Here is a 57,671-nt window from a genome sequence, read left to right on the forward strand (position 1 = left end):
GAGCAGGTCCGGCGAGGGGCCAGTCCCCATCGAGGTGTCGGCCGTCTCCCCGGAGGGGAAGACGGTCATCGGAGAGGTGCACGTCCAGTCCGCCGCCGTCCCGACGCCGACGGCAGCCGCGGGCTCCTCGAGGAGCGGCTCGAAGCCGACCGGGAGGATGGAGTTTGGCACCCTGCCGGAACTCGGGACGGGCTTAGATCCGACGGGCGATCTCTCCGTCTTCGGCGGCCCGGCGGGGGGGGCCCCCAGCATCGGCTCAGGGTTTGGAGACTTCAACATCAACTTCGGGATCTTCGACGGCTCCGTCCCTGCCCCCGCCGACGGAGGAGCCCGGCTCGATCCCCGGGGGAAGGAGGAGGCGGTGGCGGCGGATGAAAAGGGCGCCGAAGCCGCCCCCGATATCGCGGTGACCCTCCAGGCGAACAAGACCCTCGTCCACCGAGGCGAGAGGATCGCCTTCAGGTGTGCCGCCGTCAACCGGGGGCAGGTCCCCCTCACCGACGTGGAGCTCCGATGCGGCGGCGAGGTCGCCTCCGCCGAGCTCCTCGCCCCGGGAGACGGCCTCCCCCTGGAGGGATCGATGATCGCTGAGGGGCCCCTCAACCTGACGGCCGCCGCCGCCGCCATCGCCCCCGATGGATCGAGGGCCTCCGGGGAGGCTACGCTGGCGATAGGGGCCGTATCTCCGGCCCTCCGCGTCGAGGTGAGCCAGGAACCCGGGAGGATATCCCGGGGGGAGAGGGTCTCCATCGCCGTCCGGCTCGAGAACGGCGGGGACGACCTCCTTACGGAGATCTCCGCCTATGACGACCTCGGGGAGATCGGACGGGTCCCGACCCTCAGGCCGGGGGAGGTCGTCACCCTCATGAGGAACTCGACGGTCGAGGAGGGGCTCGAGGACGAGGTGAGGGTCGTGGCCATCGACTCTACGGGGAGGGAGGTGCGGTGGTCGCAGGTCCTGAGCCTGAAGCTCTCCGAGCCCGGCCTCAGCCTCGAGGTCGAGCCGAAAGACGCCGCCGCATACCCCGGCGAGGCGGTGGAGGTGGTCTGGACGATCAGGAACACCGGGGAGGTCGACCTGGTGGACGTGACGATGGTGATCGATGGCAATAGCAGCTTCCGGCTTCCTGCCATCGCCGCCGGGGGGTCCACCCAGGTATCCTCATCCCACCAGCCCGCCGGGAGCCGGGGGGTCCTGGCCCGGGCTGAGGGAAGGACCGCCGGCGGCGAGACGATCTCCTCCGAGGCGGCTTTCCAGATCAGGGTGGTATCGCCGGGGTTGAGCCTCAACGTCAAGCCCTCCGAGGTGGAGGCATCTCAGAAGAAGCCCTTCAACCTGACGTTCCTGGTGACCAACACCGGCGACGACCCCCTCCGGGACGTGACGATCTCCGAGAGGAGCCTGGGGACCCTGGAGAGGATCGGACGGCTGGAGCCCGGGGACTTCAGGGTGGCTTCTCACGACTTCTTCACCGATACCAACACCACCTTCAGGCTGGAGGCGACGGGGATCGACTCCCGGGGGAACGGCGTCAATGACAGTCGAGAGGTGGCGGTGAAGCTCGTCAGCGCCAATATCGAGCTATCCATCCGGCCGGAGCCGGCGGAGGCCGCCCCGGGGGGCTCCGTCCACGTCACCTTCTCCGTCGAGAACCGGGGCGAGGTCCCCATCTTCAGCACCTTCATCATGGGGAGGAACCTGGGGCACCTGGGGACCATCGACTACATCTCCCCGGGGTCGTTGCGGAGCCTGGAGAGGGATCTCGAGGTCTCCGGGGAGATGGAGGAGGAGATCACCGCCGAGGGGTTCACCCGGGACGGCTCCTCGGTGAGGGACAGCGAGCTCCTCTCGGTGGGTCTGAAGGTGGAGACCCCGATCAAAGAGGCCACCCCCGAGGCCTCCGGCCCGGGGCCCGGGAGGGGGACGACGGCCAGGATCCGAGAGGCAGCCCCCGGGAAGGAGGTCTTGCCCGCTGATGGGAACTACACCTTCCCTCCGGCCCCCGCCGGGGAGGAGGAAGGCGCCGGGATAGCCGGCCTCCTGGAGAGGCTGAAGGGGATCCTGGAGAAGATCAGGCTGATGAAGGACGACCCCGTGGGGACGGAGGGCTACGATCCCGGGGCCCTCCCCGCCGGATCGGGGGAGGGGGCCTCCTCAGCTGCCCCCCCCTCCGGGAGCCCACCGGGAGCCCCCCACCACCTGGTCTGGATACGGAACCCACCAGGTGGGAGCTGACCCGGAGCCACAGACCGCCCGCCCAGGGGGGGCGGGATACGCCTACTCCGGCCTGGGAGGGGCGGCGGGGGACCTCTCGCGGCTGGGGCCCAGGCCCGAGACCTCAGGATATGCCTCCTCGGCGGAGGGGCCGGCCTCGAAGTACCTGACGGGCCCGGGGACCGCCCCGGAGGCGACGGTGGGGACGTACTCGGCGAGCGGCCCCGCCACATCGTACCTCTCCTCGCCCTGGACGTCGGCCGGGGATCCAGGATACACCCCCTCAAAGAGCGGCCCCCTCTCGCCCATCACCGCCGCCGGGGGCTCGCCGACGATCGCGGGCTCCGGGGCCCCCATCCGATATGAGAGCTCCGACCTCAGGTCCGCCTCCGAGGCCTCCCCGGCGGTCGGCGACTCGAGGGGCTCCGCCTACGATTCGAGCCGCCTCGTCCGGTCCGAGCCCACCCCCGGCTACGCCGGGGCATCGGCTCCGAAGGAACGCCTCAGCCAAGAGACCCCCATCCAGTCGAAGGCCCCTTCCAGGGACATCAAGCTGGTGATCGGCGACACCTCCAGCCTCCAGGTCGACCGCCCGCCGAGGATCATCGACGTGGGGGCGTTCCCGCCGGAGCCGGCGGCCTGGACCCCCGTGGTCCTGGCGGTCCACGCCTCCGACGACATCGGGATCCAGTCCGTGAACCTCCTCTGGGCCACCCCCACCACCGCCATCACCAGGCTGGATATGGTGGACGCGACCAAGATCAACACCCAGAGGATGGCCCTCGAGGAGGGGGACCTCAAAGAGGGGTACTGGAGCTACGAGATCCCCGGCCAGGCCGCCGGGACCTACATGGCAGCCTTCGTCAGGGTCAGCGATGGGGAGCGGTGGGCGGAGGACGGCCCCTACATCATCTTCTGGTCCGAGGCCCCCCCCAAGACCGAGGCGGCGCCCCAGCCCGCCGCCGAGCCGGAGGTTGCCAAGGGCGAGGCGGCCGTCGGGACGAAGAAGGAGGGGATGCTCTTCGTCGAGTCGACGACGGTGGTGGGGAGGGGAGACGTCTCGATCAAGAACGAGTTCCGGGAGGACAGTGCCCGTTACCGCGAAGAGCTGGACGGGAGAGGATCGATCGAGATGCAGTCGGAGAAGATGATAAACAAAGGAAACCCCGTCGTCAACATCACCGATTCGAGACTTCTCGTCTTCGACCAGGGGTACCTTAAGGGGTACAAGGTGATGCAGTCTCCGGGCTTCCACGGCGGCATGGGGGCCAGCGTCACCGAGCGGTTCAACGCCACCACCCTAGAGAAGAGCGAAACGGGGACGATATCCTCCCTCAACAGGTCTCAACACGCCCTCCTCTTCAACAGCCAGCAGGCCTTCGAGGGGATATGGGGAACCCGAACGGAGTACTCGAACTTCAACAAGAAGATAAAGGCGGACCAGACCCTCCGCGGAACCTTCGAGACCCAGAAGAGGATCACCTTCAAGGACTGAACGGCCCCCAGGAAAAGAGAGGGTCCCATGACCCCGCCATCTCCAGAGGACCCGCGATCTGAAATAATGAGGTTCTCGTCCCGGAGATCTTTTAGGGCTGGGGCCTTCCGGCCCTGACCGCCCCCTTCCAGATCTCGTCGGCCCTGTCCACCACGGCGACGATCTGGTCGTGGATTTCGAGCCGGTGCTTGATCTCCCCCGCCTTGAGGGCAGAGTCCACCGAGAGCCTCATCATCTCCCGGCTCTCGCCCCGGAGATCCTCCGACTCCTGCCACATCTCCTCGGCAGCCTCCGGGTCTGCCGACCGGAGGTCCACCGACCGGCTTCGGAGCTCGTCAGACCGCCTCAGAAGCTCTGCAGCCTCCTTCTTCAGCCGTTCCGACTCCGTCTGGTGGGACAACATATCCTCCTCCATCTCCTCGAAGCTCTTCTCTACAAAGACCTCATCGACGCCGAACATGGATCTATACCTCCTCGATCATCCTCAGAAAGAGCTGGTGGAACCTATCGTCCTCCGTCAGCTCGGGGTGGAAGGCGAGGCCCAGGAGGTTCTCCTCCCTCGCCGCCACCGCCACCTCCTCAATCCTGGCGAGGGGCTCGACCCCTTCGCCCCAGCCGACGATCGCCGGGGCCCGGATGAAGACGGCGCGGTAGGGGGAGTCGAAGCCCGCCACCTCGAGGTCCGCCTCGAAGGACTCCCTCTGGGACCCGAAGGCGTTCCTTGCCACCCTCACGTCCAGGAGCCCCAGGGGAAGAAACCTAGTCTCCTCGACGATCTCCGTCGATACGACTATCAGCCCCGCGCAGGTGGCCATGATGGGGACGCCGGACCGGGAGGCTGCGGCGACCTCGTCTCCGACCCCCGTCCGCGCGAGGTGCCGGGCGATGGTGGTGCTCTCCCCTCCAGGGAGGACGATCCCGTCGCAGCCGGGGACTATGCCCCCCTTGCGGACCTCCACCACCGAACCCCTGGCCCCCAGGGCCCTCTCCATGGCACCGACGTGCTCGGAGACGTCCCCCTGGAAGGCGACGACGCCGATCCTCGATCTACCAACCCCTGGTCTGGAGGATCTCCCCCTCAGAGAGGGTGCCGGCATCTATCCCCTTCATAGGGTCGCCGAGGCCCGTCGAGATCTCGACGAGCTTTTCGGGGTTGTCGTAGTTGTTCACCGCCTCGACGATCGCCGAGGCCATCAGTTCGGGGTTCTGGGACTTGAATATCCCGGAGCCGACGAAGACCCCGTCCGCCCCCATCTGCATCATCAGGGAGGCGTCGGCGGGGGTGGCGATCCCCCCGGCGGCGAAGTTGACCACCGGAAGCCGCTGCATATCCCTGCACTCGAGGACCAGCCCCAGCTCCGCCTCGATCTCCCTCGCGAGCTTCGCTAGCTCCTCGTCGGCCATCCCCTTGAGGCTCCTGATCGAGCCCCCGATCAGCCTCATGTGCCGGACCGCCTCCCGGACGTCCCCGGTCCCGGCCTCCCCCTTGGTCCGGATCATGGCGGCCCCCTCCTTGATCCTCCTCAGGGCCTCCCCCAGGTTCCTCGCTCCGCAGACGAAGGGGACGGTGAACCTGGACTTATCGACGTGGAACTCGTCGGCGGGGGTCAAAACCTCCGACTCGTCGATCATGTCGACCCCGATCGCCTCCAGGATCTGAGCCTCGGCGAAGTGGCCGATCCTCACCTTGGCCATCACCGGTATCGTCACCTCTTCGATGATCTCCATGATGATCTTGGGGTCCGCCATCCTGGCTACCCCCCCCATCTTCCTTATGTCGGCGGGGACCGCCTGGAGGGCCATCACCGCTACAGCCCCCGCCTCCTCCGCGATCACGGCCTGCTCGGGGGTGGTGACGTCCATGATGACCCCCCCCTTCTGCATCTTTGCAAATCCGCGCTTGAGCAGCTCCGTGCCGAAACGTAGTTCTTCCAGTTGCATGATAGTCAGATGCCCCGATCTTTTTTAAGCCGCTTACAAGTGAGGGCCGAATAAATAAACTTTGCTCCCAGACCTTCTGCCGCCTTCGACAAAACGGTATCGGATGGCCGATGGAGGGGCCGCCGCCGCGGCGGAAGGGCGGTGCCCCCATCTCCGGCCTATTCGCGGTAGATCTCGTACATGTAGATGTCCTTGTCCCCCTTCCGGTCGTCGACCCAGACTATCCTGTCACTCCCGGTCCGGGGATCGGTCTGGTTCCCGGGACCGGTGAAGATCTCCATCTCCCTCCCGGTGGCCAAGTCCAGGGCCCGGATATCCCAGTCGCCGTTCCGATCGTCCTGCCAGACTAAAACCCCGTCCCGGAGGTGGGGCCTCGTCTGGTTAGACGGGTCGGAGGTGAGCTGCTCGACCTTGCCGGTGGCCAGATCGTGAGAGTAGAGGTCCCAGTTCCCGTTCCGGTTGTCCTGCCAGACCACCAGGGACCCGTCGGTGGTGGGATGGGTCTGGTCCCCGGGACCGGTGTAGACCGGCTTTCGGGTCGTCCCGGACCAGACGTAGATGTCCCAGTTCCCGTTCTGGTTGTCCTGGTAGACCACCAGGCTCCCGCCGACGGAGGGGTTCTCTCCCCTGGGCGGGATCGCCTCCATCGCCTCGGTGGTGTAGAGGGGCTTCTTCTGGATCCGCCATCCGAAGGCCGCTATGGGGAGGTCACCCCAGGCCAGGATCTCCTCGCTGATGGAGGGCCTCGAGGGGACGGTGATGCCCCTCTGGAGCTGGGTCCTGTTGACGGTGGGTATGTCCAGGGCCCTGATCGCCCAGGAGTTGAACTGCTCCTCGAGGTACATCCAGACGACGACGTCGTTAATTATGTCGGGGTACATGTCGAACTCCTTCCCCGCCGCCAGGGGCCACTCGACGTTCTCGACGAGGTTGTAGAGGTAGATGTCGGGGTTCTGAGTTCTGTTGTCCATCCATACGACCCAGTCGCCGCTGACGGCGGGGCTCGTCTGGTCCCCCGAGGCCTGACAGATGATGCTCGTCTGGTCGGAGCCGAGGTTTCTGTACCCGAACCTTCCGCTCGGCGAGATGAGCCAGGCGAGGCGCTGATCGAGGTCGAACTCCACCTCCCCGGGGCTCCGGGCCACCTCCTTGTCCTTCCAGGTGTTGGGGTCGAAGCTGTGGATCGACCAGCCTCCTTCGACGGGCTCCTGGTAGACGATCCTCTTTTCGTAGACCTTGGGGCTCGTCTGAACTCCGGGCCTGGAGTAGGCGCGCCCCCACTTCCTATCCCATAGGTAGTAGCTGATGTCCCCGGTCGTCGAGTCCTCCCAGACGATGATGTTTCCGCTGACGTGGGGGTTGATCTGGTCCCCCTCGCCGGTGAGCTTCGTCTCCTCGCCGGTGGCTAGGTCGCAGACGTAGACGTCCCACTCGCCGTTCCGGTCATCCTGCCAGACGAGGAGGTCGCCACTGATCGAGGGGTTGATCTGATCTTTAGGCCTCGAAGCGGGGGGCTTTATGGCCGCCCCGGCCAGGTCCTTCGCCGAGACGTCCCAGCTCCCGGTGGAGTTGTCCATCCAGGCGATCCTCCTCCCGCTGACGGAGGGGCTGACCTGGGCGCCCCGGCCGTCGGCGACGACGATCTCCTCCCCCGAGGTGAGGTTCAGGGCGAGGATATCCCAGTCGCCGTTCCGATCGTCCTGCCAGACGAGGAGGTCGCCGGAGGCGGCGGGGCTCCTCTGGTGGCCGGGTGCCCGGACCAGGGGCCGCTCGAACCGGGAGTAGAAGTCGAAGCCGAAGAGGTCCCAGTCCCCGCCCCGGTTGTCGGCCCAGACGATGAGGCTGCCGTTGGTGGCGATATCCGCCTTCCCCAGAAGGAGGATCGGGTCATCGGCCACCGATCTCGTCATGATCTGGGGCGTCCCCCGGCTGTAGTCCATCCATACCAGCCGGTCTTCGCTCAAAAACTGAGAGGCTCCAGCGAGGTTCACCAAGAAGGGAAAGCCCACCCCGTCGTTAGGCCTCTGGTGCAACGGCCCCGTGACGACGGGGATCTCCTTCATCAGATCGAGGTCGTAGAGGTATATGTCGTAGTCCCCGTTCCGGTCGTCCAGCCAGGAGATGAGCCTATCAAAGATGACGGGCTGGACCTGATTGTTGATGTCGGTGGTGATCACCATCTCCTCGTCGGTGAGGAGGTTCTTCCCCCGGATGTCCCAGTTCTCATTCCTGTCGTCCATCCAGACGATCAGATCCCCATGGAGCCAGGGAGCCTGCTGCTTTCCGGGGTCGGTCGTCACCTGAACCTCCGACCTGGTGGAGAGGTTGTAGACGAAGATGTCCCAGTTCCCCGCCCGGTTGTCCATCCAGGCCACCCGATCTCCGTGGATCATCGGCTGGGCCTTCTTCGAGGCGCCGGTCGTTATCTGGATCTCGGATCCGTCGGAGAGGTCGTGGACCCGGATCTGGTCGTCGCCGGTCCGGTCGTCGATCCAGACTACCCGGCCATCGGCGACCATCCCATACCACTGATCTGATGGGTCGTCGGTCACCCTCGTCTCCTCCCCCGTCCGGAGGTCGTAGACGAAGAGGTCGAGGTTCCCCGATCGGTTGTCGGTGTAGAGGATTATGTCGCCGCTGATGGAGGGGCTGCTCTTCTCGTCCTCCGAGTCGGTGATCTGAATCTCCTGGGATGTGGATAGGTCGATCATGTAGACGTTGAACTTCCCAGTCCGATCGTCGGTCCAGACCACCCGGTCCCCGTCGATCCAGGGGTTTGAGCTGTTGTGAGGGCCGGAGGCTATCACTTCGTCGGCCGTCAGGGTGAAGTCGAATATGTAAACGTCCGAGTCGGGGGCCCGGTGGTCGGACCAGACCACCCCCCTCTCCCCCAGGGCGGGATTCATCTTGACGGACCCGGGGCTGACGAGGGCCTCCTCGCCGGTATCCACATTGTAGAGGTAAACCTGAGGAACTCCGGCCCTGTGGTCCTGCCACGCCACGAGGTTCCCCTTCACCGAGGGGGCGGTCTGGAGCCCCGGCCTCTCGATCACCGTCTCCTGGCCGGTGGGGAGGTCGAGGATGACTATATCGTAGTCTCCGGTCCTGTTGTCGGACCAGACCACCAGATCGCCGTCGATGTCCGGGAATACCTGCTCCCCCGGACCCGTGGAGAGGGGGCTCTCCCGCCCGGCCTCGAGATCGTAGATGTAGATGTCGGAGTTCCCGTTCCGGTCGTCGGTCCAGACGATCAGGTCGCCGCTGATCTTCGGCTGGATCTGGTCTTTGGGATCGGTGGTGATCCTCCGCTCTTCGCCGGTCGCGAGATCGTGCATGTAGACGTTCCAGTTGCCGTCCCGGTCGTCCATCCAGACCACCCGATCCCCGTCGATGTCCGGGAGGAACTGGTTCCCGGGGGCTGTGGTGATCGGGGTCTCCGCCCGGGTGACGTAATCGTACATGTATATGTCCGCCTCCCCGGCCCTCATGTCCTGCCAGACGATCCGATGGCCTGAGACCGAGGGATGGTCCTGGTGGCCGGGATAGAAGCAGACGCCCCTCTCGGTCCCCGTCTCCAGATCGTACATGAATATATCGAAGTTGCCGCTTCTGTTGTCCGCCCAGGCGACGATATGGCCGTCTATGGCGGGCTGCTCCTGCAGGCCGCCCCACGTGCTGATGGGACGCTCTCTTCCCCCACTCAATCCGGACGCGACGCCTGCCATAAGCAACGCCGCCAACAATAAAATGATGATCCGCCTCGACATCTTAGCACTCATCCTGTCGAAGTTCAGCTGACTATCTCAACTCCGGGATGGTGGGGAGGGCGGATATATAAGGACTTACCTCTCCGCCGGGATTGCTGTCCTCTTTAGGAATATAAACCTCAATTTCATGGACAATGAGGGTAAATGCGGCGGGATCGGCACCCCACGGGGTGGCGGGGGGGCTACTTCCCCCGGACGACTATGGTGAGGACGTCCTCGTCGGTGAGGACGTGGTCGAGGCCCACCGACTGGCCCGGGAACTTGGCGCTCCTCCCCCAGACCTTGGCGTACCGGAAGAGGCGGACGAAATCCCGGTGGAGGTGCTCGCAGACGGTCCTCACCGTCGACCCGTCCAGGATCACCAGCGGATCCTTCATGTCCGCCTTTCCCCGCTGGGGCTTCAGGTATATCCTGATGAACCCGAGGGTATCGTATATCAGCTCCTTCAGCTCCTCTACCCCGACCCCCTTCTCGACGGAGAGGGGTATGAACTCTCTGGCTATCGTACTCTTGATATCCTCCCGGACGTCGTCGTACTCGAGGTCGATCTTGTTGATGACGGCGAGCTGAGGGACGTATATCCTGTTTCCGGCAAGGAAGTCGACGAGGGTCTCGGTATCCACGTCCTCCCGGATGGTGATGATCCCGTTGACGATCCCATAGGCCCGGAGGATCTCGGCGATCTCGACCTCGGTCATCTGGGTGAGGGGGATGGTGTTTCGGACGATGATCCCCCCCTTATCTGAGGGGCTGAGGGTGATGTCGGGGGGGACCTTATCGAGCCTGATCCCCGCCTCGTAGAGCTCCCGCTCCAGGACGTCGAGGCGATAGTTGTAGACGTCCCCCATCAGGAGGATTATGTCCGCTGCCCTCGCCGCGGTGATCACCTCCCGGCCCCTCCCCTTCCCCTTGGAGGCACCCTTTATGATCCCCGGCATATCCAGGATCTGGATCTTGGCGCCCTTGTACTCCATCACCCCGGGGATCACCTCCAGGGTCGTGAAATGGTATGCGCCCACCTCGGCGTAAGACCCCGTCAGAAGGTTGAGGAGGCTCGACTTGCCGACGGAGGGGTAGCCGACGAGGGCGACGGTGGCGTCCCCCGACTTCTTGACGTAGTAGCCCTTACCGCCGCCGGCACCTTTGATCCTCTGGAGCTCCTGCTGCGCCTTCAGCTTCGCTATCTTGGCCTTCAGCTTTCCGATGTGGTGCTCTGTGGCCTTGTTCTTCTGGGTGCTGAAGATCTCCTCTTCTATCGCCTGGATCTGCTCGTCGATCGTAGCCATCGGTAACCTGCCTATAAAGGGCCCCGGACCGCCTTTTCCGCCATTCGCCGCCGGGATGACGCATCTCTCAGCCCCCTGGAGCCCCTCAGATATTAATGGTTTGGTCACCCCACAGGGGTTCGGCGGCAGAAGGATGGGAGCCCCTCGCCCGGGCTATGGGACCGGGGCTGGGACGCCGGGCAGGAGGCGACCTCATATCGGCGGTGGCCGCCGAGGGCCGCCCGTCGGGGTCGGGCGGACCCCGCGGGAGGAGGAGCCAAAGGTATAAATATCGCCCCCCCATGACTATCCCCGATCCGGGGTATAGTATGAAGTGGCAAGGAAGTTCAAAGAGGAAGTTCACCGGCGGAAGGCTGATCTCAAACCGGGGAAAGCAGAAGCATGAGCTGGGGAGAGAGGCTGGAGAGCCGAACGTCGACACCACCAGAAAGAAGCAGATCAGGACCCGAGGCGGCAATATCAAGATGAGGCTCCTCCGATGCGACGTGGCCAGCGTCGCCGATCCCGTCACCGGGAAGTCGAAGATCGCGAAGATCGAACGGGTCAAGGACAACAGCGCGAACCTCAACTACATAAGAAGGAACATAATCTCCAAGGGCGCCATCATCAAGACCGATCTCGGAGACGCAAGAGTCACCAGCAGGCCCGGCCAGGATGGGGTGGTCAACGCCATCCTAGTCGCCAAGTGATGCCAATAACGAAGCAATTTTGATGTACCTGATCTTCAGGTGTTCCGGGTGCGGGCGCCACCTCTACGCCGAGGAGGGGTCCGCCACCAGGACCTGCCCCTGCGGGAAGAGGATCAAGCTGGGCCAGGTGAAGGTCCTCTCCCGGGCCAGGGATGAACGAGAGGCAGGAGACCTGGTGAGGGCCCTCCAGGTGGAGGGGCGCGGGATGACGGGCTTTTCTCCGGCGGGATGATCTAGCCGAGGCTTCTCATCCAGCTCTTGCGGCCGGGGGGGGCGGGAGCCGAAGGTCCTCTTTTCGTGACGGGCATCCCACGGGTCCAGTGCGGGGACCCTTCAATAAGTATATAAACCTCGGGAGATACGCCCGGACTGGGGTGATCAATTGTCGGAAGGGCATTTAAAAGCGTCATTGGTGGTGGCTGCAGCCTTGGTCCTGGCCTTATCGGGACCTCTCGCCTCGGCCACCCTCTGGAGTTCGGGGATTTACGGCCTTGGATACGGATCCTTCTCTTCGGCTTCTATGAGCGTCAGGTCGGAGGACGGGGTCGTTAAGCTCGGAAGCTACGGCATCCCGACGACCCCCCAGGTCTCAAAGGTGCCAGCGGTGCAGCTTGGAAGCTACGGCATCCAGGACGTCAAGGCGGCGGAGACCCCGGGGGCCCTCCAGCTCAGCGGCTACTTCCAGAACATGGGAAGCTATACGAACATGTACTTCACGCCGATCCTCGGCGGCACCTTCGGCGGTGGCGGCGGTAGCGGCGGCTGCAGCAGCTGCGGCTGATCTATCGAGAAGCCCGGGGGTGGGGAACCACCCATTTTTTTAACCATTTGGGATCCAGGACCAGGGCCTCCGGCCGAAGGATCCGGATTTATCCAAATCCAAGCCGCCTCAGATCCACCGGTAGTGGATGAGGACCTCGGGGACGAAGTCGTAGAGGAGGCTGTTCTCGACGTAACCGAAGAAGAGGCAGCCTCCACACTCCCGGACGATCTCCTCTCTCCTCCTCTTCGAGGCGGCCCAGACGGAGGCGAGCCCCTGAGATGCGTTCCCCAGGGGCTCCTTCTGGACCCTGCAGGCGTGGACCGTACCGTCGGAGGCGACGGAGAGGACGATCCCCGGAGCGTGGCACCGAAAATCCCGCCTCTGGTCCCGGACCATCTTGAGGTAGGTGATGGAGTTGATGATGGGGCCGCCCGTCCTCTTGATGTCGATCAGGCCGTCGATGGACCGCCGGTACTCGGGAAGGTCGGCTTTGCCGATGGTGTAATCGTCCCAGACCTCGCCCACGACCCCGGGGGCCCGGTGGACCGGCTCAAAGGAGATGAGGACGCCTAGCTCCTCCGCCAGGCGGACGAGCTCCGCCAGCTCCCCGAGGTTCTTTCTGCTGATGACGCAGTTGATCAGGACCCGGTGACCTGCCCTCCGGGCCGCCCTGATCCCCTCGAGGACCGGCTCCAGGGGAGCCCCCCGGATCTCCGGGTAGGAGCCGATCCCGTCGACGGAGACGGATAGAAGGTCGAGGCATGATAGGTCGCCGACCCGCTCGGATAAGAGGGCCCCGTTGGTGATGAGGGAGGTGACCATCCCCAGGGCCTTGGCGTGGCGGAGGATGGCGGGGAGCTCCGGCCGGAGGAGGGGCTCGGCGGTCCAGGCGTTGTAGACCCCTATCCCGAAGGATCGAGCGTCGTCCAGCATCGCGAATATTTCGTCCGAGGTCATCTCCGGGCCAGGGGTCCGCCAGTACTCGCAGAAGGGGCAGCGGAGGTTGCACCGGGCGTTGATCCCGTGGGATAGGACAAAGGGCCTCCTCCTCACCCTCATCTGGACGAGGGCCTGGAGGGCGACCTTGGGGTTGAAGGAGGCCATCTTCGCCTTCTCCCCCTCACTTCAGGAGCCGGGCCGGGACGACCTGCCCCGAGAGGAGGACGCTCTGGTCCTCGCCCCGGCGGATCAGCTCCGCCCGGCCGCCGCCCACCAGGACCTCGGGGCACCGGGGCTGGCCGTTGTAGACCGAGGCCATGGAGAAGCCGTAGGCTCCGGCGTCGAGCATCGCGATGAGGTCTCCACGCTCGATCCGGGGGAGGTTCCGATCCTTTGCCAGGACGTCCCCGCTCTCGCAGATGGGGCCGACGACGGTGTACCTCTCCTCCGCCCTCCCATCGGCCTTGTTTGCGACGACGACGTGGTGGTAGGCGTCGTAGAGCATCGGCCTTGCCAGGAGGTTGAAGCCGGCGTCGACGCCGACGAAGTTTACGTGGGCCCTCTTGACGACGTTCACCCTGGTGAGGAATATGGTGGAATCGGCGACGATGCTCCGCCCCGGCTCCAGGATCATCCTCGGGCTTATCCCGAGCCTCCGGCACCCCTCCTCGAAGACCGGCTTGATGCCGGATGCCAGCTGTGACGGCGTCGGGGCGGCCGTCTCGGGGGTGTATGGTATGCCGAGGCCGCCGCCGAAGTCCATCATCTCGATTTTGCCCCCGACCTCGACGATCCGGCCCGCCAGCTCCATCATCCTCGCCGCCGCCTCGACGAACGGGGCGGTATCGAGGATCTGGGAGCCGATGTGGCAGTGGAGGCCGACGGGTTTCACCCCTTCCAGGCCCATCGCCCTCTCGTATACCTCGACGAGATCCTGCCAGGGGATCCCGAACTTGGAGGTCTTCAGGCCGGTGGCGATCTTGGGGTGGGTCTTTGCGGAGACGTCGGGGTTGACCCGGAAGGCCACCTCCGCCTCCTCGCCCATCTCCTTCGCGACCTCGGCCAGGGCCAGAAGCTCATCTAGCGAGTCGGCGGAGATCCGGACCCCGGCCTCCAGGGCCATCTTTAGCTCCTCGGTCCTCTTGGAGTTGCCGTTGAAGAGGACCTTCTCACCGGGGATCCCCGCCATCCGCACAAGAGACAGCTCCCCGGCGGAGAAGACGTCCGCCCCCAGCCCCTCCTCCGCCAGAATCCGGAGGAGGGCCAGGTTCCCGTTCGCCTTGACGGCGAAGTAGATCAGAGCTTCAGGGAAGGCCTCCCGGTAGGCCCGGGCGTTCGCCCGCAGCCGCGCCTCGCTCGTCACGTAAAGGGGCGTTCCGAACTCCTCGGCGAGGTCGACGACGTCGACCCCGTCGATGGTGAGGTGCCCCCCTTCCGCCCTCAGGTGATCCTTCGTCCCGAACATACCTCTGGATGAAGGGGTCGGAGGCGTAAAATCTTTTTCCTGCCTTTCCGGTGCGAAGATCTCAGCCCGGCTCTTCGGAGGGCGGAGGAGAGGGGATCATCGCCACCTCCACCCCCGCCAGCTCTAAAAACCGGAGCGCCTCGTCGTCGGGGTAGGGGTTTCCGTAGACGACCCTCTGGATCTGAGAGTTGATGATGATCTTGGCGCAGAGGATGCAGGGCTGGTGGGTGCAGTAGAGGGTGGCGCCGCTGGTGCTGACGCCGTGGATCGCCGCCTGGATGATGGCGTTCTGCTCGGCGTGGACGGCGCGGCAAAGCTCGTGGCGGTATCCGCTCTCGACGTTCTCGCGGCGGCATCCGACCTCGAGGCAGTGGGGGAGGCCCATCGGGGCGCCGTTGTACCCGGTGGAGAGGATCCTCTTCTCCCTCACCAGGACGGCTCCGACTTGGTGGCGGAGGCATGTAGACCGGGTCGCGACGACGCTCGCGATCTCCATGAAGTACTCGTCGAGGGAGGGGCGGTCCATGGCCCCGGCTTTGATCCGATCCGATATCTCTCTTTCCGTTCCAGCCTCAAAACTTCTTCCGCCAAGACAAAACCGGCCCACCTCCGCCCTGCCGCCCCTCGGCCATCCTGGATCCTCGCCGTCCCCACCGCGGGGCAGCCTGGCGGGGACGGCCGAGGGCGGAAAGTTAATATCACCATCTCGATCGATGGTGAGGCCATGACGATTCACTGGGCCGATGTGGCGGCCGAGAAGCTCGCCGACCGGAGCCCCCATACGGTGGCGACGGGGATCACCCCCTCAGGCCAGATCCACCTCGGCAATATGCGGGAGGTCATGACCGCCGACGCCGTCTTTCGGGCGATCCTCAGCCGGGGCGGCGAGGCCCGGCTGATATACATAGCCGACACCTACGACCCCCTCCGGAGGCTCTATCCCTTCCTGCCGAAGAGCTTCGAGGAGCACGTGGGTAAGCCCCTCTCCGAGATCCCCTGCCCCGAGGGGTGCTGTGAGAGCTACGCCGACCACTTCCTCCTCCCCTTCTTCGACTCCCTGGAGAGGCTGGGGATCAGGCCCGAGGTCTACCGGGCAGACCGGATGTACAAGGACGGCCTCTACGTCGACGCCATCAAGACCGCCCTCCTGAAGAGGGACGATATAGCGAGGATCCTGAAGGAGGTCTCAGGGAGGGACCTTCCCGCCGACTGGTCCCCCCTCGACGCCATCTGCGAGAGCTGCGGGAGGCTGAACAGCACGAAGGTGACGGGATTCGACCTCGAAGGCGAAACGGCCGAGTACGTCTGCCGGTGCGGCCAATCGGGGACGGCGAGCTTCCGGGGCGGGGGGAAGCTCGCCTGGAGGGTCGACTGGCCCGCCCGGTGGTCGATCCTCGAGGTCACCGTCGAGCCCTTCGGAAAAGACCACGCCACCGCCGGGGGATCTTACGACACCGGGAAGAGGATCTCCGAGGAGGTCTACGGGTACCCCGCCCCCTACCCCGTCGTCTACGAGTGGATCCACCTGAAGGGGAAGGGGGCGATGCACTCCTCCACCGGGATCGTCGTGACGATCCGGGATATGCTGGACGTCGTCCCGCCGGAGGTCCTCCGCTACCTGATCATCAGGACGAAGCCCGAGAAGCACATCGAGTTCGACCCCGGCCTCCCCCTCCTCACCCTCATCGAGGAGTACGACCGCAGGGCCGGTGAGGAGAGGGCCATCGAGCTATCGAAGGTCGGGGCGGAGCAGGCTACCGCCATACCCTACCGGCACATGGTGACGGCGGTCCAGATCGCCGGAGACGATCCCGAGAAGCTGATGGTGGTCCTGGAGAGGAGCGGCTACGACACCTCGGAGGGGGACCGGATCCTCTCCCGGGCCGCCAACGTCAGGGCCTGGCTCGACAGGTACGCGCCCCCCTTCGTAAAGTTCCACCTCCAGGAGGCCCTGCCGGCGAAGATCAAGAACGTCGAACCCGAGCTCCGGGAGGCCCTCGGCGCCCTGGCGGGGAGGATCGAGGGGAAGGGCGCCGAGGAGATCCACAACGAGGTCTACGCCGTCGCCGAGGAGAGGGGGATCGAGGCAAAGGAGCTCTTCAGCGCGATATACGTCGCCTTCCTGGGGCAGAAGCAGGGGCCGAAGGCCGGGTGGTTTTTGGCGAGCCTCGACGGCGAGTTCGTGCGGGAGAGGCTCCTCGCAGCCGCCGCCGATTAGGTCAGGCGGGATGGAGGAGGTCGCAGAATTGACAGCGGGTCCAGAGGGGACCGAGGGGCAAAGGCCATGCCCCGGGGCGGCAGAGAAGGAGGCGGCATCATGAGGAAGAAAACGGAGGATAAGGTCGCCGTCTACCTGGCCGGCCCCCTCTTCAGCCGCGCCGAGGTGGAGTGGGCCGGATCTCTCAAGAGGGAGATGGAGGCGGCCCTGGGGGAGAGGATCGAGGTGATCTGGCCCTTCGAGGTCGCCTCCGGATCGAAGGGGGAGATCTTCCAGGCGAACCTGGCGGCCCTCATCAGGTCTCCCCTGATGGTGGCGGTCCTGGACGGCCCCGCCGTCGACGACGGGACCGCCTGGGAGGTGGGCTGCCACTTCGCCCTCTTCGGCCGGCGGGCGATCGGGATCAGGACCGACGTCAGGAAGGCTGGGGAGGCCCCCGACTCCAGGGTGAACCTGATGATCGAGGAGGCGTGCAGGGCGGTGGTGGGGGAGGTCGGGGTCCTCCTCCGGGAGCTTGCGGCCGCCCTGGAGGAGGTCTCCCCGCCAGAGTTGAACGCCATCGGTCCGAAGGCCCCAGAGCCTGCAGAATGACGACGGCAAGGCCGATCCTCAACGAGCCCCTCCTCCTGGTGGAGGGGAGGAGAAAGGTGCTGGTGGCCGCAGACCTCCACATGGGGATCGAGCACCAGCTCTGGCTCGGCGGCGCCAGCGTCCCCAGCCAGACCGGAAAGATGCTGGCGGGGCTCAAGCTCCGGGTAGGCGAGGTGGAGCCCGATCGGGTGATCCTCCTCGGGGACGTCAAGCACAACCTCCCCTGGACCTCCTTTCAGGAGAGGAGCGAGGTCCCCTCCTTCCTCCAGGCGCTATCCGACATGGTCGAGGTGGAGATCGTCGCCGGAAACCATGACTTGGGGATAGCTGAGCTCGCCCCGCCGGAGGTGTCCGTCCATCCCCCCGGGGGGGTGGTCATCGACTCCGTCGGCTACTTCCACGGCCACACCTGGCCCGACCCGGAGGTCTTCAGGGCGGAGATCCTGGTGGCCTCCCACCTCCATCCGGCGGTGAGGCTCGCCGACCGGATCGGCTCCGGCCCCCCCGAGAGGGCTTGGGTGAGGACGCCCCTCTCCCGGGAGGGGCTGAGGGAGGAGTACGGCAGGGATCTCGAGGGACCCGAGATGACGATCGTCCCCGCCTATAACCCCCTCTGCGGGGGCTATCCCCTCGACGCCGCCACCCGGGAGGACCGGGGTCCGATTCCTAGGATGGCCCGCCTCGACCTCTCCAGGGTCTACCTACTGGACGGGACGGACCTGGGGAGGCTCGACAGGATACGGCTCGTCCAGGCGAAGAGGACCGGGAAGCTCCGCTGAAGTTATATCTCCGGTATGCTTCAACGAAGGCATGGAAGAGAGAGAGAGGCTTCTGGAGCTTTTGAGGACGAGGGCGCTCCGGGTGGGGAGGATCACCCTCTCCTCGGGGAGGGTGAGCGACTACTACGTCGACGCCCGGGAGGTCGTCCTCCACCCCGAGGGGGCGTACCTGACGGGGAGGCTCCTCCTGGAGAGGATCGACCCCGAGGCGGTCGCCGTTGCCGGGATGACCCTGGGGGCGGACCCGATAGTAGCGGCGATAGCCGTCGTCGGCCACCTCCAGGGGCGAGACCTCTCGGCCCTGATCATAAGAAAGGAGCCGAAGGGCCACGGGACGGGGAAGTACGTCGAAGGTCCGACCCTCCCCGAGGGGTCTAAGGTGGCGGTCGTCGACGACGTCGTCACCACGGGGTCGTCTTTGATAAAGTCGATCGAGCGGCTGAGGGGCGAGGGATACCGGCCGGTCCAGGTCCTCGCCATCCTCGACCGGGAGGAGGGCGGAAGGGAGAGGCTGGAGGCCTCCGGCTACAGCTTGAACTGCCTATTCACCAGGGGTGACCTCCTCGCCAGATAGGGGCGTTAGCTGACGTTCAGCTGCCTATTGCTCCGATCGCCGCAGACGATGTGGCGAGACCTCCCCTCGGGATCGGTGTAGGTCACCTGGGATCTGACGTGGTAGAGGCCCGGAGCCTCCCCCCTCACCAGATAGGCGAACTGCGCCGAGCCACCGGGCGATATGTTCACCGACGAGGGCCCCGCACTCTGGGCCGAGAGGCCGGGGGGGACCGCCGGGACGACGGAGACGTCCAGGGCGGATTCGCCGGTGTTGCCGAGGCGGAGCATCACAGAGACTTCCTCCCCTAAACCAGCATGGTAGCGGTCCAATTGCTGCTCTACGTGGATCCCCACCACCATGAGGGACAGCAGGACCGGAACCATGAGAGCCGTCTTCATTGAACCCCGATTTTGTGACGGCGAGATTTAAAGGTAGCTTTCATATAAGAGCTACGTGAGACCTCCGCGTGACCTTTCCGTCCCGGAAGGGACACAAAAATACTTATCGTGGCGGAGCTAGGGATAAGGTCGATGGACGTTTCGTACTCGGTCTGGCGCGATGCCGCAGCGGATAGGCTGGAGCTGGAGGGCGAAAGCTTCTCCTTCCTCTTCGACCGGCGCTATTCCAACCGGCTCAACAGGATGAGCCGGGTATTCTTTGAGGCTTACGCGAAGGCCACCCTGGAGGTCTCGGCGGAGGAGGACCGGTTCCCCAGCCTCAGCGAGATCGAGTCGAGGATGGAGAGCGGCGCCATCTACGCCTACAAGGACCGGCTGATGAGGTCCACCGGCTTCTTCGAGGAGGTGAAGATCTCCGGGATATCCTATCTGATCCCCAGGGCGAAGCGGTTCGTCGACGAGACGGGGACCTATACAGACCTGATCCTCCACCTGGAGAGGGGAGAGGTGATCCTCCCCAGGAGGGATAAGCCCTCCGCCGCCCCGAGGCCCGAGGAGGAGGAGGAGGAGGCCGAGGAGGATCTGGCGGAGGATGAGGAGCCCCTGGGGGAGGAGACCTCCCCGGATGGGGAGGCGAAGGCCCCGATGGAAGCCGGAGACCTCCGGGGCGAAGGTCCCGCCACCAGAGGGCCGGAGGAGGCAGGATCGGGGCTGGCGGCGTCTGGGGCCGAGGAGCCCGCCCCGGAGGCGAGCCCTTCGAGAGGGGAAGCGCCGAAGACCGAAGAGCCTCCGGCGACGCCTCCCGATACCTCCGCCGGCGAGGGAGGGGTCGATGAGGCCGAGGCGGTCTTCGGACGCGAAGAGAAAGAAGAAACGGAGGCTCCGCCCCCCTTGGGGGACTTTGCAGAAGCCGCCGCCCCGGGGGGGGCTTTGGCCCCCGAGCCGGCGGCGAAGCCCCCCGCCCCCGATAGGGCGACTCCTCCACCGCCTCATCCCCCCGGGCCGAAGGGAGGAGGGGGGCTTTCCGGGTGGGTAAGAGGCGATAGGGCCCCGATCCTGGCCCTGGGGGGGGGTCGCCCTGGTGATCCTGATGGCGGCGGCATTCTTCTTCTGGCCCACCGGCCCGGAGGCTCCGATCCCGCCGTCGGATTTCGTCGGCTTTGCCGCTTATCTATCCAACAACTCTGGAAGCACCTACCTCAACCTGGACGTCACAAACCCCAAGGGGCTGGAGAGCAGGGTAGAGCTGATCCTCCCTCCGGACGTGGATAAGAGCATCAGCGCCACAGGCGGGATCGTCACCATATCCTACACCAACAACACAGTGATCCAGCTAGCCTCCCGGAACAACGCCACCGTCTCGGTCGCCCTCACCGAGGAGTACATCCTCGTCCCCGTCACCTTCAACCTGGCGATACCGGCGGATTACGAGTCTAGCGTCCTCGTCTACGACAAGGACTACCAGGTCAGCCGGACGAACAGCACCATCAGCCTCCTCTGCAACTGCACTGGGGAACGGCTGGAGTTCGATCAGATCTACAATGCGAGAAAAGTCGCTGGCGGTCCTGGTCCCCAGGAGCGAGGCCCAGAGAACGCTACATCGAGCCCGCCGGCTGGGGCTCCTGGACCTCAGCCGTAAGACCGTCTCCAGGGAAGGGTATGTAGAGGTCCCGGTGACGGGGCCCCTCCCGGGGCTGGAGGTGCACCACCAGGAGGCCCCCGATTTTTACGACAGAAACCCGGAGCTCGCCGACCTTCTCGCCGATTCCATATCCCCGGGAGAGAGGGAGCTCCTACCCAAAGGCTGGTCGATCCTGGGGAAGGTGATCATCGTCAAGATAGACCCCCAGATCGAGTCCCTGAAGGCGAGGATCGGCGAGGCGCTCCTGGAGATCTACCCCCGCTGCTCCTCCGTCCTCCTGGACAGAGGCGTCGCCGGCCCCTTCCGGGAGCCGGACCGGGAGGTGATCGCCGGGTCGGCAAAGACGGAGACGGTCCACCGGGAGGACGGGGTCGTCTTCAAGCTCGACCCTGCGAAGGTGATGTTCTCGGCCGGAAACCTCCAGGAGAGGATGAGGATGGGCCGCCTCGGTGGAGGGGAGACCGTCGTCGACATGTTCGCCGGGATCGGCTACTTCACCCTCCCCATGGCGGTCCACTCCCGGCCCAAAAAAATCATCGCCATCGAGATCAATCCGGTCGCCTACGGCTACCTCGCAGAGAACGTCCGGCTCAACGGCGTCGATGGGATCGTCGTCCCCGTTCACGGCGACTGCGATCTGGTGACCCCCAGAGCCGTCGCCGACCGGGTCGTGATGGGGTACGTCGGGACCACAGACCAGTACCTGGACGCCGCCATCGCCGCTCTCCGGGCCGGCGGGGCCCTCCACTACCACCAGACTGTCCCCGAGAAGCTCTACCCACGAAAGCTGGAAGAGGACCTGGCCGGGGCGGGGGAGCGGGCGGGTCGATCGGTGAAGATCGAGAGGTCTGCCCGGGTGAAGAAGTACTCGCCGGGGATCCTCCACGCCGTCGTCGACGCCAGAGTCGACGGAGCCGAATGATTATTATCCTTTGAGGCCGATAATTGGTATAGGTGGTATGATTGAAGATATCCTGGCTAGGCCACTCCTGTTTCAAGATCGAGTCTGACGGCGGAAAGATCATTGTCACCGACCCCTTCGACGAGGCCGTCGGCTACCCCCTCCCGAAGGCGAAGGCGGACGTCGTCACCGTCAGCCACGACCACCACGACCACAACCACGTCGCTGCGATCGGAGGAAACCCGGCGGTGGTCCGGGGTCCAGGAAAAAAAGGCCGCCGCGGGGATAGAGTTTCTGGGAATCGCATCGTACCACGACGACCGGGGCGGAAAGCGAAGGGGCAAGAACACCATCTTCTCCTTCGAGATGGACGGGATCCGGGTCTGCCACCTCGGCGACCTCGGCCACCTCCTCAGCGAGAGAGATGCCGCCGCCCTCGGCGATGTGGACGTTTTGATGATACCCGTCGGCGGGGTATACACCCTCGACGCCGGGGGCGCCAAGAAGGTCGTCGGCCAGATAAGGCCGAAGGTCGTCATCCCCATGCACTTCATGACCCCGGCCCTCACCTTCGAGGTCGATCCCCCCGACCGGTTCCTCTCGGGCCAGAAGGTCGAGCGGCCTGGCACCACCTTCGCCGTCTCGAAGGAGAGGCTGCCGAAAGGTGGCGAGGGGGAGGGAGAGGGGGAGGGGCCGCTGATCGTCCTTCTCGACTACAAATGAGGGGCCGGGGGCGGCGGCCGGATCGACAGATTAATACATGAAAAGCGAAATCTCGCCTGCTGAAGCCCGGTGATGTAGCGGTCAATCATACGAGGCTCTGGACCTCGTCACCAAGGTTCGAATCCTTGCCGGGCTACTACGGTATATTTTGTTGGGGTTCTTGATATCGATTTTGTGAAGAGATCATACCCCCTTTACTCTTATTAAGTTTTGGATATCCAGATACCCAGGTATAAAGTTATGTGGCATTTTATGCCGCGCCTTGTCTCCCAAGAATGCATTTAGCCTATTAATACACACTGCTGCGATTATAATTAATTAATAAAATGGCTCTTGCTAACGATTTTAGATTTTATGCAGTATTTATGCTGAAGTCAACATATAAGTACTATCAAAGAAGTCATAGTTTAATATCACTATCGGTTATAAATGGTCCGTGCATAATCGCTATGCAATATTGATTACACATTTTTGATTATCTATGGTCCCGCTGCCGTTTCCTGTTCCAGAATCTCCAAGATTGATAATACGATAATTCATAAAGTACCCAGAACCTTCAGCAGCCTCACTGAAATTGAAATTAACAAAATAATATCCCTCGCCGACAACTTCTTCATTTGGAGTTTCAGGTATTTCTATGACCATCATAGCATCATGTATCTTCCCATCTCCCCCCATGCCCATAACTTTAATTCTATATAATCCTGGTAATGGATTTTCTTGGAATTTGATGATCAAATCAGAACTTTGACCGACCTCAATTATTGGTTGAGTAAAACCCACGATTATCCCGTCAGCAATATAATTATCTAAAATTATTTTTCATTATATTTTACGAACGGGTTCATATTTATAGCAGTAATTCTATTATAAAATGTATTATTATCGGAGAATTGTGCTTTAGCACCGTTATAATACTGATCGAAGCCGGCGGTAGTTTTTGCCATACTCAAATTATTCGAAGCATAATTACATGATGTATTAATATATTCATTATCAAATTTTAGTCTGTAGTCGCTTGCATCTTGACCGAAAATTATCGGATATGTGGAGGCTACTAGTGGACCAAATAATTGTGATAGAGCTATTAATATTGCACCTACAAATACAATATCCAAGTATTTCAAATCAATATCACTGAATAGAACATCTGAGAATTTCCTTGATAGCTTAAATATGCTTATGCCTATAAATAATAATATGAGTACTGTGAAAAAGAGCGTTACTATGGCCCAAATCACATGATGATACCACATTAGTTTTCCCCGTTTCTTAAATATAACGTATTGATGGGATTTATACTTATGGCGCAATCTACGTTTCCAGTAATGAGTTAGAGGCTGGATACGTCCTCCCAAAGAACCTGTTTGCATCGAATGATAACGGCAGTTAGAATATAAATATAAAGATAAAAAATAAAAACATGGAACTCTGTAGGATCACTTATAGGCAGCTAATGGAGATCCGCTATCGAATACAAGTTTACCAAAAATCCACGAAGATCTACCCTCTGTAATTTGCCGATCATCACCGACGCCCCCTCGCCTCGTTGGCGACGGAGCCGATCCGGTCCGGGTCGGTCTGGTCGATGACCGAGGCCAGGCCTTCCCGGGACGCGCGCCCCCGAGGCGGGATGCTCCCCCTCGAAAGCGGGGGGGCTACCCCCCTCCTTCGCCGCCAGGAAGCCCGCCGGGGCGATATTGAGGCGACGGAGCCAGCGACGGAGCCTAACAACGGTCATCTCTCCGTCTTGAGGATCGGCCCGCCCGGCGCGGGTCCCCTGGATGATAAGGACGGACGCCTCCTTTGAAGCTTTTGCGAACTATCTCGTCGAATCGCCTTTTTTTCCATGCAGCCGGAGATCCCCGGTGTAGGCGACGGCGACGTCTTCCCGGAGGATGTAGGCGGTCGCCCCGAAGATGGAATTGTCCACTGGATAGGCCGAGATCTCAAAGGGGAGGTCCTCTCTCTAGATGGCCTATGGCCCATATAAGTATCCTAGATGCTATAAAATATATACTATAATTTTAAGGCAGGATATCTTATAATGTCTGAATGAAAGCACGCCTCTCAAATTCCATATAAGAAGAGAGGGGTTCACAGTAGGAGAGTTAAAAGCTATTTAAGGCCAGCAGAATCTAAAAATCATTAAATTTAATATAATTTAGAAAATATAGGCTAGGATACAGATAGAATATGAACAGATAGAATATGAAGTCAATCAATGTATTTTAATCAGATCGAATTAAGGCAAACACTAAATGGAAATCCTCGATTGTGCTTTTCGAAATCCTCCCGAGATTGACCATGGGAATAGCCATTCATACGGAAAGGCTTAAGTGATAATAGACGATAGGATAATGTGCATTATGGTTAAGCGTCTTGAATCTCCGGTGTTTTCTGGCAAGCAATGAGGAATTGGTTTTGGATCTAAGTACGACTATACTTTTAGCTTTATTCTGCCTTCTACTGTGCCTATCTGCATTCTTCTCTGCATCTGAGACGGCGTTGATGTCACTCAGCAAAATTCGACTTATTCATATGTTGGAGGAGAAGGTAAGGGGTGCCAGCGTTATAAATCTGCTGAGGGAAGACCCCAACAAACTCCTGGGCACCATCCTTGTAGGCAATAACCTGGTGAACATCAGCGCGTCATCCATCGCTACCGTCTTAGCGATCAAGTACTTCGGCGATGCCGGCGTGGGCATCGCTACTGGGATAACCACCGCTCTAGTCCTCGTATTCGCAGAGATCACTCCTAAATCATTAGCTGCGCAAAAATCTGAAAAAATCGCGCTTGTGGTGGCAAAGCCAATTTTTATTTTAACAACGATTCTGGCTCCGATAGTATTTGTCTTCACGCAGATTGCCCGTCTTTTCTTGCGGCTGCTGGGCTGCAAATACAATGATAACTTGCCCACTATCACTGAAGAGGAACTTAAGTCTCTGGTTAATCTGGGGGAGGAAGAAGGAGTCATTGAAGATCAAGAAAAGACAATGATCTGCAATGTATTCGACTTTAAAGATCATTTGATCAAGGATGTCATGATACAGAGGATGGACGTAGTTGCCATCAATATAAACGCCTCCTATGACGAAATCATCAATAAAATAAGAACGGAGCAGTACTCACGTTTTCCCATCTATAGCAATAAGATCGACAACATCATAGGAATACTCAATGTCAAAGAGCTGGTCTACCGAGATTTGAATGAAGTTTTTGATATAAAAAAGTTTATGAAGAAGCCCTATTATACATTCGAGTATATGAATACCTCCGAACTTTTCAACGAAATGAAGAAGGGACGGACGCACATGGCGATAGTATTGGACGAATATGGGGGCACAGCCGGAATCGTCACCTTCGAAGATCTAGTTGAGGAAATCGTAGGAGAGATCTCAGACGAGTATGATATGCATACCAAAGAGATCGAGATAATCCAGGAAGGAGAATATATCGTCAACGGAAGTACCAGGATCGAGGAACTTAACGAGCTAATCGGGACCAGGATCGAATCAGAGCACTACGAATCCGTAGGCGGATTCATAATTGAGTTAATGGGCAGACTGCCCAAGCAAGGAGAATCTGTCGAGCACATGAACACGAAGTTCATCATCGAAAACATGGAAAGAAACCGGATTAAAAAGATCAAAGTGCTAATGACCGAAACTATGTACGAAGATAAACTCAATATAGATTAAAAGCTTTGTAAATAACCATATCAATCCACCTAAATCAGCTAGTTGCAGGAGGTTGCGACTCGCTTCGCTTTTTATAAATCGTACGTCTTTAGCTCCCCTGAATCGACTGCATGATGTTGGCTCTGGTCAACGAATGCAAGCCGACGAATAACTTTGGGCAAGACGAAATAACAACATCTTTAGCCGCAGTTAATCGAAGTTAGCTAACTGGAACTGGCTAGGCGAGATATCAAGAAATGACTTTGATGATGCTGATTGAGATGAGTTAAACACATACCATCAATCAAATTGCATTGATCTGAGACGCTGAATTAGGAGATTCTTCGGTAGACTTAAATTTCTCCAGCTTAGCCAGATGCACTGACGCCAATAACCGTTCTTCGGACGATCCGATCGATGAACGAGGCCGGGCCTTCCGGGGACGCGCTCCCCCGGGGCGGGATGTCCCCCCTCGAAGGCGGGAGCGACCCGCCCCCCCTTCGCCACCGGGAAGCCCGACCCCGCCACAGCTCGACTCGATCCCCATAACAGAAAGAGAGATATCGACGTAATCGCCACTTTGAGTGAGCGATGATACCCTTCGAGTACCTCCTCCTGGGAGTGGCGGTGCTGCTCCTTCTGAGCGTCGTCTCCAGCAAGGCGTCGACCCAGCTGGGGGTGCCGGCCCTCCTCCTCTTCCTGGTGATAGGGATGCTCGCCGGAGCCGACGGGCCTGGAGGCGTCGACTTCGACAACCCCTGGCTCGCCCAAGCCCTGGGGACGGTGGCCCTTATCTTCATCCTCTTCTCGGGAGGGCTGGACACCCGGTGGAGCGAGGTGAGGCCGGTCCTCTGGAGGGGCGTCCTCCTCTCTACGGTGGGGGTCCTCATCACCACCGTCATCGTGGGGTATGCGGCTTACTACGTCCTCGACTTCTCCCTCCTGGAGGCCCTCCTCCTCGCCGCCATCATCTCCTCGACGGACGCGGCAGCGGTCTTCTCCATTCTTCGATCAAGACAGATCCGCCTCAAAGGAGAGCTGAGGCCGCTTTTGGAGCTGGAGTCCGGGAGCAACGATCCCATGGCCATCTTCCTCACCATCAGCCTCATCGGCCTCATCGCCGCTCCGGCCACCTCCCCCACGGCGCTCCTCCCCATCTTCGCCCAGCAGATGGCCCTGGGGGCCGTCTGCGGCCACATGATGGGGAGAGCCATGGCCATCGCCGTCAACCGGATCCGGCTGGACTATCGGGGGCTCTACCCCGTCCTGACGATATCCCTCGTCCTCTTCACCTACGGACTGGCGGCGATCCTCGGAGGGAACGGCTTTCTCGCGGTATATCTGGCCGGGCTGACCCTCGGGAACTACTCCTTCATCCACAAGCGAAGCCTGATGCACGATCACGACAGCCTCGCCTGGATGATGCAGATCGTCATGTTCCTGACCCTGGGGCTCCTGGTCTATCCATCCCAGCTCATCCCCGTGGCAGCTACCGGCCTCTTCGTCTGTTTTATATTGATATTCGTGGCCAGGCCCGTCAGCGTTCTATTATGCCTCCTCCCCTTCAGGAAGATGCGCTTTGCGGAGAGGATCATGATCTCCTGGGTGGGCCTCAAGGGATCGGTGCCTATCATCCTGGCCACCTTCCCCCTCACATACGGGATAGAGAAGGCAGATCTGATCTTCAACATCGTCTTCTTCGTAGTCCTCACCTCCGTCCTGGTTCAGGGGTCTTCCATCCCATTTCTGGCCCGATGGCTGGAGGTGGATGCGCCAGCGAAACCGTCCACGGCGCTCTCGGAGATGGCAGCGGGAGGAGGGATACGGGAGCCTCTGGTGGAGTTTGAGGTGATGCCCGGCAGCGCCGCGGTAGGAAAGCAGATCGCCGACCTCAACCTCCCCGACGATACGTGGATAGCGATCTTGAGGAGGGACGGCCGCCCCCTCCGGCCGGGGGGGAGCACCGTCCTCCAGGCGGGAGACGGTCTATCGGTCCAATCGAGCGGCCCTTCCCTGGAGCTGCTCAGGTCCCAGGTGGAGAAGAGGGCCGCCGAGGATCATCCGTGAAGAGGATGCTCCAGCCCGTTGAGCAAAAAAGCCGTCTGAAGCCGTCTGACTGACGGGGCGGTGGCGCATCCTCGGATGATGCCCCCCCTCGAAATCGGGGCTTTGCTTTCCGCCTCCCCTCCTTCGCCGCCGGGAAGCCCGCCGAAATTATCTTGAACCTATTGAGCCGGTGCCAGTGCCCAAGAAAGTCGATCTCCATCCCGACTGATGGATGGGGTCGATTATAAATTTGGAGGGCCCACAAAAAAATCGTTTCTACGCCCCAGCGAAAAAAATCCGGATGTGAGCGCCGAGGCGGAGGGGCGGGCGGACCCGCCTCCCGGACCCCTGGCGCCGCCCAAAGATCGTTTCTTCACTCCACCACCCGGCGGAGGGTGTCGATGAAGACCCCGCCCCCTTCGCCGTCCTGGAGGTAGAGGAGCTCGACCTCATCCTCGGAGACGATCGTCCCCACATCGTACCCGGAGCCGAACTCGGCGATGTAGAAGGTCGTATTATCCAGGGCGATCACCCCGGCAAACTCCTCTGTCATCTCGACCCCATCCTCCGTGTAGGTCACCACCCCGTTGAAGATCCGCCCCCGCTGCTCGGTGACGTTCATGGTGAGGATGTCGGAATCCTCGTCGCTGACGTACCCTCCTTCGTCCCCATACCCGTTCCCGACTCCGGACCAGAGCCCCACCAGGTTCGGGATCTCCGAAGCCGTCGCCGACGCCGAGACCGAAGCCGTCGCCATCGCCGCCAGGGCGATGGCCAATATTCCAAATAGCCTCCACTTCATGGCCATCAATATTCTCCCGTCTCCCAGATGAACTTTTCCACATCGGTGGCGATGAACCTGGCCTTTCTCGGAGAGAAGACGCCGTTTTGGCGATCGACCCAGCAAGATATAGAAATCAATATTATTATCCGGACGCCCCGAGAGCCAGCCTGTTGAAAGAAGGCCTAAAAGAGGAGGGGCTATGGTGGGAGATGCCTAGAAGGAAAGGCGGACGGAAAGCCGTCCGCCCCCGTCCCCGGGCTCACTCCGGAACGCGGCGGAGGATGTCCAGGGATACCCCGCCCATCTCGCCGTCCCGGATGTAAAGGAGCTCGATCTCGTCCTCGGAGATGACCGTCCCCACGTCGTACCCGGCGATGAACTCGGCTATGTAGAAGGTCGTATTATCCAGGGCGATCACCCCGGCGAGCCCCTCCACGACCTCGGTATCGTTGATGTCCAGGTAGGAGATGGTGCCGTTGAACAACCGGCCCCGCTGCTCGGTGATGGTGAGGGTGACGGTGTAGTTCTCTCCTTCTCCGTAGTACCCCTCCAGGGGGTCGTAGCCCATGTCAGGGCCCTCCCAGGTCCCGACCAGGTCGGGGAGGTCCGCCCCGGAGACGGCCGGGGCCGCGAGGAAGAAGGCCAATATTCCAAAGATCCAGATATTCTTCATGGTGGGCTATGGGGTCGGATCTCTCTTGAATTTTTCCCTCTCGCCCCGGAGGGGCGAGAAAGGACGAACCCCTCTTTCTGGAGTGCCGGCAAAAAAGGAACTCTGAGGCCGGGAGGGGGCTGAGGGAGACGCCCCTCCCATCCCCCCCCCGCCAGGCCACCTCAGCCCAAGGAGACTATGCACAAATCAGGCGAGGTCGAACCGGTCGAGGTTCATGACCTTGTTCCACGCCGCCACGAAGTCGGCGAGGAATTTCTCCTGGGAGTCATCAGATCCATAGACCTCCGCGATCGCCCGGAGCTGGGAGTTCGAGCCGAAGATCAGGTCGACCCGGGTGGCGGTCCATTCGAGATCGCCCGTGACGCGATCCCGACCCTCGAAGACCCCATCGTCTTCCGCCGTCGCCCTCCAGACCGTCCTCATGTCCAGGAGGTTTGCGAAGAAGTCGTTGGTGAGGGCCTCGGGCCGCCTGGTGAAGACGCCGTGCTGGGACCCGCCGTAGTTCGCGCCCAAGACGCGCATCCCGCCGACGAGGACCGTCATCTCGGGAGCGGTCAGCGTCAAGAGCTGGGCCCGATCGACCAGCAGCTCCTCCGCCGATACGGCGTACCTGGCCTTGAGGTAGTTTCGGAAGCCGTCAGCAGCCGGCTCGAGGACGGCGAAGGACGCCGCATCGGTCATCTCCTGGGACGCATCCGTCCGGCCCGGGGTGAAGGGGACAGTTACATTGTGACCGGCATTCTTCGCCGCCACCTCGATGGCGGCGCACCCGCCCAGGACGATCAGGTCGGCGAGGGAGACCCTCTTTCCCCCTGACGCTCTGCCGTTGAACTCCTCTTTGATCCCCTCGAGGGTCGAGAGCACCTTCTTCAGCCGGGACGGCTCGTTCGCCTCCCAGTCCTTCTGCGGCGGAAGACGGATCCTCGCCCCGTTCGCCCCGCCGCGCTTGTCAGAGCCGCGGAAGGTGGAGGCTGAGGCCCAGGCGGTCGAGACCAGCTCCGGGATCGAAAGCCCCGAGGCGAGGATCTCGGCCTTTAGGGCCGATATATCGGCCGCATCGATCAGCTCGTGATCGACTGCGGGCACCGGGTCCTGCCAGATCAGCTCCTCTGCCGGGACCTCCGGGCCGAGATACCGGGAGCGGGGGCCCATGTCGCGGTGGGTCAGCTTGAACCACGCCCGGGCGAAGGCGTCCGCGAACTCCTCGGGGTTTTCGAGGTAGCGGCGCGATATCGGCTCGTAGATCGGGTCGAAGCGGAGGGATAGGTCCGCCGTGGTCATCATCGGCCGGTGCCTCTTCGACGGGTCGTGGGCGTCGACGACCATATCCTCCTCGGCCACGTCCTTGGCCAGCCACTGATGCGCGCCCGCCGGGCTCTTGACCCGCTCCCACTCGTATTTGAACATCACCTTCAGATAGCCCATGTCCCACCTGGTCGGGTTCGGCTTCCAGGCGCCTTCCAGGCCGCTGCTGATCGCGTCGCCGCCTTTGCCGCTGCGGAAGCTGCTCTTCCAGCCGAGGCCCTGCTCCTCGATGGGGGCGGCCTCAGGTTCCGGACCGACATGGGTCGCTGGGCCGGAGCCATGACATTTGCCGAAGGTGTGCCCGCCGGCGACGAGGGCGACGGTCTCCTCGTCGTTCATCGCCATCCGGGCGAAGGTCTCCCGGACGTCGCGGCCGGAGGCGACGGGGTCCGGGTTTCCGTCCGGCCCTTCGGGGTTGACGTAGATCAGGCCCATCTGGACGGCGGCGAGGGGGTTCTCCAGATCCCGTTCGCCGGAATAGCGGCTCTTGGGCGTGTCGCTCGTAGCCAGCCATTCCTCTTCGGAGCCCCAGTAGATATCCTCTTCCGGCTCCCAGACGTCCTCTCGGCCGCCGCCGAAGCCGAAGGTCTTGAAGCCCATCGACTCCAGGGCGCAGTTGCCGGCGAGGATCATCAGGTCGGCCCAGGAGATCTTGCGGCCGTATTTCTGCTTGATCGGCCAGAGGAGACGGCGCGCCTTGTCGAGGTTGACGTTGTCGGGCCAGCTGTTGAGGGGGGCGAGGCGCTGGGAGCCGGACCCAGCCCCCCCGCGGCCGTCGCCCAAGCGGTAGGTCCCAGCGCTGTGCCACGCCATCCGGATGAAGAGGGGCCCGTAGTGACCCCAGTCGGCAGGCCACCAGTCCTGGGAGTCGGTCATCAGCTCGTAGAGGTCCTTCTTCAGGGCCGCCAGGTCGAGCTTCTTGAACTCCTCGGCGTAGTTGAACTCCTCGCCCATCGGGTTGCTCTTGGATGATTGCTGGTGGAGAATCCTGAGGTTCAGCTGATTTGGCCACCAGTCCCGGTTCGACCTTCCTATGCCGGCCATCCGCTGGTGAGCCCCGCCCGCTGTTGGGTGTTTGCTATCTTCCTTCATAATCTCTGCTCCTTTCATGGCCTGGATCGTTTATCATCGCCCTATCGATCACCGGCCACTTCCCCTAAGCGTCCTGCGGCCCCCTCGCCGAGGACGGCCGCTCCCGGATCCGGTCCCGGCCGAAGGGGGCTGGCGGAGAGGAGTGGTCTGGAGGCGTATCCCCTCTGGCGATCAAATACCAGTCTCATGCGAATGTGGCAATTTTTGTTAATCAAAGTACATTAGGGTTGCGGGTCCAAGGGCGATGGATGGGATCTCCGACGGCCGAAGCGGAGAGGGAGCTGGCGAGGGCGAATAAGATTTTATACCCAATAACGCCAACAGACTATCCATTTGAGGAGGACAGTCGATATGCCCGACCGATCGACTCAGGGATCAGGAAAAGGGAAGGGAAATAAGCGGAATCGAGACCAGAACTCCAGCGCCTGCGTATGCCCCCGGTGCGGCTTCGAGATCGAAAGGGCCCCCGGCGTGAACTGCCGTTCGATCAAATGTCCAGAGTGCCGAGTCCCCCTCATGGGCAAGTGATCCCCCATCCTTCCAGCCGCGGCCACCCCGCCCGGGCCGCGTCATCATTGAGGCCCGCCGGGGGTTCCTGATCTCTCAGGCTCACCTCCATTGCTCCTTTTCTGGGGTGTTCCGTCTTGGGACGGCAAAGCTCTTGCGGCCGAGCCCACGGGATCAGAACCTGAGGGCTCCCTTCGGGCAGGCCTCGACACACCGGCCGCACTTTATGCAGTCGGGATCTCCGCCGACCGCCCTCACATCAAGCTGCATGGGGCAGACCTTCTGACATCTGGAGCAGTCGATGCAGAGATTTTGGTCCAGCTTCAGAGGATACTTCCCCCGGCCGAGGAACCTCTGAAGCGTCCCCATGGGGCAGAGGGTGCACCAGGCCCGGGGGCTGTAGGCGGCTCCGAAGAGGATCGAGAAGGAGGCGGTGAGGATGGACATGGTGACGAAGACCATCCCCAGCTTATCCACCGACCCCTCCGTCGAGATGATCCTCGATATGTTCATGCCCATCATGGCGATAAATATCGGGACCCTCACCGCCATGCTGCTGAAGGATCGGGGTATCTGGATGTGACGGCTGATCTTCCCGACCCAGAAGTCGTTGAAGCTCCCCCAGAGGCAGAGGTTTCCGCAGAACCACCGCCCCCGGAAGGGGCTGATGGCGAGGATCGATAGAAATACCAGGGCGACGACGTAGCCGAGCTTGGGGTACCAGAGGCCGCCTATCGAGACGAGGAGGACGATGATCCCTAAATAAGGGGTTATCTTGAGCATATATCTCCGGAGAGGGAATCGGCGACGATATCATATCTACCCTTCCAGCCCTCGACCCCGGCGGGTCCGCGCCTGCGGCCCTCCCCGGATCGGGGGGTCGAGACGGGCCGATCACCTCAGGAAGTCGGATCCCCGGTCGAGGAGGAGGTGGAGGTTGTAGCCCAAAAAGGAGGCGAGGGCGATGAAGAGCGCCTCGCCGGGGGCCGCCACAAAGCCGAACCGGACGATGGTGAAGGCGATGATGGCGTAGACGGCGGCGAAGATCGGGGAGTGGACGACCCCCCGGTGGTCGGGCATCAGGAAGCGGAAGAGGTTCCAGCCGACGACGGCGGCGAGGGCCGCAAAAAACCAGGCGATGGCGAGGTTGATGATAGGGTACGGGGTCAAGAGGACGGCGGCCCCCAGGTTCTTGAAGGCGGAGATCCCCACGGCGACGGCGACGAAGGGCTTTGCGATCCTGTGGACGAGGGCCTCGGGGTGGTCCATGTCCGGGAGGTCCGAGCCGATGACGTAGAAGACGTAGCCGAGGGCCATCGCCACGAAGGTCGTCTCGATGGGGAAGCCCAGGTGGACGTCCAGGACCGCCAGAAAGAAGATCGCTATCGGATACGTTAAAATGCCCGCCAGGACGTGCTCGTCGTAGTTCAATGCCTCTCCCCTCAACCGGTCCCTGCAGCGAAATACCGCCGCCGTATATCCCCTTCAGATTCGAATCGACGACGGAAGAGGATTTTATCTTTTCCCTCCGCCGGAGCCGCCGGCTTCACTCCAGGGGCCACTCGCCGACTGCAGAATCGACCTCCTCCATCAGCCGGATCGTCTCCTTGAGGGCGACGACCACCTTCTGGTAGACGGTTAGGTCGTCGTAGGAGAGCTGCCTTCCCCGCCGGTCTTTCAGCCACTTGTCGCAGACCTGGTAGCCGCCGACCTGGAACTCCCAGACCTGGGGAGGGACGCCCTCGAAGTACTGGCTTCTGTTGATGTAGACCCGCCCGACCTCCAGGACCGCGCCGTCGCCAGCTTTCGATCCCGGCTCGCCCTCCCCCGGCGCGAAATATTTGGGGTACCCCTTCTCCACCCGGTTGTCCCCGACGACGGGATAGCGGGTGGCCGGCCGGGCCAGGAGGGGCGACTCCAGGAGGTGGAGGGCCACCAGCTCGCCGCCGAGCTCCACGAGCCGGCGGAACTTCTTCCGATCCGACGTCAGGGGCACCCTTGGAAAGTCGATCTTCAGAAACTCGGCGTACCTCTCCCGGTAGCTCGGCGAGTGAAAGACGGCGTAGATGTAGTCGAAGACGTCTTCCGGCCCGAAGGTCGCCTCGCTGTCTCCCCTCCCGTCCGGCACAAAGGAGAGGCCGAGCTTCTCGGCGAAGTCGGCGACGAACTCGGGGGAGAGGTTCGGGACGCGGCCGTCCTTTCCCGGCGGCCAGTCGGCGCTGGAGAAGGATTTTTGGCGGGAGGAATCTTCGGTGGGGGTGGGGTAGAGGTAGAGGGGGAAGAGATAATTATACTCCCTTGTTTGAAGAGAGATCGTGTTTCCATCTATGGCGTTTTGCGTTACCCACGCATGTTGAAATGTGGAAAGTGAGAGCTGCCTTGTCAGAATAAGACCTAAGTTATTATTTTTCATATGACGCATGACATCAAACCGGGGATATGCTACAAATCCCTTTGAGCGATCATCAATAACAGTCCACCTATTGTCAAAAGGTCTATAAAGAATCGGAGATAAGCCCTTTTCGTCATTAACTATTGCTAAAGCGTGTTCAGATGCCCATTTAATTTTCCAATCACGCCCATCTTTCGGCAAATCGAATTTAGACCTGACCACCTCGGGTTCCATTGACGCAAAATCTCTAAGGATGGCTCTTAACTCAGATATACCTTGAGCGATGGCGATTTTGTCTCTTTTAGTCTGGATCCCACTTGAATATAATCCAAATAGGGAGGTCGTCTGAGGATATTTTAAATATTCATTTTCACTCAAATATTTTGGAACAAAAAAGAACTGATCTTTTTCTGGTTCCAATTCGGTCCACTTAGTGCTTAAAACATCCATCTCTTTAAGCCAGGAGTACTTATTTTCACGAAATCCCCAAAGTTCCGAATGATAAACTCTAGACTTGTCGTTCTTATTTGGATCTCTGACAAAAATTCCGATGGCTACGCCTTGCTGAATATCAAAGACGTTCTCATCCTTGGAACCGTCGGGGGAGCACTCCTTCTTTTTGGCGCTTCCGTGCAGATCCAAAATATAGATCTCCGAGAAGGTCTCCATCAGCGACTGGCGCATTCTTCAGTGAGTTATTCCGTCGATGTAGGTGTTGTTGGTGATGAAGGCCAGAACCCCATAGCCCGTTTGCTCGATCCGCCACTGCCCCCAGCGGATGAACTTGATGAAATCGTCATCTAAATTGAGCTTCTTCTCGTTCAGGTCCTTTTTGTAGTCCTTGAGCTGATCGAGAATCCATTCTCCCCGATTCATCCTCCCGAAGTTGGAGTAAGGCGGATTTCCGATCACCACCATAATCGGCCTATCCCGCTTCATCACTGAGGCCGACTGGGCTTCCCGGCCGATCGCCTCGTACCCCCAGAGGTTCTTCCAGGGGTTCTCGGCCTCCTCCAGGGTGTTGGTGAGGTAGACCCCCAGCCTCTCGTCGCTTTTGAAGTCGTAGATCCAGTCCCCTCTTTCGGCCTCGGGGAGGTCCTGGCCCGCCAGCATCATCCCGAGCTTGAAATGGGCGACGGCGTAGGGGGCCATCAGAAGCTCAAAGCCGAAGATCCGGGGGAGGAGGTGGTCTCTTACGTAGGCCGACCAGTACCCGGCGTTCCCGTGGGCCATGAAGTCCTGGCGGATGTGGTCGATGACGGCGTAGAGGAAGGTCCCCGTCCCGCAGGCGGGGTCGAGGATCAGAACCTTGGGGGAGGTCTTCGTCACCCTCTCGGGGAGCTTTGACGGGTCCGGCTTCCCGTAACGGTCCATGACCGGCGCCTCCTCCTCGTAATCGACCGTCGAGGAGTCCATCAGCCCACCCCCCAGGCCGAAGTGGCTCTTGAGGATCGAGTCGACGGACCGGACGATGTAAGAGACGACGGGCTCGGGGGTGTAGTAGACCCCCCGCCTCTCCCGAAGTTTTGGGTCGTAGGCGGCAAGGAACGTCTCGTAGAAGTGGACGACCGGGTCCTCCTGCTTCGTCCTCTTCCCGAAGTCGGCGAGGACCGAATCGAGGTCGGTGTGGTCGAGGATGGTGACGACGTCCTCGACGTAGTCGACGTACGGCTCGTCGTCGAGGGCCGTCCCCGTGATCGTCTCGAAGAGCTGGCGGAGGAAGGGGTTGGTCCTGGGGATCGACCTTGCCGCCCCGAGGCGGCGGAAGGGCTCGGGGCCCGCGTGGTTGCACCGGGCGGCGAAAAGGCCGTAGACGATCGTCTGGGAGTACATGTCCGCGAACTCGGCGGTCTTCTCCGGCAGGTCCAGGTCGGGGATCAGGACCTCGGCGAAGGCCCGCCGCAGGTTACGAAGCTCTGTCGAGGCGAGGTCCTGCTCGAAGGCCTTGACGACCGCCCTCTGGATCTCTCGGGCGAGCCGTGCCAGCCTCTCGGATAGTTCCTTCGAGGAGGTGATGGGCACGGGGCTCTGGTCGAGGAAGCTCTCGAATAGGCGGACGAGATCGGCCTCCCCCTTCTTTTCGGAGACGATCTTGCCGTCTCTTGTGAGCCTCGCCAGGCGGGCGCGCTCCCGAAGCTCGCCCCGATGGTACCAGCGAAACTCCAGGTAGTCGGTGAGGACGAGGTTCTCCAGGGATCGGAGGTAGCGGTCCAGCTGCTCGGACCTCTCCGCCTCGTCCAGGGACCTTCCGATGTCCTTCGCCTCGATGTACCCGATGGAGAGGCCGCCCCTCTTGACGACGTAGTCCGGCGCTCCACACTCGACCCTTTTGGGCTCGTTGATGGCGACGATGTCGGGGGAGAAGGACTCCACGAGGGCCTTCAGCGCCCCTCGGTGGGTATGCTCCGTCGAAACGCCGGTCCCAAACTCCCGCTTAACCTCTGCCAGGTAGGATTTTAAGTCGCCCATCTCTTCATCGCCGCCGGATCGTCCCTGATCTCAAAAATCATAAAATCTGATTAGATATAAGTGGCCTTTGCTTACTGAGCCGAAGGGCCACATTCCAGGATAATTATATACCTCTTCAGAGCCAAAGTTGAGTTGATGGAGAGCATAGAAGAGCTGATGGCCCAGCTCCCACCAGACCTCCAGCAAGAGGTCAAGGATTTCGCCCGGCACCTGGTGGAGAAGAAGGCGAAGCCGAGACGAAAGAAGCTCCGTCTGACCTGGGCAGGGGGCCTCCGAGAATTTCGCGACCAATACACATCGCTAGAGCTTCAAAAGAAATCCCTCGAATGGTGGGGCGATTGATGTACCTGGTCGACTCCAACGTATGGCTCGAACTTCTCTTGGAGCAGGAACGAGCAGAGGAAGTTGCCCAGTTCCTCCAGATCGTCGGAACGGATGAACTTTGGATTACCGAATTCACTATCTATTCAATTGGGATCATAATGACCCGACTGAATAAAGACGAGATCTTCGAGGACTTTTTATCTGACGTTTTGGAGGATTCAGGTGTTAAAAGGGTCTGCCTCTCAATCGGTGACTTGAAGCAGGTCATCCAGGTGGCGCGAAAATTCCGTCTCGACTTCGACGATGCATACCAGTACGTCGCAGCGGAGAAAAATGACCTATGTTTGGTGAGCTTCGACGCCGATTTTGACAGGGCCGAGATGGGACGACGAACCCCTTCAGAAATACTGGCCTTATAGCATACGAGTAGTGACTCAAATCCCAATCCCTCGATCCAGCCCCGCAACTCGTGCGAGGTTGACGGCCTCAGCGTACTCCCGGAGGGTGATCGGCCGGGAGAGCTCCGGGAACTGATGGGCCCGATAGCAGGGGTGGTACTGGGCCATGACGTTCAGGTAGGTCTCGGGGGAGACCTCCTCGGCCAGGAACCTCACCACCTCGGCCGTCCCGGCCAGGTTCTCAGGCAGGACCAGGTGGCGGACGAGGAGCCCCCGGACGGCGACCCCGTCGTCGCCGACCTCCAGGGGGCCCACCTGCCGGTGCATCTCCAGGATCGCCGCCTTCATCACCCCCGTATAATCAGCGGCGTCGGAGTACTTTTTGGCGGCGGCGTCGGTCCCGTATTTTGCGTCGGGCATGTAGATGTCGAAGATCCCGTCCAGGAGCCGCAGGGTCTCGACGGAGTCGTACCCCCCGGAGTTGTAGACCAGCGGGACCGAGAGGCCCATCTCCGTCGCCTCGACGAGGGCCTCCAAAATTTGGGGTACGAAGTGGGTGGGGGTGACGAAGTTGACGTTGTGGCATCCGCCGTCCGCAAGGCAGACCATCATCTCGGCGAGCTTCGTCGCTGAGACCTCACGCCCCTCCCCCAGATGGCTTATATCGTAGTTCTGGCAGAAGACGCAATCAAGGTTACAGCCGGTCATGAATATCGTCCCCGAGCCGTGAGAGCCGACGAGGGGCCGCTCCTCGCCGAAGTGGGGGGTGAAGCTCGATACCCGGGCGTACCGGCCGCTGCGGCAGTAACCGAGCTCCCCATCCAATCGATTTACGCCGCAGGACCGGGGGCATATCTCGCAGCTTTCGAGGCTGGCGAGAGCAGCCTCGGCCCGCTGCCGCATCTCCTCAGGAGGCATCTGGTTGTAGCTCGCCAATGGGCATCACCTCAAAAACAGAGTCTTGGAATTACTTCATCTCTGATGGTAGATACTTTTGACGGTGGCCCTTTGTCGGCTCCAGACAACAAGATCCGTGATGTTGAATCCGGGAGAGATGGGCACCACCATCCGACCGAAACCTGAGATCAAAAGGGGGACGAGTTAAGGGGAATTTCGCTCGCTATTACCAAAAATTCCGATCGCTCGAAGTAAGATAAGAGTTCCTGCAAATCCCTCATTGGCTTATCCAGTAATCGGGATAATCTAATGAGGGAAACTCACCTCGAACCTGGTGATATTCGTCTTCCTGTCGAGTATCCTAGTTCTTCAGCCTTGGCGTAAGCTTCGTTAGCCTCGGCCACCTTGCCAAGATATTCGAGAACAACGCCTTTGCTAAACCAAGGATAGGCAAATTCAGGATCGAGCCGGATGGCTTCGTCGTAGGCCTGTATCGCCTCATCGTACTTGCCCTGCATCACGAGAGCATTGCCTTTGTTATTCCATGCTTCTTTATAATCAGGATTGAGCCGAATGGCTTCGTCGTACGCCTGGATCGCCTCATCATACTTGTCCTGTTCGTATAGAGCATTACCTTTGTTATACCATGCCCCAGCAAATTCAGGATCGAGCCGTATGGCTTCGTCGTAAGCCTGGATCGCTTCGTCGTATTTGCCCTGCATCCTGAAAGAATTGCCTTTGCTAACCCACACATCGGCTTCTTCAGGATCGAGCCGTATGGCTTCGTCGTACGCCTGGATCGCTTCGTCGTATTTGCCCTGCATCCTGAAAGAATTGCCTTTGCTAACCCACACATCGGCTTCTTCAGGATCGAGCCGTATGGCTTCGTCGTAAGCCTGGATCGCTTCGTCGTATTTGCCCTGCATCCTGAAAGAATTGCCTTTGCTAACCCACACATCGGCTTCTTCAGGATCGAGCCGTATGGCTTCGTCGTAGGCCAGGATACCTTCGGTGTAGTTTCCTAGCTCAGATAGAGCATTGCCTTTATTATACCAGGTCATTGCATTATCGGGATCGAGCCTGATGGCTTCGTCGTACGCTTGGATGGCCTCGGGGTAATTCCCCTGTTCATAGAGAGCACTGCCTTTGTTAATCCAGGCATCCACATAATTGGGATGCAGTCGAATGGCCTCATCATAAGCCTGGATTGCCTCATCGTACTTGCCCTGGTCCGCGAGAACCGTGCCTTTGTTAGACCAGGCAACTGCAAGCTCAGGATCAAGCCTGATAGCCTCGTCAAACGCTTGGATTGCCTCGGTGTAATTGCCCTTCATCCAGAGAGGTTTACCTTTATTATTCCAAGGCGCAGCATCTTCAGGATCTAGCTCGATAGCTTTGTCTAAAGCATGGATGGCCTCGTCATACTTGCCAAGTTCATTGAGAGCATTGCCTCTGTTATTCCAGGCATCCGCGTCCTCGGGATCTAGCCTGATAGCTTCGTCGTAAGCTGGTATAGCCTCGGCGTAATTGCCCTGCATCCCAAGAGCGACCCCTTTGTTATACCAGGTCGTTGCATCTTCAGGATCGAGTCGGATGGCCTCGTCAAAGGCTTGGATAGCTTCGGTGTAGTTTCCCCGCTCAAATAGAGCATCGCCTTTTTTATGCCAGGCAGCGGCTAACTCAGGATCGAGCCTGATGGCCTCATCATAAGCCAGAATAGCTCCGGTGTAGTTTCCCCGCTCAGATAGAGCTTTGCCTTTGTTGTACCAGGCACCCGCATACTCGGGATCAAGTCGGATGGCCTCATCAAAACAACGGGTTGCCTCGGTATAGTTGCCCTGATTCCCGAGAGCAATACCCTTATTATTCCAGGCAGCGGCAAACTCAGGATCGAGCCTGATAGCTTCGTCGTAAGCTTTGATCGATTCGTCGTAATTTCCCTGGTAATCGAGAGCTAAGCCTTTGTTGTTCCATGCCGAAGCGTATTCGGGATCCAGTCTTATTGCCTCGTCGTAAGCCTGAACGGCTTCGGTGTAATTACCTCGGTAATAGAGTGTTAAGCCTTTGCTGTACCAGGCATCCGCATACTCGGGATCGAGTCTGATGGCCTCATCAAAAGCTTCTATAGCCATGGTGTAGTTGCCCTGCATTCCGAGAGCGATGCCTTCGTTGAGCCATTCTTCAGCAGTCTGCTGACCACATATAGGCAAAGCTAGCGCCGTTGTGATCAGCAGGCCTAAAATAAGCTTAAGGCTCGTCTTCGTCATCATCTTGAAGAAAGATAGAAGTCTTACTAACTAAAATATTTTTCGGTATTTTCAGGCCTAAAGTGAATCCCACCACTCTAGCGTACCTATCCCTCATCTCCGCCTTCTATCCTTCCATCTCGATATGCGCGGTATGACACCTGGCCGCCCAGGTACAGGAACACCGAATATGGAGGATTGTAGTCTTCAGTTTTTTATTGTTCAAATCCTTTGTATCTCTTCCGTTTGTAGTTGATGTCAGCCTACAGATATACCAATTTCGGAACAAGTTCGGTTCAGGTCGGAGATGAACGAACTGAGCCTTGAGATCGTCAAATAGGATGGATATCATCGATCTCTTGGAGAAATGCGGCCTCAAAGTGAGGGCAGAAAGATCTACCTATGTATTCATAAATGATGCGGGGGCCTATATCTAAAAATCAGCATGTTTCAGAGGTAATTCTACAGAGATGGGACTTTATAGCCCCATCACCTCCTTCATCAGATAAAATATCTCCGTGTTGTCGATCCGTCCTCTGGAAAACCTCTCGGCTCCGGGGCCGCTGGCCATGAGGGGGACGTCGACGGCGGTATGAGTCGACATTCCCGTCGGGGTGAGGTTGTATCCCTCTCCAGGAATGAAGGCGAGGCCGCTGGCGAAGACGGGAACTCCCGCAGAATAGTCGTCGAAATCCACCGCCCCGAGGACGAGCCCCCCAGCTTCGTGATCCGAGGTCACCACCACCAGGGTGTCGCCGGAACGTTCGCCGTAATCGAGGGCAGCCTTCACAGCCTCATCGAAGGCCAGGGTCTCTGCGGCGGTGTTCTCGTAGGACCTTATGTGGCAGGCATGGTCGATGGTCCCGCCCTCCACCATGAGGAAGAAGCCGTCTTCGTCGTGAGAGAGGATCTCGATGGCCTTCTCGGTCATCTCCGAGAGGCTGGGCTCTCGATCGGTCTCGTTCCTCCTCCTAAGCTCGAAGACGAGATGGGAGCTGCCGAATAGCCCCAAAAGCTTCTCCGTCTCTTCCGGGTCGATCTTCAGAAGCTCCGTCCGGTTGTATACGAAGACGTATCCGAGATCCTGGGCCTGCGCCAGAAGGTCTTGGTCGTCATCTCGAGAGCTCGCCCCGCCGAGGGGGTCCGTCTCGTTAATGCCGACGAAATAGCAGAGGCCTCCGCCCAGAGCCACATCGACGCCGCTCGCCAGAAACTGCTCTGCGATGCGGTTCTCTTTGTCCCTGTCGTTTACGTGAGCGTAGAAGGAGGCGGGGGTGGCGTGGGTTATCCTCATGTTGGTGACGACTCCCGTAGCCTTCCCCTCGGCCTCGGCGAGCTCCAGGATGGTGGTGAGGTTCTCGCCATCCTGCACCCCAAAGATGGAGGTTTCATCCTGGCCGATTATCCCAAGTTTCGTCTTGTGGCCGGTGGCAAGGGTGGTTCCAGCGGCAGCAGAGTCGGTTACAAAGCTGTCGGCGGAGGAGGTTGAGGAGTACCCCGCATACTCCATCCCGTCCATGAAAAGCTCCGCGTCCGTGTAATTGGAGAGGTTCTCGTCAGCCTTCGCCCACCGGGCGGCGGTCATCTGCGCGAAGCCCATCCCGTCCCCGATCAGAAAGATCACGCTTCTGGCCTCTTTCGGCTCAGCCCCATCGTCGGTCTCCAGGGCGATCCCGTACAGAGAGAACGAAACCAAGAGAAGGATCAAGACCCCGGCGGCTGCATGTAGCCTATTCATATTTCCACCTATACTTATTTAAGAGATAGTTGTTCCGTCCTGGGTTAAAAGACTTTGGATCGGTGTCTGGAAATTGCGTGAGATGGTCACCAAGCCATGATACTACAATGAGGCGGATGATCATGCTCTTCGAGAAGCCGGAATCCCTGAAGCTCTTAAAAGACCTCTTCGTCAAGCTCTACCGCATCTACTACGACTTTGGGGGCGTTGAGTTTCTGGAGGACGAGATGTACTTGATCCTGGAGACGATGGCGCCCGAGCTGGAGGAGATGGACGGGGGGACCCGGGATGGACTGATGAGAGACATCCGGGCGATTTATGAGGAGGACGACTCGGTCCTGAAGAGCTTCATCTACGAGCCGGTGGAGGAGTATCTGTAGCTGAAGTGAAATAAAAGTGTCTGGTCAATTCGATGCCCTGACGATTCATCCACTCCTGAATCATCCCTGCACCCCTTATGCATGGTTATATCCCAAATTTTTATGCAATTGTGGCGTTGAAACCGACGGTAAGAAGTATAATAAAATTGGAGTTGGGCATCCCCCAGGATGCCCTCTTGTCCTGGTATCCCCCTACTCGAACTTTATGGCCCTATCATACACGATCTCCGAGTAAGATGGCCCTGTCTTTGTAGCCTCTTCCAGATACATCCTCCAGGCGATGAAGAGCGGTTGGTCCAGATCTATGCCGTAGCCACCCCTGCCATAGGGAAGCTCATAGCAGTGTGGATCGCCTTCACAATTCCTGGCGATCTTATAGACGTAGAGGTATTTCGCATCGGGATTATCAGGGAGGTACTCCTCAGCAGTTCCATTGAAATCCTGGTCAGTGATCATCCCAACGCCGTTCCATATATCTGCACCGTATGGGACGAAGTTCTGGTACGTCGCCTTTCCTGTGGCTACGTGGTTGACCCCATAGACGATGATGAACTCATTGGTGTCATTGGCCAGAGTAATGGGTGAATCTTGCAGGTAACTGTAGTACTGTGAAAGATCAGGGAAAGGAGGTGTCTGCGAAGCTATCGTTTGGGTTGCTGTCCATAGATAGAGGGCATCGTTGGTAGGGCCATAGCCGTCGAATCCTGTTTGAATATAATCGGTGCCTGCATTCAGCCCAATACTGGTGGGAAGCTCTGTGGCATTCAGATCAGCATACCTGTCAAGAATCGCAATCCTCAGCTCTTCGAGGTCGTCCATGAGGTCAAACTCTGTCGTTCCCGTCCCCTGGACCCTTATCTCCGGCATATCATACGGATCCGGTTCTGCGGATTCATTGGGAGTTATGCGGAAGACAGCTGCGGGTTTATTATCGATGTAGTCGTTGCCGGCTTGCTCATCTGCGAATAGAGATCCACGGATGAATACGGCAAATGTATCGGAGTCGTTCTCCACACCCAGGTTCAACATGGCCGAGGGGAGCACGAGGGTGTTAATTATGCCCTCGGAGTATCCCGCGTTTTGGGCAGCCGCGCGGATCCTTTGATCGATCCCTTTATCGGCTGTGCTGACTACTATGGTGGTTTGATCGTAGGGATTTCCAGGAGACCCATCAGGAGTCCCTTCGGTGTTTATGACCATGTTGTTCACCGTATCGCCGAAAGGTGCGAAGATCCATCGGGTCTCATCTCCATATGTCCTCTCCATCAAGAATTGGTCGAGACTGAAGTATCTGCACTCCGGTGGTGTCCTTCCGACGAATACAACGGCTTCATCTGGGCGAAGACTCCAGAAAGGAGTTACCTTTGAGTTCACTCCAAGAAATTGAATTATCTCAGAGATCGTTCCAGTGACCTCGTGACCTGATGCTGGTGGAACTAGATACAACAAATACTTCGTGGCGGGATTGTTTCCGTATACAGAAGGCAACACCCCACTATCATATAGCTTCATAAAATCAAAAAAACCCAGTCCACCTTGCTGTACGGTGAATCCATCCACTTCCAGGGCCTGCTTAAAAGCCTCCACGTCTCCAATATCTACATCCTCTCCAAGGCCGGTTCCTATCAACACGGCGAATCCGACTGCGAGCAGCATATAACGTCGCATATGCCAAATCCCTCCGGCCTATATATTTCGACCCAATCTATTAAAAACTTTCTCCACATTGAGGAACCTGCACTGGAGAATCAAGATCTTATGGGCCATTTATGTCTCTTAGAGATGATTTTAAATCTCTGAGATAGTTATTATAAATACAAACTTTGATTGAATCGGGCCAGAGTTTTACAAGATGGCTCATTTGGCGTCCCGCAACAAATATCTTCAAACTCAATTGGCGTGATGCCAAGGTACGAGTTCCAGAAAGCTAACTCGAAGTCACTTCAACAGCGGAAGTCTTTTGATGGTTCAGTTAGGTCCGTTGGCCGCCATGATTCTAGTGCAAAAATCGGCTTACTGAGGGGCCATTCATTACCGCGGATGGACCACTAAAAAAAAGCCGCTGAAGGGGATCAGAGGAACCTGATCCCCTTCGGCATCTCCCCGAACCGCTCCCGGAAGGCCTCGGGCCAGTTCTCCTGGTCCAGCCCCTTCTGGGCGAGGAAGGCGCTCGCCCACCGCTCCAGGCCCACGCCGGAGCAGCCGCTCCATAGCGGGTCGCCGGACTGGGCCTTGACGTTGAACCCCCTGGGGTACTTGTCGCCGTTTATGGAGAGGTTCTGAAACTCGATCCAGGAGCCGTTGTAGGGTAGGAGCGCCTCGTAGTCGACGGTCCCGGCCCCAGTCATCTCCGATAAGCCCGTCTTCCCCTCCTGGGCCATGAACCAGGGGGTCACCCAGGCCATCCGCCACCGCAGCTCCAGGATCTCCTCGAAGATCCTCCTGTAGCAGTCCTTGAGCTTCTCCGCCTCCTCCTTCACCTGCTCCTGGGTCCCCATCCAGACGATCTCGATCCGGTGGAACTCGTCCACCCTCTCGATCCCGTGGATCCCGCCGCTCTCATACCTGTGGCTCGTCCCCGACCGGTCGAAGATCCTGATGGGGAGGTCGTCGCTGGGGAGGGTCCTCCCCTGGAAGAAGACCCAGGAGGGGGGACACTGGGCGTAGCACATCCCGCCGATGGGATCGTCTATCTTCTCCCTGATCAGCTTCACCGGGACCTCTCTTGTCACCTTGTAGTGGTCCATCACCTCTTCCCAGAACTTGGGGTCCCGGGTCTTGGGGGGAGAGACGTAGTAGATCTCCGGGTACACCCCCAGGGCGTGGCCGGACCTCTTCCATACCTCCCAGGGGACGAGCTTCGGAAAGATCATCTCTCGGTAGCCGAGGGGGCCTATCATCTCCTCGAGGACGATCCTCTCGAAGGCCCGGAAGAGGTGGGTCCCCTCGGGGCCGTAGATCCACTGGCCCCGGCTCGCCCCGTGCTTGATCCAACCCCGGCCGACCATCTCCTCGGTGGGGTCGCCCTCGAACTTCGCCGGCCGTTCTGGACTTTGCCAGAGGAGCTCCCAGTGCTCCGCCTTCCCGCCGTACCCCTCCGCCTGGATCTTCTCGTCGAGGAGGCTCACTATCCTGTCGGGGACCTGGTTACGCAGGTCCGCCTCGTCTACGTCCAGGGAGAGGGTCAAGGTCCCGTCCCGGTGGACCATCTCCCGGACGTGAGGTATCTTGTGATCGATGGAGATCTTCGATTCAACCTCGATCTCGTACTTAGCGACCTCGATCCCCCTCACCCCGACCCTGTACTTCTTGCCGAGGAGATCAGCGAGGGGCCGTCGGAGCCGGAGGAGGGCGTCGTGGGCCCTGACGTACCGGTCGCTCTCGATGACGACGGATATCTCGGCCTCGCCGAGGTTCCAGCTCAACACCTCAGCCCCCTTCCCGCCGGCAGCCCCCTTCTTCAGAAGGTCGGCCGCACCATTGAAGAACTCCCTGAGTTCCGTTTCGGCGGCGCCGGCGTCGGCGCTCAGCCTGAAGCTCGCCTCCAGATGAAACTTCAACTCCCCACCTCTTCAACTTTATCCAGTAGATCCCTTGCGATCTTCACGTTCATGATAAGGTCGTCGGCGGTGGCGAGGATCGTCCCCGCCCTCTCGGCGGAGAACTCCACCAGAAACTCCCCGTCCCCGACGACGACCTTCATCCCCGGGAGGTTGTCGGGATGGAGGGACGATGCCGCCGCCTCCGCCCCCTCCCCCTCAAACTTCAGCCTCGACCGGATCATCTCCTCCTCCCCTCCGAGAGCTGCCGGCCCACCGCCCCATCGACGGCGGCTATGAACTCCTCCTCCGATCCGAGGGGGATCGAGGCGCCGCTGGCGACGCTGTGCCCCCCGCCGTTCCCGCCCACCGCCTCTGCCGCCCCCTTCAGGGCGGAAGAGAGGTCCAGGCCGCAGAATACGAGGAGGCGGTTCCCCCGGGCCGAGACCTTGACGATCCCCTCGGACCTGTTAAGGATGAGCATAGGCCTATCGGCGTAGAGGTACCTGACAGAGAGGCCGCAGACGACCCCCGCGGCGTCCATCTCGTTGAGGACGGCGTACCGGAGGTTCTCCGTCTCCCGAAGCCGCTCCTGGACGAGGCGGACCTCCTCTAAGATCTGGGCCCTGTAATCCCGGTCGATCTTCCTGCACTCCCCGAGGAAGGCCTTATCCCTCATGCAGAGGGTGAGGGCCATCCCCGTCTCCTTCATCTTGCCGCAGGAGTTGAGGATCCACATCAGCTCGAAGGCGTTCTCTACGACCTCCCTCTTCAGCCTGATCGTCTCACCGACGACGGAGTCGGCGGCAGTGCTCCCCTGCAGGAGGAGCTTGAGAACCAGGGCGGTCGAGAGGCGGGAGAGCTCCTTTCTGCCAATCCTTGGAAGCTCGCCGGATACTCCGACCTCCTCGAGGAAGGCCTTCGCCCTCCCGGGATCGCCGGTGATCTCCAGGAGGGGGTCGAGGGACCCCGCCAGGACCTCCACCAGGGGGCCGTCGTCCATCTTGAGGCCGGGGGCCACATACACCACCCCCGAGGCCGCCGCCTCCTCCAGGATCGTCCTGTTCGCCCCCACCATCATCTGCCGGTCGCCGAGGGCCCCCACCAGGGCGAGGCCCGCGAGGTCTACGTTATCCCCCATCTCCCGGACGACGGTGTAGACCGTCCCCGAGCCGCTCATCTCGAAGGCGCCGTCGACCCCCACCAGGTGGGGGTTGACGTGGACGCAGTCGATATCCCCGACGGGGGTATGATGGTCGAAGACGAAGACCTCCCCCTCTATCTTGGATATAAGATGGGGCTTTCCGCTCCCCATGTCGCAGAAGACCACCGGCGGCTCGACGGAGTCGATGACCTGCTGGTCGAGCCTGCTGACCAGGGTGGCATGAAAGGGTATATTCGCCCGCCTGAGGGCGGTGCAGATCAGGCCCGCGGAGGTTATCCCATCGGCATCGTTGTGGGATATGACCCTGACGTTCTCGCACTCCAAGAGGGAGCTGGCGGCGGGCTTCGCCAGCTTCTCCAGCCGCTTCATGTGATGAGCATCTCAGCGGTCTCGGGCCTGTACTGCCAGTTCTCCGGCAGCCTCCCAGTCCGGCGGTAGTACTTGGCGAGCCGGCGGATCTTGTTCTCAGTAAGCTGGAGCCACCTTCTGTTGTGAAGGTCCTTCTTGTTGCTCTCCAGGTGCTTTCTCATCCCGATCGCCTTCCGCATCAGGTTTGCGAGGTCCTCAGGGATCTCCTGCACCTCGGCGTTCTCCCTCAGATAGCGGGTGAGCTTCGTCCCCAGGATCGGCTTTGAGCTGGGGACCCCATACTGGTCCCGGAGGGTGAGCCCGATCATGGTGGGGGCGACGCCGCTTCCGTGGAGCCTCAGGACGTGCTTTCCCAGCTCCTCCTTGTTCATATCGCACCACTCGGGCGGAGTTGATCGAAAAGGCGGCCTCGACCTCGAGGAACCCTTTCTTCTGGTGTGCATTCTGGCCATATCGAATCCTCATTATAATCCTAAGTCAGATGAAGGCGAAGGTAACCACTCCACCCTACCATGCGATAAATAGCTTGCGGCCTTGGCCGCCGCCCGTCCTCCGGGGTCAGATCCGATCGCTGCCGGGGGATCTGAACCCCGTCTTCGGAGGCTCCTGCCAGGGTGGACCGGCTCCCCTTATATATACATGCCGTCCATCTCTCCTTCATGCTCCCCCCCATCATGGACCCGTTCTTCTACCTCCTGGGAAAGGCGGTCTTCGTAGTCGCCGCAGGCGTCCTCGCCGCCGCCCTCGTCGGAGCCGCCCTGATAGCCTACTCCTTCAAGACCGGCCACTTCTTCATGGCCAGGATCATGCTCATCTCCGTCTCTCTCCTGGAGAGCCTTATCAAGAGCATCTTCAGAACCTTCCGGGCCGACGACGCAATCGTCGACGATGTGGGGGTGAAGCTCCGAAACTACATCAACGCCGAGAAGTTCGAGGCGGTTCCCATGGACGAGAGGGCGATCTTCATCCCCCAGTGCCTCCGATCCGTCGACTGCCCCGCCAAGCTCACCCCTGAGGGCCTCCGATGCGTCAACTGCGGGAGGTGCGAGGTCGGCCCCGCCAAGATCTTCGCCGAAGACCTGGGCTACAGGTTCTTCCTCGCCCCCGGCTCCAGCGTCATTAAGAGGATGATCAAGAAGTATCGGCCCAGGGCCATCGTCGGCGTCGGCTGCCCCATGGAGATCAAGGAGGGGCTCGAGCTCTGCCAGGGGCACGACATCCCGGCGATCGGCGTCCCCCTCCTGACGAACGGCTGCGTCTCGACGACCCTCGACTGGGGCCGCTTCTACGAGGTCATCTCCGACCGGCGGGCCGCTGCCCCACCCCGGGAGGAGGAAGCGGAGATCGGGATCTTCAGCCGGATGTGACCCTCCGGTGGCGGATGCCGTCCCCGCCGTAGCGGAGGACGCAAGCCTTGGGCGCCCTTCTCCTCCGACGGCCTTGAGGCCCGAGCCCCTGCCCAAGATTTCGCCATCAGACCTTCCAGCCCCCTCCTCCGGAAACCCCCTGGAAACTTCAAGCGCCAGGAGGCGGAGATCCCCTCAGGGCGGGCTCCGCCCCCGCCCTCTCCTCCAGGGCCCTCAAGACCTCCCCGAGCCGGTCGATCTCCTGGCCGTAGCCGGACCAGTTTCCGGCCCGGAGCTCCGCCTGGGCTGACCGGTAGAGGGACCCCGCCTCCCCGATCAGCTCCTCGGCGGTGAGGGCGCCCGCCCCCATCCCCGGTCCAGCCCTGGGGGCCGCCGGCGCCAGGTCGAAGATCTTGCCGAGGGCGAGCTCCAGGGTCTCCTCCATCACCAGCCTGTTGCCGTAGGCTACGACCACCCTCCGCAGCTCCGGCAGCTCCCCCACATCCGCCCGGAGGTAGATCGGCTCGACGTAGAGGAGGCTGCTATCTATCGGGATCACCAGGAGGTTCCCCCTGATGACGGTGGACCCCATCTGGTCCCAGAGGGTCAGCTGCTCGGAGATCTCAGTGGACTGGTCTATCCTCGCCTCGATCTGCATCGGCCCGTAGACGAGCTGGTCCTTCGGGAACCGGTATACCAGGATCTGGCCGTAGTTCGGCTGGTCGCACTTTGCAGACATCCAGGCGATCATGTTGTTCCTGGTCCGGGGGGTGAAGGGCTGGATCAGCATGAACTCCTCGGCGACCTCGCTCTCGGGGATCTTCATGATGACGTAGTAGGGCTCCATCGGCTGGCTCCGCCCCTGGTATATCTCCATCGGCGTCTCCCAGGCGTCCTCCTTGTTGTAGAAGATCTGGGGGTCGGTCATGTGGTAGTTCTGGTATATCCCGGCCTGGATCCGAAAGAGGTCGACGGGATACCTCATGTGGGCCAAAAGCCCCTCCGGCATCGAGCCGATCGGCTGGAATAGGTCGGGGAAGATCGCCTCGTAGGCCCTGATGAGGGGGTCGTCCTCGATGACATAGTAACTGACCGTCCCGTTGTAGGCGTCTATGACCACCTTTACCGGGTTTCTGATATAGTTGAACCGCCCCGACGGCTCCGAGTACGGGTAGCGGCCGGATAGGGTGTAGGCGTCGATGATCCAGAAGAGGCGGCCGTCGGCCAGGACTACGTAGGGGTCCCTGTCGTAGGCGAGGAAGGGGGCGACGGTCTGCGCCCTTTCTAGGATGTCCCTGTGGATCATGATCCTGCTCTCCCCCGTCAGCTCTTTGCTGAGGAGGATCTTGGGGCTCATATGCCGGTAGGCCATCAGGAGCTTCATCACCGGATCGAGGACGACGCCGCCGGTCCCGGCGTAGGTGGTGTAGACGTTCTGGTCCCCCATGGGGTAGTCGAACTCCAGAACTTGGGTCTTGACGATGGCGTAATCCTTCCGCCCCTCTCCGTAGTAGATCTCGGGCCTATGGATATCGCCTACCTCCGACTCGGGGGGGATGTTCTTGATGAAGTACTCCGGGAGCCCCTCCTCGGTGGCGGCATTCACCGGGCTCATCGCCACCCCGTAGCCGTGGGTGTAGAAGAGGTGGACGTTCTGCCAGGTCTTCGCCTGCTCGGGAAGCCGATCGGTGGAGATCTCCCTCGCCGAGAGCATCACCTGCCTCTTCCTCCCGTCTACGACGTACCTGTCGACGTCGGCGTCCAGGAACTCGTAGTAGAGCCGTATCTCCTGGAGCTGCTTGTAGGTGGTGAGCAGCGGCCTCCAGTCCCAGATCCGGATGTTGTCCACCGTCTCGGCGTTCCTCCTGACGTCGGCGCCGGTGAGGTTGTAGTCCACCGGAAAGTCCTTCACCACGACGTCGTCGAGGCCGTAGGCTAGGCGGGTGTAGTTTATGTTGTGGGCTATGAAGGGCCTCTCCAATGTGAGCTCGTTGGGGGCGACGCTGTACTGCTGGATCACCACGGGGTATATCGTCCCGGCGGCCCCCGCCCCCACCACCAGAACTGCTATCGCCAGAGGGATCTTCGGGGATCTCCTCCCTGCCGCGTAGGCGAAGAGGAGGAGGGCCGAGATGGCGGCGACGGCGGCGAAGACGTAAAGGAAGGGGAGGCGGGCGTAGACGTCGGCGTAGCCTGCGCCGTAGACGACGCCTCCGCCGGTGAAGAGGAGCTCGTACCGATCCAGAAGGTACCGGGCGGAGAAGAGGAGGGCCAGGACCCCCAGGAGGGCCCCGATGTGGCCTATGGCCCTTTTTGGGATCGACCGGGCGATCTCGAGGTAATCCCCGCCCTCCGGGCCGAAGATCAGCCGGTCGGCGTGGAGGTAGAGGTAGGCTCCGGCGGCGAGGGCCAGGTTGACCATCACCGCCGCGAAGACCGCATACCATAGGGACCAGAGGAGGGGGAGGGTGAAGACGAAGAATCCCACGTCGTTTCCGAATAGGGGGTCGGTCGCCCCGAAGGGCTGGGCGTTCAGGGCCAGAAGGACCCTCTCCCAGCCGGCCTGGGCAGCTAATCCGAATAGAACCGATATCAAGACCACGATCCACGCCAGTTGCCTCGGCCTCTCCCCGACGAGCCTCAGGTTGGCGAGGGTCACCGCCCCGAAGGCCATCGTCGCCAGCAGAAAGAGGGCCGATCTTGCGGCGAGGATCGTCCAAAAGACGCTGGAGTAGCCGAGGGATGAGAACCATCGCCATTCCGTGATCAGATACGCCATCTGGCCTGAAGAGATCAGAAGAAGTATCAGACCTCCCAAAAACCACCGTTCAAGCCTCATAAAAACACTCCAAAATTTAGGCAATGCTCCGCCGCCGGCATCGACATATTTGGAGACCAGCTGGCCCCGATATATATCTTTCGTCGGGGGGTCCGCCGCCGTGAATGAGAACCGCGATATGGCCAGGGATCCTCCCCTTCCATCGGTGGGCTGAAGCGGCCAGGGGACCGGGGAGGGTTAGAGGGCGCGGCACTTTTTATAGAAAAATTTTAAAAGAGGGGCGATCACTCGATGGAGATGGCCTCAGAGGGGCAGGCCTCGACACAGCTGCCGCACTCGGTGCACTTGTCGACGTTCACCACTGCTATTTCTTCGTCGTCCATGGTGATGGCGTTCTCTGGACACTCCTCGACACAGGTTCCGCAACTTACACACTCTTCTCTGTTGACTACTGCCGGCATTACGAATTCCTCCTAAGTTGCCAAAGATGGCAAATTTAGAGTCCGGGATATACGATATATAACTTTCGTTAGGGAAGGGGAGGATAAAAAGGGAGGGATATCTCCTCCCCGCCGGGGGGGGGAGGCTTCGAGGCCGAGACCCTTGGGTCAGCTCAGGTCCGAGTACTTGTTTCTGTCCCTCAGCTCCTGCTTCTTCGCCTCGTTCCATCCGCTCACCGACTGGAGGTAGCCGGTGACCCGGGATAGGTACTCCAGATGGTCGGAGCCGCACCTCGGACACTCCTCTTTGAGCCCCGGCGAGACGCAGAAGCAGCTGAGACAGACGGTCATGTCCCTGGTGAAGGCGAAGTATCCTATCTGGGTGCTCCTCGCCAGGTTCATGGCGAAGTCCATCAGCCCCTGGGGATCGGGGGCCGACTCCCCCAGGAAGATGTGGAATATGTTCCCCCCGTCGACGATCGGGAAGAAGATGTGCTCCAGCTTCGCCCTCTCGAAGATCGAGACGTCCAGGGAGGGCGGGATGTGGGTCCCGTTGGTGTAGTAGACGGGGAGGTCCCGGGTCTGGTGGATCCTCTTCATGGCGGTATCGAGGTCGCCCTTGACGACCCGGGCGGCGCAGTCCCGGAACTTCTCGGAGAGGAGGTCGGAGACCGCAAACCTCTGGACTACCGTCTCCGCCGGGGTCCTCGCCAACGCGATCGTCATTCCGTGGCGGCGGGATAGCTCCTTGGCGTAGATCTCCATCTCCGTCATCGCCCTCACCGCCAGCTTCCAGGCCTCCTTCGACTCATGCATCTGAGAGCCGGTATGGAACTGGACCATCTCGTTCACCCCCACGACCCCGATGGTGTAGACGAGGCTCTCCAGGTCGACGGCCAGCGTCCCCTTCTTTCCCGTCCTGGGATCCTTAGGCCTCTGGGTCGCAAAGGGCATCCTCCGGTTCTTTATCACCTGGTTCATCCACTCCCGCTTCACCTTGAAGATCTCGACGGCGGTATCCATCAGCCCCCGGAGGTACTCGAAGAGGAGGTCGTCGTCCCCCCGGGCGAGGTAGGCGGCCCGGGGGCAGTTGAGGGAGACGACCTGCCAGGACCCCATGGAGAAGTGCATCCCTTCCTTGAAGAGGAGCTTATCCTCGAAGGCGGCGTCGCTCTCGAAGGTGGCGGCGAACTGATAGGCGCAGCAGTTTCCTGTTACGATGCCCATGGCGTTGCTGAAGTTGTGGGTCTCGGATACGTCCACAAGGTCGTAAACGTACCCGCCATATTCCTCCACCTCGATCTCCCTTATCTCCAGGACGTGGACATCACCGCCGATCAACCGCTCGATTATGGGCGAGCCTGAAGAATCGATGTGGCGCTGATTCACGCACTTGTGACCCTGTGATCGGTATTGAGAGGGATATTTCAGATCGGCGTGCTCAAGACCGGCATTCTCTATGGGAATCCTGGTGAAAACCCCTCCTACTTCTTTCCGGTCGTCAGAAACCGCGCATCCACCGTAGCCTGTCCGGCTGTAGAAGTTCTCTATCTGATCTTGGGATGTGACGTAGCAACTATAACTGGTAAGTCGATAAGGATTTCCGGTCTGGGGGTGTCTGACGGTCTCATCGCGAACCATGTAGTTCATCTGTACGCCGATCCTCTGAGCGAGCCAGATCAACCTCTGTACCGCATCTCTCGAGACCAGCCCAATACGGATGACATGAGCAGTGTGAGGGCGCCCGTTCAGCTCTCCTTTCTGAACATTGACGTTTCCGTCTCCCCTGAATGCGCAACATATGTACTCCCCCACCAGGGACGGGTCTACATTGAAGAGAAGATCTGGCACAGACTTGGTGTGGGCATCGTGGCCACACCCCAGGGCATCTATCAGGAGATAAAGCAGCTTGCTGTTGACTACAACGTTCGTCGCGGTCTTCTCCTCTGAGACCTTAGGCTCAAGTCCGAGACTCTTGATGCATGCCATCGCATCATCGATCAGCCCGGACTCATGTTTGCCGAAAGAGAGACGAACGGAATACCTTCTGCCACTTTGATCGCTGCAGCCCTCTGCTAGGTAATATCCCAAGAACCGGACCAATTCGGAGGTTATGGATATATTTTTGGGCAGGCCGGGCTTCTTGGCATTTTTGACGTTCACAGATTCATTATGTACGACGATCTCGTCGGCGTAACCTGCCTTCAACAGAGTCGTCTCGACATCTATCGAGGCCAGCGGAGCTAACCCGAAATCGACGTCCGTTAGAAGCGGTAGGAAGTCTCCGACGTTGAGGTCACAAGCCTGCTTTTTGACGAAATTGCCCTTATCGAGAACGTATACGGGATGGTTGGGTGTCACCCTTATACGCCGTCCTGACTTGAGGACGATTTTAAGCAGTTCCCCCTCGCATCTCTGGCGCATAACACCCTTGAACTCCCTCAGGGAGGCCTCAAGGGTATCGAAGTTGACGCTGGGAGTCCTGCCCTGGAATCGGACGAATTCGACGCCGAATGGGTCCGTCTCTTTGCCATATTCCTCTGCTTCGGAGAAAATTTCGCTGATCTGCTTTACATGGATCTGTCCCTCGGGATCCGCCAAAGAGACCAATTCATCTTCAGCAAGACATTGATAGCAGCTTATCCCCTTCCCCGCCCCCCGGTAGGCGGGAAGCTGGTTGTCGTAGTAGGGGGTGCCGAACTTGGAGGCGAGCTGGAAGGAGAGGAGGTAGAGGTCCCGGTAGGTCGGGACCTCGGGGTGAGCGGCGTTGAATCCATCGTCCTCGGCCATGAAGTCCGGCTCGATGGAGATCTCGGGCTTGGGGAAGTTGAAGGGCTTCCCCCAGTAGTCCCCCTCCAGCATCACCTCCATCAGGGCCTTGAAGCCGAGGCGGACCTCCTTCTCGAACTCGCCGTAGGTCCGGAGGGGAGCCCCCTCGCCATCCCAGACCTTCCCCTGGTAGACTACGGGCTTGTCCCGCCAGAGCTTCGGGACGCCGGGGCTGAGCTGGACGGAGGAGAAGACGACCTGGCCGCCCCGGGCGACCATCATCTGGGTCATCTCGTAGACGAACATCTGCATCAGCTGGCAGATCTCGGAGTAGTCGAGCCCCTCGAGGTACGGGGCGAGGAAGGTGAGGAAGTTGTAGAACCCCTGCCCTCCGGCGAAGTTCGTCTGGGCTGAGGCGAGGGCCTTGACGGCATGGAGCATCGCCACCTCCGGCTTCTTCGCGGGGCCCGCGACGGAGGCCTTCGTCCCCGAGCCGTCGGGCATGAGGCCGTAGTAGAAGAAGTAGCGGAGGTCCCAGTCCTGGCAGAAGGGGCGGGTCCCGAAGTACTCCAGGTCGTGGATGTGGAGGTCGCCGGCGAGGTGGTGGTCCGATAGGTAGGGGGGGATGAGGAGGAGGTACTGCTCCTTCGATATCTTGTCCGCCTTCTTCTTGTGGCTCGTCTCGGCGTTCTCCTGGAGGTTCGCGTTCTCGTGGGCCTCGAAGCCGGAGCCGACGTCGATGAGGTGGGCGTCGTAGACGGGGGTCCCCACCCGGGTGCAGATGTTCCTCCACTCCAGGTGGTGCCTTTCGAGGAGGATGACGTTGACGATCTCCCTCACCAGCGGCCCGGAGAGGAACTTGACGTCCATCCACCGGATCCGCCGCTCCACCTCCCGGGCGATCTCCGCCGCCTCCTCCTCGGAGATGCCCGGGATCCGGTAGAACTGCTCGGAGAGCTTCGTCTCCCGGAGGAGCTGCTTCACCACCGCATCCCTGTTCCACCTCATCAGGTGGCCGTCGGTGGTTCTGACCATCGGCATCTCCGATAGGGAGACGCCCTCCAGCGTGATCTGCTGACTTTTATATCCGTTAACCCTCCGGCTCAATGACAGATACCCCCGATGAGATGCGACAGAAGGAGCGAAGAATATCTACCCCCCTGATGGCGCAATCTTCAACCATCCCTGTAAGGCCCCTAAATTTATAACCCCTTCGGCCGATATGAGGTAAAATTATAATTAAAGTTGGTCAAAAATCCGATCCCCTCGCCGGGGAGGCATTCGTAACTCTCCATTGATATTTAAAGCCCCGGAGAAGGGCCGAATATTTGAGGTACCGACGAATAAAAACCGATTAATTCGGCCGGATGCCCCCCGCGAATTAGGTTCCGGGGGCAGTTTTCGGTTATCCGACCTCTCCGCCGATCGCGAATGCTGAAATGCCCATCTTCCTATATTTTTGATCGAAATTCGCCCCTGGCCCCCATCATCGTCCGTCACCGCCGCCTCCGAGCCGCTCGGCGTAATCGGCGAGGACGGCGTAGAACTTCTCCGCCCTCCGGTGGTAGGCCTCCTTCTTGATCGCCCCGGAGTCGTCGAAGAGATCCTGGACCTTTGGGAAGTAGAGGACCTCCCCCGTGGGTAGCATGTGGAACCGGACGCAGGTGGCGACGAGGTGCTCGATCATCCTGGCGCCGCCGAAGACCCCAGAGGAGACGCCGCAGATCCCCACGGGCTTTCCGAAGTACTCCACGTAGAGGAGGTCGAGCATCATCTTCAGCTCCCCGGGGTAGCCGTGGTTGTACTCCGGGGAGACGATGACGATCCCGTCGGCCCGGAGGACCCGCTCCTTGAGTCGCTTCGCCGCCTCGGAGGTCTTGGAGTCGTCCGTCGCAGGGAGGCGGTAATCGCGGACGTCGATGATCTCGCTCTCGAGGCCGAACTCGGCGGCCTTCGCCAGCATG

Annotated in this window: 49 protein-coding genes, 1 tRNA gene and 1 pseudogene (2 of these 51 only partly in view); 21 read left to right on the top strand and 30 right to left on the bottom strand. The window is 60.4% G+C overall.

The window, feature by feature from the left end; all coding sequences use genetic code 11:
• Together MHAR_RS00540 and MHAR_RS00545 are read left to right on the top strand one after the other, a co-directional pair.
• Window positions 1-2,236 carry the 3' portion of a hypothetical protein gene (locus MHAR_RS00540; protein ID WP_228369575.1) on the top strand. 950 nt of this gene lie to the left of the window's left edge, so only the last 2,236 of its 3,186 coding nucleotides appear in the window; the start codon falls outside the window, past its left edge; the stop codon is at window positions 2,234-2,236.
• Window positions 2,226-3,710 (top strand): hypothetical protein, encoded by a 1,485-nt coding sequence (locus MHAR_RS00545; protein WP_143763207.1) that lies wholly within the window; start codon window positions 2,226-2,228, stop codon window positions 3,708-3,710. The genes MHAR_RS00540 and MHAR_RS00545 overlap by 11 nt, the downstream gene beginning before the upstream one ends.
• A 91-nt stretch (window positions 3,711-3,801) precedes the next feature.
• Here the strand turns inward: MHAR_RS00545 and MHAR_RS00550 are convergent, their stop codons facing one another.
• The 5 genes from MHAR_RS00550 to MHAR_RS00570 all read right to left on the bottom strand — a co-directional run bounded on the left by MHAR_RS00550 (window position 3,802) and on the right by MHAR_RS00570 (window position 10,704).
• Entirely contained in the window at window positions 3,802-4,170 is a 369-nt protein-coding gene (locus tag MHAR_RS00550) for a hypothetical protein (RefSeq protein ID WP_014585689.1), read from the bottom strand.
• Window positions 4,171-4,174: 4 nt separating this feature from the next.
• Window positions 4,175-4,807 (bottom strand): pyridoxal 5'-phosphate synthase glutaminase subunit PdxT, encoded by a 633-nt coding sequence (gene pdxT / locus MHAR_RS00555; RefSeq protein WP_081472230.1) that lies wholly within the window; start codon window positions 4,805-4,807, stop codon window positions 4,175-4,177.
• A complete protein-coding gene (gene pdxS / locus MHAR_RS00560) occupies window positions 4,758-5,651 on the bottom strand; it encodes a pyridoxal 5'-phosphate synthase lyase subunit PdxS (RefSeq protein WP_048144192.1) in 894 nt (297 codons plus the stop codon). The genes pdxT and pdxS overlap by 50 nt, the downstream gene beginning before the upstream one ends.
• A gap of 158 nt (window positions 5,652-5,809) precedes the next feature.
• Entirely contained in the window at window positions 5,810-9,376 is a 3,567-nt protein-coding gene (locus MHAR_RS00565) for a biopolymer transporter Tol (protein ID WP_143763208.1), read from the bottom strand.
• Between the two features lie 224 nt (window positions 9,377-9,600).
• Window positions 9,601-10,704: an OBG GTPase family GTP-binding protein gene (locus tag MHAR_RS00570; RefSeq protein WP_014585693.1), complete on the bottom strand. Its 1,104-nt coding sequence runs from the start codon at window positions 10,702-10,704 to the stop codon at window positions 9,601-9,603.
• Between the two features lie 308 nt (window positions 10,705-11,012).
• Between MHAR_RS00570 and MHAR_RS00575 the strand changes: the two genes are divergently transcribed.
• The 3 genes from MHAR_RS00575 to MHAR_RS00585 all read left to right on the top strand — a co-directional run bounded on the left by MHAR_RS00575 (window position 11,013) and on the right by MHAR_RS00585 (window position 12,174).
• Window positions 11,013-11,393, top strand: coding sequence for a 30S ribosomal protein S8e (locus MHAR_RS00575; protein WP_048144716.1), 381 nt, complete (start codon window positions 11,013-11,015; stop codon window positions 11,391-11,393).
• Between the two features lie 22 nt (window positions 11,394-11,415).
• Entirely contained in the window at window positions 11,416-11,625 is a 210-nt protein-coding gene (locus MHAR_RS00580) for a DUF1922 domain-containing protein (RefSeq protein ID WP_014585695.1), read from the top strand.
• Between the two features lie 183 nt (window positions 11,626-11,808).
• On the top strand, window positions 11,809-12,174 hold the full coding sequence (locus MHAR_RS00585) for a hypothetical protein (protein ID WP_143763209.1): 366 nt from the start codon (window positions 11,809-11,811) through the stop codon (window positions 12,172-12,174).
• 108 nt (window positions 12,175-12,282) lie between these two features.
• Here MHAR_RS00585 and MHAR_RS00590 read toward each other — a convergent pair whose 3' ends face one another.
• The 3 genes from MHAR_RS00590 to MHAR_RS00600 form a co-directional block, all read right to left on the bottom strand.
• Window positions 12,283-13,260: a radical SAM protein gene (locus tag MHAR_RS00590; protein WP_014585697.1), complete on the bottom strand. Its 978-nt coding sequence runs from the start codon at window positions 13,258-13,260 to the stop codon at window positions 12,283-12,285.
• Between the two features lie 16 nt (window positions 13,261-13,276).
• Entirely contained in the window at window positions 13,277-14,560 is a 1,284-nt protein-coding gene (lysA, locus tag MHAR_RS00595; RefSeq protein ID WP_014585698.1) for a diaminopimelate decarboxylase, read from the bottom strand.
• Between the two features lie 61 nt (window positions 14,561-14,621).
• Window positions 14,622-15,086, bottom strand: a complete 465-nt coding sequence (locus MHAR_RS00600; protein WP_048144193.1) for a deoxycytidylate deaminase — start codon at window positions 15,084-15,086, stop codon at window positions 14,622-14,624.
• A gap of 198 nt (window positions 15,087-15,284) precedes the next feature.
• Here MHAR_RS00600 and lysS point away from each other — a divergent pair, with 198 nt between their 5' ends.
• From lysS to pyrE, 4 genes are all read left to right on the top strand, one after another.
• Window positions 15,285-16,778: a lysine--tRNA ligase gene (gene lysS, locus MHAR_RS00605; RefSeq protein WP_014585700.1), complete on the top strand. Its 1,494-nt coding sequence runs from the start codon at window positions 15,285-15,287 to the stop codon at window positions 16,776-16,778.
• 99 nt (window positions 16,779-16,877) lie between these two features.
• On the top strand, window positions 16,878-17,369 hold the full coding sequence (locus MHAR_RS00610) for a nucleoside 2-deoxyribosyltransferase (protein ID WP_048144717.1): 492 nt from the start codon (window positions 16,878-16,880) through the stop codon (window positions 17,367-17,369).
• Window positions 17,366-18,148 carry a metallophosphoesterase gene (locus tag MHAR_RS00615; protein ID WP_014585702.1) on the top strand — a complete coding sequence of 261 codons (783 nt, stop codon included), beginning with the start codon at window positions 17,366-17,368 and terminating at the stop codon, window positions 18,146-18,148. Before MHAR_RS00610 ends, MHAR_RS00615 begins: the two co-directional genes overlap by 4 nt.
• Window positions 18,149-18,179: 31 nt before the next feature.
• Window positions 18,180-18,722: an orotate phosphoribosyltransferase gene (gene pyrE / locus MHAR_RS00620; protein ID WP_014585703.1), complete on the top strand. Its 543-nt coding sequence runs from the start codon at window positions 18,180-18,182 to the stop codon at window positions 18,720-18,722.
• 5 nt (window positions 18,723-18,727) lie between these two features.
• On the opposite strand, the gene MHAR_RS00625 is transcribed toward pyrE, so the two are convergent.
• Window positions 18,728-19,102: a hypothetical protein gene (locus MHAR_RS00625; protein WP_143763210.1), complete on the bottom strand. Its 375-nt coding sequence runs from the start codon at window positions 19,100-19,102 to the stop codon at window positions 18,728-18,730.
• A gap of 132 nt (window positions 19,103-19,234) precedes the next feature.
• Here MHAR_RS00625 and MHAR_RS00630 point away from each other — a divergent pair, with 132 nt between their 5' ends.
• The 6 genes and pseudogenes from MHAR_RS00630 to MHAR_RS00650 all read left to right on the top strand — a co-directional run bounded on the left by MHAR_RS00630 (window position 19,235) and on the right by MHAR_RS00650 (window position 22,504).
• On the top strand, window positions 19,235-20,374 hold the full coding sequence (locus MHAR_RS00630; RefSeq protein ID WP_014585705.1) for a hypothetical protein: 1,140 nt from the start codon (window positions 19,235-19,237) through the stop codon (window positions 20,372-20,374).
• On the top strand, window positions 20,367-20,741 hold the full coding sequence (locus MHAR_RS00635) for a hypothetical protein (protein ID WP_014585706.1): 375 nt from the start codon (window positions 20,367-20,369) through the stop codon (window positions 20,739-20,741). The genes MHAR_RS00630 and MHAR_RS00635 overlap by 8 nt, the downstream gene beginning before the upstream one ends.
• A complete protein-coding gene (locus MHAR_RS00640; protein WP_081472231.1) occupies window positions 20,644-21,666 on the top strand; it encodes a class I SAM-dependent methyltransferase in 1,023 nt (340 codons plus the stop codon). The genes MHAR_RS00635 and MHAR_RS00640 overlap by 98 nt, the downstream gene beginning before the upstream one ends.
• Window positions 21,667-21,707: 41 nt before the next feature.
• A pseudogene (locus MHAR_RS14160) lies at window positions 21,708-21,854 on the top strand (MBL fold metallo-hydrolase); the annotation flags it as partial.
• A gap of 91 nt (window positions 21,855-21,945) precedes the next feature.
• A complete protein-coding gene (locus MHAR_RS12725) occupies window positions 21,946-22,368 on the top strand; it encodes an MBL fold metallo-hydrolase (RefSeq protein ID WP_394296398.1) in 423 nt (140 codons plus the stop codon).
• Window positions 22,369-22,431: 63 nt separating this feature from the next.
• Window positions 22,432-22,504: transfer RNA gene (locus MHAR_RS00650), tRNA-Gln, on the top strand.
• A 311-nt stretch (window positions 22,505-22,815) separates the two neighbouring features.
• Here MHAR_RS00650 and MHAR_RS13135 read toward each other — a convergent pair.
• Window positions 22,816-23,151, bottom strand: a complete 336-nt coding sequence (locus tag MHAR_RS13135) for a hypothetical protein (protein ID WP_143763211.1) — start codon at window positions 23,149-23,151, stop codon at window positions 22,816-22,818.
• Between the two features lie 744 nt (window positions 23,152-23,895).
• A complete protein-coding gene (locus MHAR_RS13140) occupies window positions 23,896-24,102 on the bottom strand; it encodes a hypothetical protein (RefSeq protein WP_143763212.1) in 207 nt (68 codons plus the stop codon).
• Between the two features lie 690 nt (window positions 24,103-24,792).
• On the opposite strand from MHAR_RS13140, the gene MHAR_RS00660 reads away from it, so the two are divergent.
• Entirely contained in the window at window positions 24,793-26,070 is a 1,278-nt protein-coding gene (locus tag MHAR_RS00660) for an HlyC/CorC family transporter (protein ID WP_081472350.1), read from the top strand.
• Between the two features lie 570 nt (window positions 26,071-26,640).
• The gene (locus MHAR_RS00665; RefSeq protein ID WP_014585711.1) at window positions 26,641-28,116 is read left to right on the top strand and encodes a potassium/proton antiporter; all 1,476 of its coding nucleotides are present in this window, start codon (window positions 26,641-26,643) and stop codon (window positions 28,114-28,116) included.
• A gap of 352 nt (window positions 28,117-28,468) precedes the next feature.
• Here MHAR_RS00665 and MHAR_RS00670 read toward each other — a convergent pair whose 3' ends face one another.
• From MHAR_RS00670 to MHAR_RS13855, 7 genes are all read right to left on the bottom strand, one after another.
• Entirely contained in the window at window positions 28,469-28,903 is a 435-nt protein-coding gene (locus MHAR_RS00670; RefSeq protein WP_014585712.1) for a hypothetical protein, read from the bottom strand.
• Window positions 28,904-29,138: 235 nt separating this feature from the next.
• Window positions 29,139-29,552: a hypothetical protein gene (locus MHAR_RS00675; protein ID WP_048144195.1), complete on the bottom strand. Its 414-nt coding sequence runs from the start codon at window positions 29,550-29,552 to the stop codon at window positions 29,139-29,141.
• A 186-nt stretch (window positions 29,553-29,738) separates the two neighbouring features.
• A complete protein-coding gene (katG, locus tag MHAR_RS00680; protein ID WP_048144196.1) occupies window positions 29,739-31,949 on the bottom strand; it encodes a catalase/peroxidase HPI in 2,211 nt (736 codons plus the stop codon).
• Between the two features lie 681 nt (window positions 31,950-32,630).
• Entirely contained in the window at window positions 32,631-33,239 is a 609-nt protein-coding gene (locus MHAR_RS00685) for a 4Fe-4S binding protein (RefSeq protein WP_014585716.1), read from the bottom strand.
• Window positions 33,240-33,350: 111 nt separating this feature from the next.
• Window positions 33,351-33,902 (bottom strand): metal-dependent hydrolase, encoded by a 552-nt coding sequence (locus tag MHAR_RS00690; protein WP_228369577.1) that lies wholly within the window; start codon window positions 33,900-33,902, stop codon window positions 33,351-33,353.
• Window positions 33,903-34,002: 100 nt separating this feature from the next.
• Entirely contained in the window at window positions 34,003-35,532 is a 1,530-nt protein-coding gene (locus tag MHAR_RS13850; protein WP_014585718.1) for a type ISP restriction/modification enzyme, read from the bottom strand.
• A 3-nt stretch (window positions 35,533-35,535) separates the two neighbouring features.
• Window positions 35,536-37,317, bottom strand: coding sequence for a hypothetical protein (locus MHAR_RS13855; RefSeq protein ID WP_014585719.1), 1,782 nt, complete (start codon window positions 37,315-37,317; stop codon window positions 35,536-35,538).
• 135 nt (window positions 37,318-37,452) lie between these two features.
• Between MHAR_RS13855 and MHAR_RS00700 the strand changes: the two genes are divergently transcribed.
• The gene (locus MHAR_RS00700) at window positions 37,453-37,659 is read left to right on the top strand and encodes a DUF2281 domain-containing protein (RefSeq protein WP_048144197.1); all 207 of its coding nucleotides are present in this window, start codon (window positions 37,453-37,455) and stop codon (window positions 37,657-37,659) included.
• The gene (locus tag MHAR_RS00705) at window positions 37,659-38,060 is read left to right on the top strand and encodes a type II toxin-antitoxin system VapC family toxin (RefSeq protein ID WP_014585720.1); all 402 of its coding nucleotides are present in this window, start codon (window positions 37,659-37,661) and stop codon (window positions 38,058-38,060) included. Before MHAR_RS00700 ends, MHAR_RS00705 begins: the two co-directional genes overlap by 1 nt.
• Window positions 38,061-38,075: 15 nt before the next feature.
• Here MHAR_RS00705 and MHAR_RS00710 read toward each other — a convergent pair whose 3' ends face one another.
• The 3 genes from MHAR_RS00710 to MHAR_RS00720 all read right to left on the bottom strand — a co-directional run bounded on the left by MHAR_RS00710 (window position 38,076) and on the right by MHAR_RS00720 (window position 42,920).
• On the bottom strand, window positions 38,076-38,975 hold the full coding sequence (locus tag MHAR_RS00710; RefSeq protein WP_014585721.1) for a radical SAM protein: 900 nt from the start codon (window positions 38,973-38,975) through the stop codon (window positions 38,076-38,078).
• A 281-nt stretch (window positions 38,976-39,256) separates the two neighbouring features.
• The gene (locus tag MHAR_RS00715) at window positions 39,257-41,206 is read right to left on the bottom strand and encodes a tetratricopeptide repeat protein (RefSeq protein WP_052300965.1); all 1,950 of its coding nucleotides are present in this window, start codon (window positions 41,204-41,206) and stop codon (window positions 39,257-39,259) included.
• A 454-nt stretch (window positions 41,207-41,660) separates the two neighbouring features.
• Complete coding sequence (locus MHAR_RS00720; protein ID WP_014585723.1) at window positions 41,661-42,920, bottom strand: alkaline phosphatase; 1,260 nt, start codon at window positions 42,918-42,920, stop codon at window positions 41,661-41,663.
• A gap of 107 nt (window positions 42,921-43,027) precedes the next feature.
• Here MHAR_RS00720 and MHAR_RS00725 point away from each other — a divergent pair, with 107 nt between their 5' ends.
• Window positions 43,028-43,300: a hypothetical protein gene (locus MHAR_RS00725; protein WP_014585724.1), complete on the top strand. Its 273-nt coding sequence runs from the start codon at window positions 43,028-43,030 to the stop codon at window positions 43,298-43,300.
• A 192-nt stretch (window positions 43,301-43,492) separates the two neighbouring features.
• Here MHAR_RS00725 and MHAR_RS00730 read toward each other — a convergent pair whose 3' ends face one another.
• The 5 genes from MHAR_RS00730 to MHAR_RS00750 all read right to left on the bottom strand — a co-directional run bounded on the left by MHAR_RS00730 (window position 43,493) and on the right by MHAR_RS00750 (window position 48,825).
• The gene (locus MHAR_RS00730) at window positions 43,493-44,956 is read right to left on the bottom strand and encodes a hypothetical protein (RefSeq protein WP_228369578.1); all 1,464 of its coding nucleotides are present in this window, start codon (window positions 44,954-44,956) and stop codon (window positions 43,493-43,495) included.
• 416 nt (window positions 44,957-45,372) lie between these two features.
• A complete protein-coding gene (locus tag MHAR_RS00735; protein WP_014585726.1) occupies window positions 45,373-46,860 on the bottom strand; it encodes a serine--tRNA ligase in 1,488 nt (495 codons plus the stop codon).
• Entirely contained in the window at window positions 46,857-47,084 is a 228-nt protein-coding gene (locus tag MHAR_RS00740) for a KEOPS complex subunit Pcc1 (RefSeq protein ID WP_014585727.1), read from the bottom strand. The genes MHAR_RS00735 and MHAR_RS00740 overlap by 4 nt, the downstream gene beginning before the upstream one ends.
• Complete coding sequence (locus MHAR_RS00745; RefSeq protein ID WP_014585728.1) at window positions 47,081-48,373, bottom strand: DHHA1 domain-containing protein; 1,293 nt, start codon at window positions 48,371-48,373, stop codon at window positions 47,081-47,083. Before MHAR_RS00745 ends, MHAR_RS00740 begins: the two co-directional genes overlap by 4 nt.
• Window positions 48,370-48,825 (bottom strand): 30S ribosomal protein S15, encoded by a 456-nt coding sequence (locus tag MHAR_RS00750; protein ID WP_048144199.1) that lies wholly within the window; start codon window positions 48,823-48,825, stop codon window positions 48,370-48,372. The genes MHAR_RS00745 and MHAR_RS00750 overlap by 4 nt, the downstream gene beginning before the upstream one ends.
• Before the next feature lie 207 nt (window positions 48,826-49,032).
• Here MHAR_RS00750 and MHAR_RS00755 point away from each other — a divergent pair, with 207 nt between their 5' ends.
• Window positions 49,033-49,740 carry a DUF116 domain-containing protein gene (locus MHAR_RS00755; RefSeq protein ID WP_048144724.1) on the top strand — a complete coding sequence of 236 codons (708 nt, stop codon included), beginning with the start codon at window positions 49,033-49,035 and terminating at the stop codon, window positions 49,738-49,740.
• A gap of 148 nt (window positions 49,741-49,888) precedes the next feature.
• Here the strand turns inward: MHAR_RS00755 and MHAR_RS00760 are convergent, their stop codons facing one another.
• The 4 genes from MHAR_RS00760 to MHAR_RS00775 all read right to left on the bottom strand — a co-directional run.
• Entirely contained in the window at window positions 49,889-52,558 is a 2,670-nt protein-coding gene (locus MHAR_RS00760) for a UPF0182 family membrane protein (RefSeq protein ID WP_014585731.1), read from the bottom strand.
• 224 nt (window positions 52,559-52,782) lie between these two features.
• Window positions 52,783-52,959: a 4Fe-4S binding protein gene (locus MHAR_RS00765; RefSeq protein ID WP_014585732.1), complete on the bottom strand. Its 177-nt coding sequence runs from the start codon at window positions 52,957-52,959 to the stop codon at window positions 52,783-52,785.
• Between the two features lie 147 nt (window positions 52,960-53,106).
• Window positions 53,107-56,748 carry an anaerobic ribonucleoside-triphosphate reductase gene (gene nrdD / locus MHAR_RS12740; protein ID WP_048144200.1) on the bottom strand — a complete coding sequence of 1,214 codons (3,642 nt, stop codon included), beginning with the start codon at window positions 56,746-56,748 and terminating at the stop codon, window positions 53,107-53,109.
• A gap of 445 nt (window positions 56,749-57,193) precedes the next feature.
• On the bottom strand, window positions 57,194-57,671 hold the 3' portion of the coding sequence (locus MHAR_RS00775; RefSeq protein ID WP_014585734.1) for an NADPH-dependent FMN reductase. 86 nt of this gene lie beyond the right edge of the window; only the last 478 of its 564 coding nucleotides appear in the window; its start codon lies beyond the right edge, outside the window; the stop codon is at window positions 57,194-57,196.

It is taken from the genome of Methanothrix harundinacea 6Ac (assembly GCF_000235565.1).
In the GTDB taxonomy this organism is placed as follows: Archaea; Halobacteriota; Methanosarcinia; order Methanotrichales; family Methanotrichaceae; genus Methanocrinis; species Methanocrinis harundinaceus.

Excerpts from the sequence above, each read along its gene's own strand:
- MHAR_RS00550 (WP_014585689.1), bottom strand. The coding sequence starts at position 4,170 with ATGTTCGGCGTCGATGAGGTCTTTGTAGAGAAGAGCTTCGAGGAGATG.
- pdxT (WP_081472230.1), bottom strand. The coding sequence starts at position 4,807 with ATGCCGGCACCCTCTCTGAGGGGGAGATCCTCCAGACCAGGGGTTGGT.
- pdxS (WP_048144192.1), bottom strand. The coding sequence starts at position 5,651 with ATGCAACTGGAAGAACTACGTTTCGGCACGGAGCTGCTCAAGCGCGGA.
- MHAR_RS00565 (WP_143763208.1), bottom strand. The coding sequence starts at position 9,376 with ATGGCAGGCGTCGCGTCCGGATTGAGTGGGGGAAGAGAGCGTCCCATC.
- MHAR_RS00570 (WP_014585693.1), bottom strand. The coding sequence starts at position 10,704 with ATGGCTACGATCGACGAGCAGATCCAGGCGATAGAAGAGGAGATCTTC.
- MHAR_RS00575 (WP_048144716.1), top strand. The coding sequence starts at position 11,013 with ATGAAGTGGCAAGGAAGTTCAAAGAGGAAGTTCACCGGCGGAAGGCTG.
- MHAR_RS00580 (WP_014585695.1), top strand. The coding sequence starts at position 11,416 with ATGTACCTGATCTTCAGGTGTTCCGGGTGCGGGCGCCACCTCTACGCC.
- MHAR_RS00590 (WP_014585697.1), bottom strand. The coding sequence starts at position 13,260 with ATGGCCTCCTTCAACCCCAAGGTCGCCCTCCAGGCCCTCGTCCAGATG.
- lysA (WP_014585698.1), bottom strand. The coding sequence starts at position 14,560 with ATGTTCGGGACGAAGGATCACCTGAGGGCGGAAGGGGGGCACCTCACC.
- MHAR_RS00600 (WP_048144193.1), bottom strand. The coding sequence starts at position 15,086 with ATGGACCGCCCCTCCCTCGACGAGTACTTCATGGAGATCGCGAGCGTC.
- lysS (WP_014585700.1), top strand. The coding sequence starts at position 15,285 with ATGACGATTCACTGGGCCGATGTGGCGGCCGAGAAGCTCGCCGACCGG.
- MHAR_RS00610 (WP_048144717.1), top strand. The coding sequence starts at position 16,878 with ATGAGGAAGAAAACGGAGGATAAGGTCGCCGTCTACCTGGCCGGCCCC.
- MHAR_RS00615 (WP_014585702.1), top strand. The coding sequence starts at position 17,366 with ATGACGACGGCAAGGCCGATCCTCAACGAGCCCCTCCTCCTGGTGGAG.
- pyrE (WP_014585703.1), top strand. The coding sequence starts at position 18,180 with ATGGAAGAGAGAGAGAGGCTTCTGGAGCTTTTGAGGACGAGGGCGCTC.
- MHAR_RS00625 (WP_143763210.1), bottom strand. The coding sequence starts at position 19,102 with ATGAAGACGGCTCTCATGGTTCCGGTCCTGCTGTCCCTCATGGTGGTG.
- MHAR_RS00630 (WP_014585705.1), top strand. The coding sequence starts at position 19,235 with ATGGACGTTTCGTACTCGGTCTGGCGCGATGCCGCAGCGGATAGGCTG.
- MHAR_RS00640 (WP_081472231.1), top strand. The coding sequence starts at position 20,644 with ATGCGAGAAAAGTCGCTGGCGGTCCTGGTCCCCAGGAGCGAGGCCCAG.
- MHAR_RS00665 (WP_014585711.1), top strand. The coding sequence starts at position 26,641 with ATGATACCCTTCGAGTACCTCCTCCTGGGAGTGGCGGTGCTGCTCCTT.
- MHAR_RS00670 (WP_014585712.1), bottom strand. The coding sequence starts at position 28,903 with ATGGCCATGAAGTGGAGGCTATTTGGAATATTGGCCATCGCCCTGGCG.
- MHAR_RS00675 (WP_048144195.1), bottom strand. The coding sequence starts at position 29,552 with ATGAAGAATATCTGGATCTTTGGAATATTGGCCTTCTTCCTCGCGGCC.
- katG (WP_048144196.1), bottom strand. The coding sequence starts at position 31,949 with ATGAAGGAAGATAGCAAACACCCAACAGCGGGCGGGGCTCACCAGCGG.
- MHAR_RS00685 (WP_014585716.1), bottom strand. The coding sequence starts at position 33,239 with ATGCTCAAGATAACCCCTTATTTAGGGATCATCGTCCTCCTCGTCTCG.
- MHAR_RS13850 (WP_014585718.1), bottom strand. The coding sequence starts at position 35,532 with ATGCGCCAGTCGCTGATGGAGACCTTCTCGGAGATCTATATTTTGGAT.
- MHAR_RS13855 (WP_014585719.1), bottom strand. The coding sequence starts at position 37,317 with ATGGGCGACTTAAAATCCTACCTGGCAGAGGTTAAGCGGGAGTTTGGG.
- MHAR_RS00700 (WP_048144197.1), top strand. The coding sequence starts at position 37,453 with ATGGAGAGCATAGAAGAGCTGATGGCCCAGCTCCCACCAGACCTCCAG.
- MHAR_RS00705 (WP_014585720.1), top strand. The coding sequence starts at position 37,659 with ATGTACCTGGTCGACTCCAACGTATGGCTCGAACTTCTCTTGGAGCAG.
- MHAR_RS00715 (WP_052300965.1), bottom strand. The coding sequence starts at position 41,206 with ATGATGACGAAGACGAGCCTTAAGCTTATTTTAGGCCTGCTGATCACA.
- MHAR_RS00720 (WP_014585723.1), bottom strand. The coding sequence starts at position 42,920 with ATGAATAGGCTACATGCAGCCGCCGGGGTCTTGATCCTTCTCTTGGTT.
- MHAR_RS00725 (WP_014585724.1), top strand. The coding sequence starts at position 43,028 with ATGAGGCGGATGATCATGCTCTTCGAGAAGCCGGAATCCCTGAAGCTC.
- MHAR_RS00730 (WP_228369578.1), bottom strand. The coding sequence starts at position 44,956 with ATGCTGCTCGCAGTCGGATTCGCCGTGTTGATAGGAACCGGCCTTGGA.
- MHAR_RS00740 (WP_014585727.1), bottom strand. The coding sequence starts at position 47,084 with ATGATCCGGTCGAGGCTGAAGTTTGAGGGGGAGGGGGCGGAGGCGGCG.
- MHAR_RS00745 (WP_014585728.1), bottom strand. The coding sequence starts at position 48,373 with ATGAAGCGGCTGGAGAAGCTGGCGAAGCCCGCCGCCAGCTCCCTCTTG.
- MHAR_RS00750 (WP_048144199.1), bottom strand. The coding sequence starts at position 48,825 with ATGGCCAGAATGCACACCAGAAGAAAGGGTTCCTCGAGGTCGAGGCCG.
- MHAR_RS00755 (WP_048144724.1), top strand. The coding sequence starts at position 49,033 with ATGCTCCCCCCCATCATGGACCCGTTCTTCTACCTCCTGGGAAAGGCG.
- MHAR_RS00760 (WP_014585731.1), bottom strand. The coding sequence starts at position 52,558 with ATGAGGCTTGAACGGTGGTTTTTGGGAGGTCTGATACTTCTTCTGATC.
- MHAR_RS00765 (WP_014585732.1), bottom strand. The coding sequence starts at position 52,959 with ATGCCGGCAGTAGTCAACAGAGAAGAGTGTGTAAGTTGCGGAACCTGT.
- nrdD (WP_048144200.1), bottom strand. The coding sequence starts at position 56,748 with ATGCCGATGGTCAGAACCACCGACGGCCACCTGATGAGGTGGAACAGG.